The following is a 42,385-nucleotide window of genomic DNA, read 5'->3' as shown; positions in this document are numbered from 1 at the left end:
TGCGAGCCCCGCAGTCGCGAAGCGGAGACAAGTAATGCGGGCTCACGAGGCTGGTGCGCTGCACGCGGACATCAGCAACCAGGGGCCGGCATGGCGAACTCGTGCGGGGTCGGGCGCAGACGCACCGGGTCGACCTCGTTGGCGCGCTTCCAGTCGACCCAGGTGGAGATCAGGTCGGGGGTGAAGACGCCACCCTCGAGCAGGTAGTCGTGGTCGGCCTCGAGCGAGTCGAGCACGGCCGGCAGCGAGCCCGGAACCTGCTTGACGTCGCCCCACTCCTCCGGCGGGAGGTCGTAGAGGTCCTTGTCGATCGGCGTCGGCGGCTCGATCTTGCTCTTGATGCCGTCCAGGCCGGCCATCATCATGGCCGAGAAGGCCAGGTAGACGTTGGCCGACGGGTCCGGCACGCGGAACTCGACGCGCTTGGCCTTCGGGTTGGCGCCGGTGACCGGGATGCGGGTGCAGGCGGAGCGGTTGCGCTGCGAGTAGACCAGGTTGACCGGGGCCTCGTAGCCGGGCACGAGGCGACGGTACGAGTTGACCGTCGGGTTGGTGAACGCCAGCAGCGACGGCGCGTGGTGCAGCAGACCGCCGATGTACCAGCGAGCGGTGTCGGACAGGCCGGCGTAGCCGGTCTCGTCGTAGAACAGCGGCTCACCGTTGAGCCAGAGGCTCTGGTGGGTGTGCATGCCGGAGCCGTTGTCACCAAAGAGCGGCTTGGGCATGAACGTGGCGGTCTTGCCGTTGGCCCAGGCCTCGTTCTTCACGATGTACTTGAAGAGCTGGAGCTGGTCGCCGGCGTGCAGCAGCGTCGAGAACTTGTAGTTGATCTCGGACTGGCCGGCGGTGCCCACCTCGTGGTGCGAGCGCTCCACGGTGAAGCCGGTGTCGACCAGGCGGCGCACGATCGAGTCGCGCAGGTCGGCGTAGTGGTCGACCGGCGGCACCGGGAAGTAGCCGCCCTTGTAGGCGGTCTTGTAGCCGAGGTTGCCGCCCGCCTCATCGCGGCCGGTGTTCCAGGCGCCCTCGATCGAGTCGATGTAGTAGAACGACTGGTGCGCCGAGGTCTCGTGGCGGATCGAGTCGAAGATGTAGAACTCCGCCTCGGCGCCGAAGTAGGCGGTGTCGGCGATGCCGCTGGCCGCCAGGTACGCCTCGGCCTTCTTCGCGACGTTGCGCGGGTCGCGGCTGTAGGCCTCGCGGGTGAACGGGTCGTGGATGAAGAAGTTCAGCGCGAGCGTCTTCTGCGCGCGGAACGGGTCGATGAACGCGGTGGCGACATCCGGGAGCAGGAGCATGTCCGACTCGTGGATCGCCTGGAAACCGCGGATCGACGAACCGTCGAACGCGAGGCCGTCGGTGAAGAGGTCGTCGTTGACGGACTCGACCGGCAGGTTGAAGTGCTGCATCACACCGGGCAGGTCACAGAAACGCACGTCGACGAACTTCACGTCCTCGTTCTTGAGGTATCGCAGCAGTTCCTCGGGATTGGCGAACACACATCCTCCTGGCACGTCCACGGGTGGCTAGCGTCCTGGGGACGCTATGGCCGGGGAGTTGCCCGGCCATGTCTTCAGTGTTTCTGCCGTGTTACGTCCCTCGCGGAGCGTCAGGGATGCTCCTGTCCACGCACTCAGCCTGCGCGAACGTCGTACCGGCTGTGCCAGTGTAATGACACTTGAGGTCATTGGCCCGAATCGGCACGCTGTGGTGACGGCTCCTCGACGGCTCCTCGGTGGCCTCGATTCGGACGCGGATACCCTTGATCGCTGTGACCAATCCGCACGTCCCGGCAGCGCCGGCCACCGACCCGACCTTCACCCCGCCGAGCCTGGGCCGGCGCTTCGGCGCGCTGATCGTGGACTGGGTGCTCTGCCTGCTGGTGGCCAACATCTTCGCCGACCCGGTACGCGACGGTTGGGCGCCGGTGCTCGTGCTGATCCTGGAGTACGGCCTCTTCCTCGGCCTGTTCGCCCAGACGCCGGGCATGTACATCACCAAGGTCCGCTGCGTGAACTGGCACGACGGGGGTCGGATCGGCGTGCTCCGCGCGCTGGCCCGGGGCGTGCTGCTGGCGCTCGTCGTCCCCGCGCTGATCATGGACCAGCACCGCCGGGGCGTACACGACCGGCTCGTCGACTCGGTCGTCGTCGACGCCCCCCGCGCCTGACGCCCGAGCACTGCCCGCCTCCCGGGACCGACGCGGCTCGGCCGGGCCCCGCAAGATCCGCACAGCTTCGGGGATGTTGCTGCTTCCCGCGCGTCGGAGGCAGCAACATGGGGGAAGGTGCGCAGATCTTGGGCCCGGGGCCCGAGGGCATGCGAGAAAGAGCCGGACCCGTGGGGGTCCGGCTCTCTTCGGGTACGAGGTCAGCGTCGCGGCTGACGGGCGCCGCCCGGCGGGCGCATGTTCTTCGGGATCGCGCCCTTGGGCATCTGCGGACGGGCGGTGAGCGCCTTGAGGCGCCTGTCCAGCGCGTTGACGTCCTTGCCGCTGAGCGCGCGGGGCAGCCGCAGCAGGGTGTTGCGCAGCTTGCGGATCGGCAGCTCGCCCTCCTGCTGGCCGATCACGTAGTCGTGCAGCGGGGCGGAGCCGATGACCTTGGCCAGTCGACGCTTCTCCTGCCCGAGCAGGCCGCGTACGCGCTGGGGGTTGCCCTCGGCCAGCAGGATCACGCCCGGCCGGCCGATCACCAGGTGGACCATGTCCATCTGGGTGGTGGAGCTGACGGCCGGCGTGACCCGCCAGTCGCCGCGCATGTTGTCCATGATCTGCGCCGCCGCGCCGGGCTGCCCCTCGGCGGCGTTCATCATCGCCGCATTGGACCGCAGGTTCAGCACGATCAGCACCGCGAGCAGGGCGAACAGGATGCCCAGCGGCAGCCAGATCCAGCCCCAGAGGATCACCGCGACCACGGTGAGCGCGAGCGGGATGAGCACCGCTGCGGCGACCAGCGGCGCGAACCACCGGTCCTGCTTGGCGGTGAACTGGAACACCATCCCGATCTGCTTCAGCCGCTGGCCGAACGAGACCTTCTCCTGGGGCTTTGCCATGCCGCAGAGTCTAGTGGTCCCCGTCGCCCGGGTTGATCCGCGTCCGGGTGCCGCCCGGCTGAGTACCTTACGTCCCCTCAGCGGCCCGGATCGGGCGGGTAAGGAGGGTGCCGCTGGGAGAGATGAGGCGGTGTGCCCATGCCGGGTTGGGGCCTTCACGCGAAGAGTTGTCGGTAGCGAACGACGACGCGACGAAGGAGCCTGACATGTTCGGCAACGACGTGGACTTCCTGCTCTCCCTGCACCGTACCCAGGCCGCCGAGCTGCGGGCCGAGGCCGCCGCGGAGCGACTGGCCCGCTCGATGACGCGCCGGGCCGGCCGTACCTGGACGGGCCGCCGCCAGCCGGTCCGCCGCACGGGCGACGACCGCCGGTGACCGCGACCGCGCCAGCCGACACGGCCGACCGGCCCGTCCCGTCGCCAGACGGGGGCGGCGGGACGGGGCCGCGACCGCCGGCCGGGCCGCCATGGCGCGGGCCGGCCGGCGGGGTCGCGGTGTCGTCCGGTCATGGCATGCTCGGTCGCGTGACCCTCCGTGCCGCGAGTTCCGTCCTTGTCGGCCGCCAGCGCGAGATCGCGGCCCTGCACGACGCGCTGGGTCGGGCCGGCAAGGGCGAGCCGGCCACCGTGCTGGTGGGTGGTGAGGCGGGGGTGGGCAAGACCCGGCTGTTGGAGGACTTCGCGGCCCTGGCCACCGCCTCCGGCACCCGGGTGCTGGTCGGCCAGTGCCTGGAACTGGGGGAGGCGGGATTTCCGTTCGCCCCGTTCGCCGCCGCGCTGCGCGCGGTGCTGCGGGCCGACGGCCCGGAGGTCTTCGCCGGTTTCGAGGCGGAGTTCGCCCGTCTGCTGCCGGAGCTGGGCCGGACGCCGACGGCGTCGACCCTGTCGCGAACGGGACCGCTGACCGACGCCCCGCGTGGATACCTGTTCGACCTGGTCGCCGAGCTGTTCCAGCGGCTCGCCGACGTTCGGCCGCTGCTGCTGGTGATCGAGGACCTGCACTGGGCGGACCGGTCCACCCGGGATCTGATCGGTTTCCTGGTCCGGGCCGCGCGGCCGGGCCGGCTGCTGCTGGTCTGCACGTACCGCACCGACGAGCTGCAGCGGGGGCATCCGCTGCGCCCGTTCCTCGCCGAGCTGGACCGGGCCCGCGGTGTCGAACGGGTCGAGCTGGGCCGGCTGGACCGCGACGGCACCGCCGCGATCCTCGCCGACCTGCTCGGCGGCGACCCGGCACCGCGTGCCGTCGACGACGTGCACAAGCGTACGCAGGGCAACCCGTTCTTCATCGAGGAGTTGGCGGTGGCCGGCGACCCGATCGGCTGCGCGGCGATCCCCGAGACGCTGCGTGACCTGCTGCTGGCCCGGGTGGACCGGCTGCCCGAGCCGACCCAGCGGGTGCTGCGGATCGCCGCGGCCGGCGGCACGCGCTTCGCCCACGATCTGCTCGCCGAGGTCGCCGGCCTGCCCGAGGCCGAATTGGAGGAGGCGCTGCGCGCCGCCGTCGCGGCCCAACTGGTGGTGGCCGACCGGGACGGCGACTACGAGTTCCGGCACGCTCTGGTCCGTGAGGCCGTGCACGACGAGTTGCTGCCCGGCGAGCACGCCCGGCTGCACGCGCGGTTCGCCGCCGCGATCGAGGCGCAGCCGCACCTGGTCGTCGCCGGCCGCGCCCCGGCCGAGATCGCCCACCACTGGTACGCGGCGCACGACCACCCCCGGGCCCTCGTCGCCGCACGGGTCGCGGCCTGCGCCGCCGCCGACCGGTACGCCTACGCCGAGCAGCGCCGCCTGCTGGAGCGGGCGTTGGAGTTGTGGGAGTTGGTGCCGGACGCGGCCGACCTGCTGGGCATGGACCATCTGGCGTTGCTGGAGCAGACGCTGGACGCGGCGGTGACGGCCGGCGACTTCAGCCGGGCCATCACGTTGACCCGCGCCGGACTGGCCGAGGTGGACGCCGACGCCGCGCCGTTGCGCGCCGCCCGCCTGCTCAACCAGCGGGGCCGACTGATGGCCCTGCTGGGCAAGAGCGACGGCAGGCGGGAGTTGGACGAGGCGTACCGCCTGGCGGCCGGCGGTCCGCCCGGTGTCGAGCGGGTCCGGCTGCTCGCCGACATCGCCACCCACCTGGTCAAGATCGATGCGGCGCAGGCCGCGCGGGTGGCGGCCGAGGCTGCCACCGACGCGCAGGCGCTGGGCGCGGAACCGGCCCTGCTCGCGACCCGGATCGCGCTGCTCTGCCAGGGCGAGCGGGACGACGGACGAGGGCTCGCGGAGCTGGACCGCGCCGAGGCGGCGGCGCGCGCGTCCGGTGACGTGCCGGCTTTGGTGCTCGCCAAGGTGTTCCAGTCGGACCTGCTCTGCGAGGCGGGCCGCTACGCCGAGTCCGCCGAGGCGGCCGAGGCCGGGATGGCCGAGGCGCGGCGGGTGGGGATCAGCCGCTCGACCGGGGCGTACCTGCTGTCCAACCGGGCGGAGGCGCTGATCGCCTTGGGCCGCTGGGACGAGGCGGAGACGGTGTGCGCCGAGGCGGCCCGGATCGACCTGTCCGGCGTGACCGGCCTGCACTGGCTCCAGGTGTGCGCCGGTCTGCGGCTGGCCCGGGCGCACCCGGGCGCCGAGGAGCTGGTCGAGCGCGCGTTGGCCTTCCTCGGCCGGCCCTACCTGTGGCCGAACCACCGACTGCCCCTGCACGAGCTGGGAATCGAGGCCGCGCTGGCCGCCGCCGACGTGTCCGAGGCGGTACGCGCGGCTCGCGTCGCGGTGGCCGACGGGAGCCTGCCGCAGCTACCCCGCGAGGGCTGGCCGGTGCTGAGCGCTGCCGCGCGTACCGCCGCCCGCACGGGTGACGTCGAGCTGGCCGCCGCCGTGGCCGCGCTCGCGGCCGACCTGCCGGCGCGGCACCCGGCCGCTCGGGCGCACTCTGACCAGGTCAACGCGCTGCTGGCGGCCGACGACGAGACGTTGCCTGCGTGGCGCACGGCAGTGCGGGCGTGGCGGGCCGACGGGCAGCCGTACCCGCTGGGCCGGGCGTTGCTGGCGCTGGCCGAGGCCGCCGCCCTGGCCGGCGAGCGGGACGAGGTGTCGGCGGCGATCACCGAGGCGGCCGAGATCGCCCGGCGGCTCGGCGCGACGCCGCTGGCCGGGGCCGCCGCCACCCTGGCGCGGCGGGTCGGTCTGCGCGCGGCGGGCGCCGGCGGGGCCGGCCCGGATGTGCTGACGTCCCGGGAACGGGAGGTACTGCGGCTGGTCGCCGAGGGGCACAGCAACAGCCGCATCGCCGAGCGCTTGTTCATCTCACCGAAGACGGCAAGCGTGCACGTCTCCCGCATCATCGCCAAACTGGACGTCACCAACCGGGGGGAGGCCGCCGCGCTGGCCCACCGCCTCGGCCTGCTGGCCGAGCCCGCCACCCAGCGTTGACGGCAGCGGCTACCGTCAGCCGCGCGGCAGGTAGATCCGCCAGCCGTCGAGGGTGACCAGGTCGAGGGCGTCCGGGCCCGCGCCGAGTCGCGCGTCGAGCCGGGCCGCCAGCGGCGACCCGGTCGGCACCACCCAGGCGGGCGCCGCCGCGCGCTCCACCTCGCGGCGGTACGCGGGGTAGCGGTCGAAGCCGGGGCGCAGGTCGTCGTCGACGACCGCGCAGACCACCCGCTCCGCGCTGGCGAAGGTGAGACGGTTGCAGGTCCAGTAGCCGGCGCGCACGTACCGTACACCGAGGTCACGCAGCGTGGTCACCAGCGCGGCGTGCCGGGTCTCGGCGGCCCGGGTCGCCGGGGCCGTCCGCGCCGCCTGCGCGGTGGCCCAGGCGGTGGTGAGCAGCGTGGCGGCCAGGACGGCGAGCGCGACCGGCCGGGCCGCCGTCGACCCCGACCGGGCCAGCGTCCAGACCGGCCAGAGCAGCGCCGGCACGGCGATGAGCAGGGTGGACAGGTACCGGGCGCTCTCCGCCGGGGTCAGGCCGGAGGAACTACTCACGGTGTACGCGACGAGCGTCGCCACCGCGGCCAACACGAGAGCCAGTCGCACCGCCCCCGCGACGCGGGATGACACCCGGCCCGGGTCGGCCGGAGCCGCTGGGCGGCGCAGGGCGCGCCAGGCCGTGCCGGCCGCGACGATGAGCAACACCGGCAGCGCGTACGCCCACCACAGTTGCCAGGTGGCGCAGGCGCCCGGGTCGCAGAAGCCCATCCCGAGCGGCGGCCCGACCAGCAACCCGCCGTGCAGCCGGGCGGCCCACCCGGCGGTGGCGTCGGCACCACCCGCGGCGAGCACCGCGTGCACCGGATTCCGGCCGGTCAACAGGCTGTCCGTGAGCAGCGGGGCGGCCCCCAGCAGGACGCCCACCCCGACCAGCGCGCCGGCCCGACCGCGCAGCTCGCGGTGGCAGAACCCGACGAGCACCGCTCCGGTCGCCACGACGTACGGCAGCACCAGCGGATCGACCCAGAGCATCAGGCCGGCCAGGAATCCCCAGGTCGCCCAGCGCGTCAGCCGCCAACCGGGTCGGCCGGCGGCCAGGTCCACGGCGAGCAGGGCGAGCGCCACGCCGACGGCGTTCATCTCGGGATAGCCGCCGCCGGCGATCAACTGGTTCTTGACGACCCGGTCGGCCCCGAGGGCGAGCAGGACAACCACCAGCAGGCCGAACCAGCGGTCCCCGGTCAACCGCAGCGTCAGCCGCCAGGCCAGTAGCAGGAACAGCGCGTACAGCGCCAGCGTGGGCAGCCGCAGAGCGACCAGCGACGGGCCGGCGAGCGCGAACACCGGTGCGGCCAGGTACGCCTCCAGCGTGCCCATGTACTGCTGGCCGTAGAACCAGACCGGGAAGTCCTCGCCCCGGGCGATGTGCAGCGCGGCCAACCCCATGGTGGCCTCGTCGCTGTTCGTCGGCGGAGTGGCGTGGCCCAGCAGCCAGAGCCGGTAGCCGACCCCGGCGAGCAGGGCCAGCCCGGTGAGCCAGCCGACCGGGCCGAGGCGCGCGCCGGGCCGCGGACGCGGTCGATCCGCGCCGCGCGGCTGGTCGCGTACCCCGGCGGTCATCGCACGATCATGACACTCGGGCGCCGCACGGTCCGTGCGGCGCTGTCGGCGGGTCAGCCCGCGGTGGCGACCGTGGCGGCGGCGCGGGCGTCGATCGCCTGCTGGTAGAGCCGGCCGGCGCGGTACGACGAGCGCACCAGCGGCCCGCTCATCACCCCGGCGAAGCCGATCTCCTCGGCCTCCTCGCGCAGCTCCACGAACTCCTCCGGCTTGACCCAGCGGGTCACCGGGTGGTGCCGGGGGGAGGGGCGCAGGTACTGCGTGATGGTGATCAGCTCACAGCCGGCCTCGTGCAGGTCGCGCAGCGCCTGCGACACCTCGGCCCGCTCCTCGCCCATGCCCAGGATGAGGTTGCTCTTGGTGACCAGGCCGTCGGCGCGGGCCTGCCGGATCACGTCCAGGGAGCGGTCGTAGCGGAACGCGGGCCGGATGCGCTTGAAGATGCGCGGCACGGTCTCCACATTGTGCGCCAGCACCTCCGGGCGGGAGCCGAACACCTCGGCCAACTGCTCGGGGACGGCGTTGAAGTCCGGGATCAGCAGCTCGACGCCGCAGCCCGGCTGGAGGGCGTGGATCTGCCGGACCGTCTCGGCGTAGAGCCACGCGCCGCCGTCCGGCAGGTCGTCGCGGGCGACGCCGGTGATGGTGGCGTAGCGCAGGCCCATCGAGACGACCGACTCGGCGACCCGACGCGGCTCGTCGGCGTCGAACTCGGCCGGCTTGCCGGTGTCGATCTGGCAGAAGTCACAGCGCCGGGTGCACTGGTCGCCACCGATGAGGAAGGTGGCCTCCCGGTCCTCCCAACACTCGTAGATGTTGGGGCAGCCGGCCTCCTGGCAGACGGTGTGCAGACCCTCGCGCGAGACGAGCCCGCGCAGCTGGGTGTACTCCGGGCCCATCTTGGCCTTGACCTTGATCCACGGTGGTTTGCGCTCGATCGGCGTCTCGGCGTTGCGCGCCTCGATACGCAGCAGGCGACGCCCCTCGGGGGCGGCCGTTGCGGTACGCGCTGCCTGGCCGGTCGTCGGCGCGGAGTGCTCGATCGTCACGAAAACGAGCCTACGCCGGATGGTGGCCGTCTATGTGCGTCAGGCGACCGGCATCACGCCGCTGACGTTGTGACGCCGGACACCGGTAAGCCGAAAAATGGCGTCACACGCTTCGCGGTCGGGATGTTAGCGTCGCCGCCAACAGCGACGACGGAGCCGAGTAGCACCCCGACCCCGCCAGCGCAGAGAGCCGCCGGTGCTGAGAGGCGGTCTGGCGCCGGGGAGTGAAGACCCTCCCGAGCTGCGGGAAGAACGGTAAGGAAGGGCCCCTTCTTAACGCCTGCGGTAGAGGAAGGGCACCTTCCTAACGCCTAGTAGAGCCCGCCCGGCTGGCCCCGGTCACCAGGCGACGAACGAGGCCTCCGCTTCGGCGGGGGTGAAGGTGTGGTGGCACCGCGAGGTTCCCGCTCGCCCACACCTCCCTGGGGCTGACGCGACGCATCGCTTCCCCCGGGCGGCGACGGCGTGGCGAACGACCGAGGAGTCCGCCATGCGACGAACCCTGTCCCACCACCTGGCCGCCCAGGTCGGCTCGACCGTGCGTATCGCCGGCTGGGTGAACCGACGCCGACTGCTCAAGTCGGTGGCCTTCCTGATCGTGCGCGACGCGGCCGGCCTGGCCCAGGTGGTCGTCACCGACCCGGCCGTCCGCGCCGAGCTGGAGAAACTGACCGAGGAGACGGTCGTCGAGGTCGTCGGCACGGCCACGTCGAACACCACGGCGCCCGCCGGGGTCGAGCTGACCGACCCGACGGTACGTCCCCTCGGACCGCCCGCCGTGCCGCCACCGTTCGACCTGTACCGGCCGGCGCTCACCGCGAGCCTGCCCACCCAGCTGGACAACGCGCCGACCGCGCTGCGGCACCCCACCCGGTCGGCCGCGTTGCGGATCTCGGCGGCGGCGGTGGCCGGTTTCCGTGCCGCGCTCGACGCGCGCGACTTCGTGGAGATCCACACTCCGAAGGTGGTCAGCTCCAGCACGGAGAGCGGGGCGAACGTGTTCGCGCTGGACTGGTTCGGCCGGCCCGCGTACCTGGCCCAGTCGCCGCAGTTCTACAAGCAACTGATGGTCGGCGTCTTCGAGCGCGTCTACGAGGTGGGGCCGGTCTTCCGGGCTGAGCCGCACGACACCGTGCGGCACCTCGCGCAGTACACGTCGCTCGACGCGGAGCTGGGCTTCGTGACCGACCACCGGGACGTGATGCGCGTACTGCGTGACACCGTGGCGCAGATGCTGGGCACGACGGGCGAGCGGGCCGGCGGCGCGCTGGCCGCGCTCGGCGTCACGCCGCCGCAGGTGCCGGCGGAGATCCCGGCCGTGCACTTCACCGAGGCGTTGACGATCGCCGGCGCGCCCGCCGACGAGCCGGATCTCGCGCCCGCCCACGAACGGGCACTCGGCGAGTGGGCGCTGCGCGAACACGGGTCCGACTTCCTCTTCGTCACCGGCTACCCGATGGCGAAACGGCCCTTCTACACCCATCCGGACCCGGCGCAGCCCGCGTACTCGAACGGTTTCGACCTGCTTTTTCGCGGCGTGGAGTTGGTCACCGGGGGACAGCGGCTGCACCGGCACGCCGACTACCTGGCGGCGCTGGCGGCCCGGGGTGAGCCGGTCGAGCCCTACGCCGGCTACCTGGACGCGTTCCGGCACGGCATGCCGCCGCACGGCGGGTTCGCCATCGGTCTGGAACGGTTCGTGGCCCGGCTGGTCGGCGCGGCCAACGTCCGGGAGGTCACCGCGTTCCCACGGGACCTGCACCGCCTGACGCCGTGAGCGGGGGCACGGGTCGGCGTCCGGTGACGTCGGCCCGTGCGGGCTCAGACCTCGACGAGGGTGGCGAGGCGGCGCTCGACCACGGGGAGCACGTCGGCGACGGTGATCGGACGGCCCAGTTCGGCGGTGAGCGACGTGACGCCGGCGTCGCGGATGCCGCAGGGCACGATCCGGTCGAAGTACGCCAGGTCGCAGTCGCAGTTGATCGAGAAGCCGTGCAGGGTGACGCCCCGGGCGACGCGGATGCCGATGGCGGCGACCTTGCGGGCCGGCCCCCGGTCGTCCTCGGGCACCCAGACGCCGCTGCGCCCCTCGACCCGGCCGGCGGTCAGCCCGAACTCGTCGCACACGCCGATGAGCAGGTCTTCCGTCCGGCGGACGTAGGCGACGACGTCCACCGGGTCGGGCAGCCGCAGGATCGGGTAGCCGACGAGCTGACCCGGGCCGTGCCAAGTGATCTTGCCGCCACGGTCGACGTCGACGACGGGGGTGCCGTCCATGGGACGGTCCCACGGCTCGGTGCGCTTTCCGGCGGTGTAGACGCTCGGGTGCTCCAGGAGCAGCACGGTGTCGCCGCGCTCGCCGGCCACCACCGACTCGTGCAGGCGCCGCTGCTCGTCCCAGGCAGCCTGGTAGTCGAGCAGGCCGGCGCGGACGGCCGTCAGGCCGGGGGTCGTCGTCGTCACGGCACCCAGCCTAGTCCCGCGCACGGTTCGAATCCCTGGTGAGACGTCTCACCAGGGCCCACGCTGAACCACTCGGGAGGTCGTTGTCACGCCGAAGCGGGACCGCTCGCAATGCGGCGACGACGCATGCGCCGCATGACGAGGACGAACGCCAACAGCGTCGGCGCGGCCAGTGTCAGGTACACCCAGAGCGAGGCGGCGAACGGTGACGGCCGTGGCTCCGGCCCGCCGAACGCGGCTCTTATCAGCAGGTCGCCCGGCACTATCAGGTCGGTCGACCCGCCCGGCGTGGTCACCAGCACCTCGCGACGACCGTCGGGCGACAGCGCGGCGAGGGTGGCACGCCGGTCGGTGTCCTGCTCCGTGTCGCTGAGGTAGCGCACGACGGGGTCGGCACCACGCCAGCCGAGGATGCCGCTCACCGAGGTGCCCGCCGGCAGGGCCGTTCCGACAGCTTGGCCGGTGGCCGCGTCCAGAAATTCGACTCGCCAGGTGCGCGCCGCGATCTGCTCGGACGTGCACCTGGGCCCGGCGCAGCCGTCGAAGGCGAGCAGCGCGAGCCGCCGGCCGTCGGGATGCCAGGCGGCCGGCCCGGCAAGTATTCGCCTGTCGCCCAGGTCGACCTGCCAACGAGGGGCGCCGCCGGTCGGGTCGACGACTACCAGTCGTTGGCGTTCGGCGAATCGGGCTGGCACGTCCGGCCAGCCGGTGGCGGCGATCAGGTCGCCACCGGGTGACCAGGCCGCCGCGGTGTGCTGGGTGAAGGTGCCGATGTCGACCACCCGCTCGGCGCCCTGGAACGGGTCGATGACGAGCAGGTCGTCGGACTTTTCCGGATCGTTGAGCTGCTGGTTCTCCGGCCCGTAGGTGATCACGCCGTCGTCGTTGCTGCGGGTGCCCAATACGCGCCGCCCGTCCGGCGACCAGGCCAGCGCGTCCACCCCGACGGTCATGGGGCGGCTCTGCCGGCCGGTGGTGAGGTCGAGCAACTCGCCGGACTGTGGCCGCAGATAGTGCCGTCCGTCCGGGGAGAGCAGCCCGTGCCCTTCGCCGATGCCGATCGGGATCAGCCGGTACGCGCCGTCCCGGGCCACCACCACCCCGGTCGACTCGAAGTAGCGGGTGCGATCGGTGAAGAACACCAGCGCCGCCGGACCGGCGGGCCGTTGCCCCACGGTGGCCTGCCACAGCCAGGGGTTGTGCACCCGGGTCGGCACCACGTTGGCTGTGGGGTCGGCGGCAGCGCTGGCCGTGGGCGTAACGCCTGGCGCGCTGAGAGCCACGAGGGCCAGCGCGCCAGCCGCCGCGACCCCGCGCCCCAGTTGGCGGCCCATCATTCCCATCGGGCCATTAGACGCGATGAAAGTCTGTGCGGGTGTCCCGTCCGGTTGCGCCGTTCCTACCGACCGGCCGGGGGAATGCGCCAGAGCCAGACGTCGTCGACCCGCTGCGGTTCGCCGAACAGCGCCGTGGCGGTACGTCGGACCGCCGCCTCGTCGACCTCGAACTTCGCGCCGTGCACCGCGTCGGCGAGGACCAGCGTCTCGATCCGCCAGTGCCGCAGGTCGGACTGGACCTCCGATCGGGTGCCGTCGGTGATGATCGGCACCAGCCCGGTGCGGCCGGCCTGGTCCATGAGCGCGCTCAGGGTGCGTGGCACCGGACCGATCCGGCCGCGCCCGTCCGGCCCGCCGGGTCCGAGGAAGAAGCCGCCCGGAATGGCGAACTCGCCCTGGCGGTGCGACAGGGCGTACGCCTGCCAGCGCTGGCCGTCCGGATAGATGTCCACGGTCAGCGGCACGGGGGTCAACGTGTTGCCGTCGGAGACGTACTGCCGCCAGTTGCCGGAGGTGATGAACGCCGGGATCGGCTCCCGCTCGTCGGTCAGCAGCGGGGTGGGCAGCAGCGGCAGCAGGGCCACCGCGAAGCCGATCGCCCAGGCCAACTCCGTCGAGCGGTGCCGGGGTGGGGAGGTGCGCAACTGCTCGACGGTGTACGCCAGCAGCACCCCGATCACCGGGGCCACCACCAGCGCCAGCCGGGCGGGCAACGCGGCGTTCACCACCGGGAACTGGCCGAGGATGTCGAACGGCATCGGCAGGTCGGTACGCCGCCCGTCGACCTTCGCGACCGGCCCGAAGGACAGCACCGAGAAGATCACCGCGACGACGCCCAGCGCCCAGAGAACCGCCCGGCGGCCGGGGTCGGCGCGTCGCCACAGCGCGACGAAGCAGACCACGGCGAGGACGAGCAGAGGAACCCCGAAGAACGAGTTCTCCTCGGTGGGGTTCGGCGCCAGCGCGGTCCCCAGTCCGACCTCCCCGGCCAGCGACCGGCGCGGGAACGCGGCGAAGGCGGCGATGTCCTCGGAGTGGATCACCGGGTCGAAGCCGGTGCCGTGGAACCGCTGCGGCCCCGCGAAGTGCAACCACAGCGGGTACGCCAGCAGCACGCCGGCCACCACGGCGGTCACACCGAGCCCGCGCAGGAACGTGGGTAGCGCGGCGCGCGCTTCGGCCCGGTGGGCCGGGTGCAACGCCCAGACGGCGACGAACACGCCGAGCGCCAGAGCGGCGAAGAACAGGCCCTCGGCGGCGATCGAGAAGGCCACCGCGACGAGCACGCCGAGGATCACCCCGTCGCGCAGCCAGTTCCCGGGCCGCCGCAGCGCGAACAGCCGCCAGATCAACAGCGGGACCAGCCAGCCCGCGGTCCAGTTCAGGTGCGCGTTGGCGTGCGAGACCATGCCGGGGGAGTAGGCGATGAAGAGGCCGCCCACGGCGGCGGCGAGGCGGCTGCGGACGAGGTGCCGCGAGAGCAGCCAGTACCAGGCCAGCGCGGTGGCGAACAGGTTCAGGGTGAGGATCACGAGGAACGTCACCGGTGGCCCGACGAGGTACGTGAGCGGGGCGAAGACCACCGCGTACACCGTGATCGAGGTGTTGACCGCGAGGTTCACGCCGTCCGGGACGTTGATCAGGTAGGTGAAGAAGGGGTTCTCCCCGTGGGTGACCGCGTGCCCACCGAAGGCCAGCAGCCACTCGAAGAGCGCCTGGTCGCTGGAGTTGACGGTGATCGTGCGGACGTTCGGGTCCCGCCACAGCCCACTGGTCACCCAGACGGCGAGCGCGAGCGCCACGAGCACGACGATCAGGTCGGCCCGGAGGTCCCGATGGGTACGCGGTGACGACGCTGGTGCGGGCCCGGTGGCCAGCGACGGGGAGGACGGCACGCAGCGGACGTTACCAATCGGATCTGGACGAGCCGGTCAGACCGGCGGTTGTTGTCGGCTCCGGGTGTTGCCGTGGTGGGGGGAGTTCGGCGTACACAACGGCTGTCGTGAATGTGTGAACGCGCCCCATATCGGGCCGGGGACACACCGTCGTAACGTCTCGGCAACTTGACCGTGACCCAGTTCACAGTCTGCTCCGTCAGGAGGCCTCCGTGCGCCGCTCCTCGTCCCTCCTCACCCGGCTGACCGGTGCGGTCGCCGGGCTCGTCCTCGCCGTGGCAGGCGCGTTCACCCTCGCCACGCCCGCCCAGGCCGCCAGCCTCACCCAGGTCACCGGGTTCGGTTCCAACCCGGGCAACCTCGCCATGTACGCCTACCGGCCGGACAACCTGCCGGCCAACTCCCCCGCCGTGGTGCTGCTGCACGGGTGCGTCCAGAACGCCTCCGGTTACTTCGCCAACTCGGGCTGGCAGAAGTACGCCGACCAGTGGAAGTTCACGCTGATCGTCGCCCAGCAGCCCGCCGGCAACAACGCCAACTCCTGCTTCAACTTCTTCGAGGCCGGCGACACCGCCCGGGGCCAGGGCGAGGCGCTGTCCATCAAGCAGATGGTCGACCACGCCAAGGCGAACTACGCCGTCGACGGCTCGCGGGTCTTCGTCAGCGGGCTCTCCGCGGGCGGGGCGATGAGCGCCGTCATGCTGGCCACCTACCCGGACGTCTTCGCCGCCGGATCGATCATCGCGGGCATCCCGTACCGCTGCGCCACCAGCATGGTCAACGCGTTCAGCTGCATGAACCCGGGCACGGACAAGACGCCGGCGGCCTGGGGCGACCTGGTCCGGGGCGCCTACTCCGGCTACACCGGCCCCCGCCCCCGGGTGGCCATCTGGCACGGCACGTCGGACACCACCGTGACACCGCTGAACGGCACTGAGTCACGCGACCAGTGGACCAACGTGCGGGGGATCTCGCAGACGCCGACCAGCACGTCGTCGCTGCCGGGCAACACCAGCCTCGAGGTGTACGGCAACGACGAGGTACGCCTCTACCGCGTCTCCGGCATGGGCCACGGAACGCCGGTCGACCCGGGCTCCGGGGCGGACCAGTGCGGCACCGCCGCCGCGTACTTCCTGGACACCATCTGCTCGACGTACCGCGACGCGCTCTTCTTCGGCCTGAACAACGGCGGCACCACCCCCACCGCGTCTCCCACCCCCACGGCCAGCGCAACCCCCACCGCGTCGCCCACCCCCACCGCGTCGCCCACGGCGAGCCCGACCCCGACCACGCCGCCAACCTGTGTGACGGCGACCAACTACGCCCACGTGACGGCCGGCCGCGCGTACCAGTCCGGCGGCTACGCCTACGCCAACGGCTCGAACCAGCGCATGGGCCTCTACAACACCTTCTACACGAGCACCCTCAAGCAGACCGCCCCCAACTACTGGGTGATCGGCTGCTGACCCCGCGACGCCGAGGCTAGACCCCGTTGATCAAGAGGTTTGCGTCAGATTCCGGCACCCGGATGACGCAAACCTCTTGATCAACGCGAATGGCGGCGGGGCTGGTCAGTCCTGGAGGGCCGTCTTCAGGGCCTCGGGGAGGGTGGGGTGGCGGTAGGGGTAGGCGGCTTCCGTCAGGACTTTGGGGTGGACTCTCGTGCTGGTGAGGGCCTCGTGGGCGAAGCCGCCCAGGGCCACCTTGAGCGCCAGGGCGGGGATCGGGATGATCGCCGGGCGGTGCAGTTGACGGGCCAGCTCGCGGGTGAACTCGGCGTTCGTCACCGGGTTCGGGCCCACCACGTTGACCGGGCCGGCGATCTCGTCGTGCGCCAGCAGGAAGAGGGTCGCGTCCAGCCAGTCCCGCATGGAGATCCACGGCAGCCACTGCCGCCCACTGCCCAGCCGCCCGGCGATGCCCAGCTTGAACGGGAGCAACTGTGGCTTGAGCAGACCGCCGTCGCGGTGCAGCGGCAGGCCGGTGCGGAGTCGGACCACGCGTACCCCGGCGTCCTCGGCCGGTCGGGTCGCGGCCTCCCACACCCGGCAGACGTCGGCCAGGAAACCGTCGCCGGCGGGGGCGTCCTCCTCGACCACCCGGTCGCCGGTGTTGCCGTACCAGCCGACGGCGGACGAGTTGAGCAGCGCCCGGGGTCGGTCGCTGTCGGGGAGGCCGGCGATCGTCGTCGCGAGCGTGGTGGTGCTGTCCACCCGGCTGGTACGGATCAACCGCCGGTAGTCGTCGTTCCAGCGCTTGTCGCCGACGCCCGCGCCGGCCAGGTTGATGACCGCGTCCGACTCGGCGACCACGGCCGGGTCGAGCTGGCCGGCCGCCGGGTCCCACTGCCGCTCGTGCGGCTCGCGCGGCGCGCGTCGCACGAGTCGGGTGACCTGGTGCCCGTCGGCGACGAGCCGGTCGCCCAGTCGGGTGCCGAGGAAGCCGGACGCGCCGGCCATGAGGATCCGCATGCCGTTATCTTCGTCGAAAACCCCACTCCCGGACGCGCCCCGGCCCCACTCCTCGCCGATCTTGCACTTAGTGTCGCCGTTCTGCCCGGGAAGGTCCGTTCTGTCGGGACAGCAAGTGCAAGATCGACGAGGTCGGGTCAGGGGCGTAGGTCGGACAGGAGGTGTTCTACCTCGGCGTATGCCTCTGGGGGGAGAGGGCCCAGCTTCAGGGTTGTCAGGTTCTCGTCGGCTTGGGCGACGGTGCGCAGACCGGGGATCGGCACCGTCCGTGGGCTGCGGGCCAGCAGCCAGCCGAGCGCGCCCTGGGCGAGGGTCCGTCCGTCGGCGGTGAGCGCCGCACGGACCTGCTCGACCCGGGCCGCCCACTCCGGCGTCGGACGGCCGTCGGTGTACCACCGCAACCACTCGGGCGCCCGGCCGCGTACGTCGTCCGCGCCGGGCGCCCGGGTCGAGCCGGTGAGCAGCCCCATCGCCAGTGGCCCCCGGTTGAGGCTCGCCAGGTCGTGGCGGTCGCAGACGGCCAGGACCGCCGCGTTGTCGTTCAGCACCGACTCGTCGTGCTGGATGGCGGCACAGTGCGGTCCGCCGGCCGCGAACGCTGCCGCCGAGGCCGCGTTGTCGGTGCTCCAGCCGTACGCCCGGATCTTGCCCTGGTCGACGAGGCCCTCGAGGGTGTCGACCAGGTCGAGCGCGGCGGACGTCGGCAGTTCGTTGATGTGCAGTTGGTAGAGGTCGACGTGGTCGGTGCCGAGGCGGCGCAGCGAGTCCTCCAGGCTGCGGACGGCGAACGTTCCGCTGGCGTCGGTGCCGAGCCACCGTCGGGTGTCCTCGTCGCTGACGTTGCCGAACTTGGTGGCGATCACCGCCTCGGACCGGCGGCCCGCGAGGGCCCGGCCGAGGACGCGCTCGCTGTGCCCGGCGCCGTAGTTGCTGGCCGTGTCGAAGAGGGTGACGCCGAGGTCGAGAGCCCGGTGAATGGTACGGATCGACTCGTCGTCGTCGACCTCGCCCCAACCGAACGGCTGCCCGCCGTCCCCCCAGAGCGGACCGCCGATCGCCCAGCATCCCATCCCGATCGCGCTCACCTCGATGCCGCTGCGTCCCAGCGTGCGTGTCGTCGTCATGCGGAACAGCCTCCAATCTGGAGTGCGCTCCAGGTCAAGGGCTGGCTAGCATCCGGGGCATGACCGGTTACGCCCCCGCCGAGGCCGCCCGGCGCAGCGGCTTCAGCCTGGACACCCTGCGGTACTACGAGAAGATCGGCCTGCTGGCCGACGTGGGTCGTACGCCGGGTGGCCAGCGCGTCTTCACCGACGACGACCTGAGCTGGCTGCTGCTGTTCCGCTGCCTGCGGGACACCGGGATGCCGATCGCCCAGATGTGCCGGTACGCGTCGCTGGCCCGTGCGGGCGAGCACACCGTCGACGAGCGGCGTGAGCTGCTGCAACAGCACGCGGCGCAGGTGGAGGAGCAGATGCGCCTGCTGCGGCGTCAGTACGACCATCTGCGGGAGAAGATCCGCTTCTACGAGCGGCTGCCCGGCCCGCCCGCCCCCGACGGGGGCCGGTGATCGCGGGGGGCCAGCCTGGCGCGCGCGGCCGACGTGCGGCTCAGCCCGGCGCGCGCGGCCGACGTGCGGCTCAGCCCGGCGCGGTCAGGCCGAGCAACTGCTCGGCTGTCCCGGGCCGGCCGGCGAGCGCGTTCAACGCGCTGACCAGCCGCTTCTCCTCGTAGCGGAAGTGTGTCTCCAGCAGGGCGGCCAACCCGTCCAGCTCGGCGCGTACCTGAGCGGTCGGCAGCGGACGGTCGTCGCCCAGCAGCTCCTCGACCCGGGCGAGGATCCCCGCCACCACCTCGTGGTCGACGATCAGGTTGGCCAGGACCGGGCGCAGCTCGGGCACCTCGTCGGCCAGGACCCGGAACGCGCCCGCGTCCTCGCCGCTGTGGTGGCGGCCGAGCGCGGCGCAGAAGGTCAGGCAGTGGGCCCGTAGGTCCCGCGAGGGAGTGTCCAGGTTGGCCCGGAGGCGGGCCAGCTCCGTGCGGAGCCAGAGGTGGATCTCGATCATCTGGTTGCCGACGGCGGCGAGCCGATCGGTCGGTGAACCCGTTGGGTGCACGTTCGTCCTCATGCTGCGTCCCCGCGCCTCCATGCCCTCGGCGGCCATCGTGCCGGGTACACCGCGACGCTGTCCGACACTCTAGACCGGAATCGTCAGGGCGTGGTCGGCTCGTCGGGCTCCCGGACGTCGTGCCAGCGGGCACGCCACGCCGCCTCGTGCGCCTCGTGCGTCGTCCGTTCCTGAAACACGGCGGACCGCAGCGCGTGCCGGGAGTCCGCCATCACCAGCACCTCGACGGCCACCAGCCCGACGCAGATCACGGTCGCCAGGGTGAGCGCGCCCAGCGCCGGCAGGTGCAGGCCGATGGGCAGGGCCACCGTGAGCGCCACGATGACGCCCACTCGGCTCCAGGTGGCGGTGTGCAGCGTGCGCAGTTGGAACAGCATGTTGACGGCGAAGTAGGTGATCAACCCGCCGAAGAGCATCGGCACGGCCGGCCCCTCGACCTTCTCCGCGATACCGCCGGCCGGGTCGGTGATCTTGTGCAGGATCTCCTCGTTGCCGATCGAGAAGAGGATCACCCCGGCGATCATCGGCAGGTAGAGGTACGCGTACGCGTCGCGGGCCATCGCCACCCGGGGAGCGCCCTCCGCCGCGTGCAGGGCGATCCGGGCGGCGGGCCCGACGAAGTCGAAGTGCGCCCACCAGAGCGCGGCGGTGATCACGATGCCGAGCGCGGCAGCGGCCACCGCCGGCCAGGTGACCGGCTTGCCGAGCAGGTTGCCGCCCACTCCGGTGGAGATGATCGACTCGCCGAGCGCGATGATCAGAATGAGGTCGTAGCGCTCGGTCCAGTGCTCCGCGCTGGTCACCCCCCAACCCCAGGTGCCGACGATGAAGCCGGTGGCGTACTGCACCACCACCACGGCGATCCACAGCCCGTCCCGGACCAGGGCGGCCCGGTCGGGGTCGGTGATCTGCGGCGGGATCAACGCGGCGGCGAGCAGCAGCAGGATGCTCACCGCCAGCTCCGGGGCGAAGCGTCGGAGCTGGCGTCGCTCCTGCGGGCTGTCCCGCACCACGTGCTGGTACAGGATCCAGTGGATGCCTCGCACCACGACGTAACTGATGGCCACCAGCATCGGCCCGGCGGCGCTGCCTCCCGGTTCGCTGAACGCCTGCGGCAGCCCCAGCGCGAACGCGAACAGCGCGACCATCGAGATCACCATGAGCGCCGGTACGTAGCCCTCGCCGAGCCGGACCCGGGTGGCGACCAGGCTGTGCACCACCCAGATCCACCAGAGCACGGCGAGCACCAGGGCGGCGTGCAGCAGTTGGCGACCGGAGATGTTCGCGGCCGTCGCGCGGGTGATGATGAAGAACGAGAAGACGAAGACCAGGTCGAAGAAGACCTCGAACTTGTCCACCCGGGCCCCGGGGGCGATGGGGACGGCGGGTCCCAGTTGTCCGCGCCGCCGGTTACCGCCCACGGTCCCACTCTGGCAGCGTCCGGCCTGGTCGGAGGACGGAACGGGTCAGCCCGCGTCGCGGGAGCGCAGTCCGTCCATCAGTAGGTCCAGCAGCCGGTCGGCCTGGGCGCGCTCGCCGGCGGCCAGGGAGATGCCACTGAGGCCCGCCAGCACGTCACCGGCGGCGACATCGGCTCGGACGGTGCCCGCCGCGACCCCTGCGGCGAGCAACTGGTCGAGCGCCGCCAGCAGCAGGTCGCGGCTCTGCGCGTACGGGTTGGCGCCGGACGCGATGACGAGGCGCAGCGCGTCGGCCATGCCCCGCTTGGTGGCGAGGTAGTCGGTGAAACGGGACATCCAGTCTCGCAGCGCCCGGTCGGGCGGCAACTGGCCAAGTAGCCGCGGCGCGGCGTCGCAAAGCCGGGCCAGCTCGTTGCGGTACGCCGCCTCGATCAGCGCCTCGCGGGTGGGGAAGTGGCGGTACAGGGTGCCGATGCCCACCCCTGCCTCGCGGGCGATGGCGTCGAGCGTTACCTCCGGCCCGGGGCGGGAAAGAGCCTGGACCGCGACCCGAAGCAGGCGTTCACGGTTGCGCAGCGCGTCCGCCCGCAGTGGGCGGGGGCTGGACTCCGGCACCGTCTCCTCCTCGCTGAGTGGGTGTAACGCACCGGCCATGGCAAGCGGAGGGAACTCCGGTTAGTCTCGACCGCAGCGGAGGATCCTCCGCTTCCATCGTACCGGCGGGCCGACCGGCCCGCCCCCAGCTCGGACAAGGATGGATCATGACGACGAGCAACCCGATCACCACGTCGTTCGCCCACGACTCCACCGCCATGGACGTGATCCGGGGCGTGGACCTGGTCGGCCGACGGGCGATCGTCACCGGCGGGTCGTCCGGCATCGGTGTGGAGACCGCCCGTGCCCTGGCCAGCGCCGGCGCGGAGGTCACCCTGGCCGTCCGCAACCCCGACGCCGGCCAGAAGGCCGCCGACGACATCACCGGCACCACCGGCAACGACCGCGTCCTGGTCGCCCCGCTCGACCTAGCCGACCAGAATTCGGTCGCCGACTTCGTCGCCAACTGGGACGGCCCGCTGCACATCCTGGTCAACAACGCCGGCATCATGGCCGCGCCCCTGAGCCGCACCCCGCAGGGCTGGGAGATGCAGTTCGCCACCAACCACCTCGGGCACTTCGCGCTCGCCACCGGGCTGCGCCCGGCGCTCGCCGCCGCCGACGGGGCCCGCATCGTCTCGGTCAGCTCCGCCGCCCACCTGCGCTCGCCCGTCGTCTTCGAGGACATCCAGTACGACCGCCGCGAGTACGAGCCCTGGCAGGCGTACGGGCAGTCGAAGACGGCCAACGTGCTCTTCGCCGTGGAGGCGACCCGCCGCTGGGCCGACGACGGCATCTACACCAACTCGCTGATGCCCGGCGCGATCCGCACCAACCTCCAGCGCTACGTCAGCGAGGAGGAGCTGAACCGCCTGCGCGCCGGCAACGCGGCGGCCTGGAAGACCGTCGAGCAGGGCGCCGCCACGTCGGTGCTGGTGGCCGCGTCCCCGTTGCTCGACGAGGTCGGCGGACGCTACTTCGAGGACTGCCAGCAGGCCGCGCCGGCCCGACCCGACACGCGGACGGGCGTCGCGGACTACGCGCTGGACCCGGAGGCGGCCGAGCGGCTGTGGAAGGTCTCAACCGACCTGCTCAAGGGCTGAGCGGCACAGACGAAGGGGCGCCCCGGTCGATGACCGGGGCGCCCCTTTCGGCGTTACGACGGATCAGGCCAGGCCCAGCTCCGACTCGAAGTTGCCGGCCTCCAGCCGCTCCTTCACCGCGCTCAGGAAGCGGGCCGCGTCGGCGCCGTCGATCAGTCGGTGGTCGTACGACATGGCCAGGTAGACCATCGACCGGACCGCGACGACCTCGCCCAGGTCCGGGTCGTTGACCACGACCGGCCGCTTGACCACGGCACCCGTGCCGAGCATCGCCGACTGCGGCTTCGGCACGATGGGGGTGTCGAAGAGCGCGCCCCGGCTGCCCGTGTTGGTGAGCGTGAAGGTCGCCCCGGCGATCTCGTCCGGGCTGATCTTGTTGGTCCGGGTCCGCTCGGCCAGGTCGGCGACCCGCTTCGCGATGCCACCGAGGTTGAGGTCACCGGCGTTGTGGATGACCGGCACCACGAGGCCCCGCTCGGTGTCCACGGCGATGCCGAGGTGCTCCGCGGCCGGGTAGGTGATCGTGCCGCCGTCCAGGTCCAACTGGGCGTTGACGATCGGGTAGGTCTGCAGCGCCTCGACGGCGGCGAGAGCGAAGAACGGCAGGAAGGACAGCTTGACGCCGTGCCGCTGCACGAACGAGTCCTTCGCCTGCGCCCGCAACTTCGCGACCCGGGTGACGTCCACCTCGACCACCGTGGTGAGCTGCGCCATCTCGTGCAGCGACTCCTGCATCCGGTTGGCGATCGCCTTGCGGATCCGGGGGAGCTTCTCGGTGGTGCCCCGCTTGCCGCTCGGCTGCGGCTTCGCGGCCGGCTTGGCCGGGGTCGCCGCACTGGCGGCGGGCTGTGCCGCCGGAGCCGGCGTGGCCGCCGCGGCCTTGGCCTTCTCGGCCGCGTCGAGGACGTCCTGCTTACGGATCCGGCCACCCACACCGGTGCCGTTGAGCGCGGCCAGGTCCACGCCGTGCTCGTTGGCCAGCTTGCGGACCAGCGGCGTGACGTACCCGGCCGCCTCCTCGCCACCCTGAGCCGGCGCGGACGGGCGCTGCGGCGCGGCGGTCGGCGCGGACGGCTGGGCGGCCTGCTCGGCCTTCGCCGGCTGCGCCGACGCCTCCGCCTCGGCGGCCGGCTCGTTGTACGACATGCCCGGGGTGGGCTCCTCGACCTTCGGCGCCGGCTTCGGCTCGGCCTTGGGGGCCGGCGCGGCCTCCGCCTTCGGCTCGGGCTTCGGCTCGGTCTTCGCCTGGGCCGGGGCCCCACCGGCGACGCCGATGACCACGAGGTCGGCGCCGACCGCGGCGGTCTCGTCCTCGGCGACCTTGATCTCCAGCACGGTGCCGGCGACCGGCGACGGGATCTCCGTGTCGACCTTGTCGGTGGAGACCTCCAGCAGCGGCTCGTCCACCTCGACGGTGTCGCCGACCTGCTTGAGCCAGCGGGTGACCGTACCCTCGGTGACGCTCTCGCCCAGGGCCGGCATCTTGACCGCGGTGCCCTCGCCCGACGACGCGGCGGCCGGAGCCGGCGCCTCGGCCGGGGCCTCGTCCTGCGCCACCTGGTCGGCGGTGCCCTCGGCGGCGGCGGTCGGCTCGGCGGCGGGCTCGACCGACTCGGCCGGCGCCTGCTGCTGCTCCTGCGGGGCGGCCTCGCCACCGCCGGTCGACTCGCCCTCACCGGCGATGACGGCCAGCTCGCTGCCGACCTCGGCGGTCTCGTCCTCGCCGACCACGATGCGGCTCAGCACACCCGCCGCGGGCGACGGGATCTCGGTGTCGACCTTGTCGGTCGAGACCTCGAGCAGGGGCTCGTCGACCTCGACCGTGTCGCCCTCCTGCTTGAGCCAGCGAGTGACGGTGCCCTCGGTGACGCTCTCGCCGAGCCGGGGCATGGTGACCGATACCGGCATTTTCTGAGACTCCTTCATTCCCCTGGTGGGATCTTCGCCCGTCGCCGGACGCCGCGGTTGATTTGTCAGGCGTGCGCGTGCAGCGGCTTGCCGGCGAGGGCCAGGTGCGCCTCGCCCAGGGCCTCGTTCTGGGTCGGGTGGGCGTGCACGAGCTGGGCGACCTCCGCCGGGTAGGCCTCCCAGTTGTAGATGAGCTGAGCCTCGCCGATCAGCTCACCCACCCGGGCGCCGACCATGTGGACGCCGACCACGGGGCCGTCGTTGACCCGGACCAGCTTTACGAAGCCGGTGGTCTTGAGGATCTGGCTCTTGCCGTTGCCACCGAGCGGGTAGTTGTACGACTGGATCTTGTCGGCGCCGTACTGCTCCTTGGCCTTCGCCTCGGTCAGGCCCACCGACGCCAGCTCGGGGTCGCAGTAGGTGACGCGCGGGATGCCCACCTCGTCGATGACGGCCGGGGTCTGGCCGGCGATCTCCTCGGCGACGAAGATGCCCTGCTGGAAGCCCCGGTGCGCGAGCTGGAGGCCGGGCACGATGTCGCCGACCGCGTAGACGTTCGGCACGCTGGTGCGCAGCCGCTCGTCGGTCAGCACGTAGCCGCGGTCCATCTTGACGCCCTGCTCCTCGTACCCGAGGTTCGCGGTGTTCGGACCGCGACCCACCGCGACCAGCAGCAGCTCGGCCTCGACGGTGTCGCCGCCGGAAATGGTCAGCTTGACGCCGTTGTCGGTCTTCTCGACCTTCTCGAACGGCTTGCCGACCTTAAAGTTGATCTTGCGCTTGCGGAACGCCCGCTCCAACGCCTTCGACGACTCCTCGTCCTCGGCGGCGACCAGCCGGGGCAGCGCCTCGACGATCGTCACGTCTACACCGAAGGACTTCCACACGCTGGCGAACTCGACGCCGATCACGCCACCGCCGAGGACGATCACCGACGAGGGGATCCGGTCCAGGGTCAGCGCGTGGTCGCTCGTGATGATCCGCTCGCCGTCGACCTCGAGGCCGGGCAGGCTCTTCGCGTACGAGCCGGAGGCCAGCACGATGCTGCGGCCGGTGTAGCGCTTGCCGTCGACCTCGACCACGTTCTTGTCGACGAGCTTGCCGTGGCCCTCGACGATGGTGATCGACTTGTTGCCCTTCAACATGCCCTGGAGGCCCTTGTACAGGCGGGCGATCACGCCGTCCTTGTACGAGTTGACCCCCGCCATGTCGATACCGACCAGCTCGGCCTTCACACCGAACTGCTCCGACTCGCGGGTCTGGTCGGCGATCTCGGCCGCGTGCAGCAGTGCCTTCGTCGGGATGCAGCCGTTGTGCAGGCAGGTCCCGCCGAGCTTGCCCTTCTCGACCAGCGCGACCTTCAGGCCCAGCTGGACGGCGCGCAGCGCGGTCGCGTAGCCGCCGCTGCCACCTCCGAGGATGACAATGTCGAAGGTCGCTTCGTTCGGCTCGCTCACGTCCAACTCCCAGGTCGCGTCACTGCATCGGGGGTCACGGAGGTGTAACACGGACACACCCCACCTCGGTCATCTTGTCACCACTGGGCACAGGGTGCGTAGTGAGGTGCCCAACGACACGTCATCGACACGTACCCTTGGCACCGTTGTCGATGACGTCAGGTGGGGGAGAAGTCCGGTGGGGTTGTTCCGGCGTCGCAAACAGACGCGTGTGGCGAGCCACGACCGTGCGGCCGATCGTGGTGATCTGGCCCATCTGGAGAACTTCATCCGGAGCCGGCGAGGTGTCGAGGCGTTCATCGAGCCCCGGACGACGGTCACCGAGACCACCGTCATCCTGATCGCCGACGACGGGGAGTGGACCCGCCGGCGCATCGACGGTCCGGACGGCGCGCGTCGCTTCGCGTACCGGATGGGCATCCCGGTGTACGACGTCCGGCTGATGGGCTACCCGCAGCGGATGCGCGACTTCAACGAGCGCCGCAAGCGCCGCCCCGAGCAGCACATGTAAGGAAGGGCCCCCTGTTAGACGCTAGGCGTTAACAGGGGGCCCTTCCTTACACCTCAGCCGTTGGCGGCGACGTCCTCGACGAGCTGCACCAGGGTGCGGACCGGCACGCCGGTGCCGCCCTTGGTCCAGTAGCCGGTCGGCTCGCCCGAGTGGTAGCCCGGGCCGGCGATGTCGATGTGCGCCCACGCCACGTCGTCGGTCACGAACTCGCGCAGGAACACGCCACCCTGCAGCATGTGCCCGGCCCGGTCCATCCCCGCGTTGACCTGCGAGATGTCCGCCACGTCGGAGTCCATGCCCTTGCGTACGTCGTCCGGCAGCGGCATCGGCCAGGCCGGCTCGCCGACCGAGTCGCCGACCGTGCGGACCCGCTCGCACAGCTCGGGAGTACCCATGACGCCGGCGACCCGCTTACCCAACGCGATCACCTGACCGCCGGTCAGGGTGGACGTCTCGAACAGGTAGTCGGTGCCGTCGGCGCAGGCGCGGGCGATGGCGTCGGCCAGCACCATCCGGCCCTCGGCGTCGGTGTTGAGCACCTCCACCTTCTTGCCGCTGAACATGCTGATCACGTCGCCCGGCCGGTAGCTGGTGCCGGACGGCATGTTCTCGGCCATCGGCAGGTACGCGCTGACCGCCACGTTCGGCTTCAACGCGGCGATCGCCAGCATCGCCGCACCCACCGCGGCGGCGCCCGCCATGTCGGACTTCATCTCCCACATGCCCTGCGCCGGCTTGATCGAGATGCCGCCGGTGTCGAAGGTGATGCCCTTGCCGACCAGCGCGACCCGCTTGCCGTTGCCGGCGTCCTGCGGCGTGTAGGTGAGCTTCACCAGCCGCGGCGGGGCCTCCGAACCCTGCCCGACCGCGATGATGCCGCCGTACCCGCCGGCGGCCAGCGCCGCCTCGTCCAGCACCTCGACGCCGAGGCCGGCGTCCCGGGCGGCGGCGGCCACGGCGTCGGCGAACGACGGGGGACGCAGCTCGTTCGGGGCGGTGTTCACCCAGTCCCGGCTGGTCCGGACCGCGCCGGCGACCGCCTGCGCGCGGGTGATCTCCGCCTGGGCGCCCGTGTCGGCGGCGTCCGGAACAGCGATGAGCACCTCGGCCACCGGCTCCCGCCGGGCCGGCTGCGGCCGGGTCTTGTAACCGGCGAAGCGATAGCCGCCGAGCAGCGCGCCCTCGGCGACCGCGCGCAGCGCCGCCAGCGCGTCCGCGTCGTCGGGCAACGGCAGGCTGAGCGCCACCTTCGGCGCGCCCGCCAGGGCCCGCACCGCGGCGCCAGCCGCGCGGCGCAGCGTCTCCGGCGCCGGGGCGGCGCCCGTCGGCTCGGGGCCGAGCCCGACCGCGACGACCAGTGGGGCCGTGACGGTACCCAGTGTGGCCAGCTTGATCACCTCGCCCGGGCCACCGGTCGCGCCGAGCAGCGCCAGCGTCTCGGTCAGCTTGCCGTCGAACGCGACGGCGATGCTCTCCGCGCCGCTGCCGAGCAGCAGGGTGCCGGCGAGGCCGCTGGTGGCGTCCTGCTCTCCGGTCTGGCTGTGCACGCCGATCACGATCGCGTCGACGGCGAGCTCCGCCGGGTCGGTGTCGACCAGGCTCAGGGTGGTCGTGCGGGGGGTTGTCACTGAAGCTACTCCGGGCGGGCCGGGCCGGTCGCGTCGTCGCGTACCAGCGGTGAAGGTCTCCGGCGGAACCTACCCGCCGGACGTCAGGGCTGTCCCGTCGATCACGCAACGGGGTCCCGCCGATGCTAACCAGCGGCGTAACCCCCGGTAAGTTGCCACCCATGACCGACGTGACCTCCGCCGCCGCCGCGACCCGGCTGCGACGTTCCCCGCTGCACGAGCGGCACACCGCCGCCGGCGCCAAGTTCGCCCCCTTCGGGGGCTGGGAGATGCCGCTGGAGTACGCCGGCGGCGGGGTGCTCAAGGAGCACACGGCGGTGCGGACGGCGGTGGGGGTCTTCGACGTGTCGCACCTGGGCAAGGTCCGGGTGACCGGTCCCGGAGCGGCCGAGTTCGTCAACTCGTGCCTCAGCAACGACCTGGGCCGCATCGGGCCGGGCCGCGCCCAGTACACGCTGTGCTGCGACGACGCCACCGGCGGCGTGGTGGACGACATCATCGCCTACCTGTACGCCGACGACCACGTCTTCCTCATCCCGAACGCCGCGAACACCACCGAGGTCGTACGCCGGTTGCGCGCCGCCGCGCCGGAGCGGATCACCGTCACCGACGAGCACGAGGCGTACGCGGTGCTGGCCGTGCAGGGCCCCCGCTCCGCCGACCTGCTCGCCGCCCTCGATCTGCCCACCGAGCACGGCTACATGAGCTTCGACGCCGCCAGCCTCGCCGCCGTGGAGCTGACCGTCTGCCGTACCGGCTACACCGGCGAGCTGGGCTACGAGCTGGTGGTGCCGGCGGAGCAGGCGGTGACCGTGTGGGACGCGCTCTTCGCCGCCGGCGAGGCGTTCGAGCTGCGCGCCTGCGGCCTCGCCGCCCGGGACACCTTGCGCACCGAGATGGGGTACCCGCTGCACGGGCAGGACCTCTCGTTGGACATCACCCCGGTGCAGGCCCGCTCCGGTTGGGCCGTCGGCTGGGACAAGCCGGCGTTCTGGGGCCGTGACGCGCTGCGTGCCGAGAAGGCCGCCGGCCCTCGTCGTACGCTGCGTGGCCTGGTGGCCGTCGACCGCGCCATCCCGCGCCCCGGGATGACCCTGCACGTCGGCGACCAGCAGGTCGGCGTGGTGACGAGCGGCACCTTCAGCCCCACGAGGAAGCAGGGCATCGCCCTGGCCCTGGTCGACACGGACGCCAACCTCCCCGAAGGCGCCGAGGTCGAGATCGACATCCGCGGCCGCCGCGCCCCCCTGACCGTAACCAAACCCCCCTTCGTAACCCCCTCAACCCACTAACCCAAACCCCCACCCCCACCCCCACCCCACCGCGCTGCACGAGCCCCACCCGCACTCGTTGATCAAGAGGTTCGCGTCAAAATCCCGCCGAAAAATGACGCGAATCTCTTGATCAACGAGGTCGAGCGGGGGTGGGGTGGGGTGGGTGGGGTGGGTGGGCAGGGGGGTGGGGTTAGGGGGTTGGGGTGGGGGGTTCGCCGGAGTCCAGGACGGCTTGGGTCCAGCCTCCTTCGATGACCCCGGTCGCGTCCAGGACCGCCCAGTCGACGACGTCGGTGGACTCCACGACCACCGGGGCGCCGATCCGGACGCTCTCGTCGGTGTTCGCGTCGCTGGCGCTGACGCCGACGATCCGCTCCGGGGTCTCCCACGAGGTGACGCCCGCCCAGACGTACTCCGGGCCGTCGTCGCCCGGCAGGCCGTACTTCACGACGAGCTGCGACTCGGTCGGCAGCCGGCCGGCGACGAAGCGGGCCCGCGCGTCACCCAGCGCGGCGCGGGCGGTGGCCACCGCACGGCTCATGGCGTCACCGGAGCGGGCGTAGCGCACGTCCGGCTGGATGCCGGAGAACAGGGTCGCGCAGGCGGCGGCGTAGTAGCGACCGTCCGGGCCGGGGTGCCCGGCCGGTGGGCGCAGGCTCAGGAACGAGTCGGCCTCCGGGTCGGTCGCCGGGTCCAGCTCGAGGCGCAGCAGCACCGGGGCGGTCGCGCCGTGCTGCTCCGGGTTGCCGTACGCGACGGCGATGTCGTGCCCGGTGACCGTGGCGAGCACCGGTAGCTGCACGAAGGCGGGCACCTCCGCGCCGTTGAGGCCGTCGGTCCAGTCCCGCAGCAGCCGACGGGCCGCGCCGGTCATCACCGCGCCCCAGGCGCGGGTGAGGTGGTCGGGCACCCCCTGGGTCTGCAATTCCAGCAGCCCGAAGCGACGCAGCCCCTTCGTGGTGAACCACAACCCCTCGGCGTCCGACGAGTACGGCACCAGCACCCAGTCGACGAGCCGGATCCGGCCCTGCTCGTCGGGGAGGGAACGCAGCGCGGTCGCCGGGTCGAGGAACTGGAGGCCGAAGACGTCCACCACGTCGCCGTCGACGGACTCGGCGACCGCCGCCGCCACCGCCCGAGCCGCCCACTCGTGTGCCGGCGGCCAACCGGGTCGGTACTCGGCCTGCACCACCACCAGGTGCGTCGCCGCCGCCAGCCGGGCCAACTGTTCCGGCGTGGCGCCGAACGCGGTGAGCAGATCCGGCGGAAGCGCGGGGAACTCGGCGATCGGCCGGGTGTCCACGCTCATCAGCGGGCTGTCCAGCATCTGGGTGGCGAGCCCGTGCACCGGTTCGGCCAGCCGCCCGGCCAGTGACGCCACCGCCGTCTTCGCGCTGACCTTCGGCAGCCCCGCCATCGGCACCAGGTAGGTCGCGCTGAGCGACTCCGGCACCGGTACGGGCAGGAAGTCGTCCGTGATGAGCATGTGGGTTCCCCCGGTGGCCGTGCCGGTGCTGTCGAGCCGAACGCTACCCGGCCGCGCGCGCCGGCTTCAGCCGGACAGCACCACACCCAGGTAGACCAGCGTGGTGACCACCTCGACGGTCGCGCCGAGCACGTCGCCGGTGATCCCGCCGAGCCGGCGTACCACGTGGGTCAGCAGCGCCCCGGCGACGGCCAGCGCGGCGACGACGGCGAGTGGCCCCTGCCACGGGCGGCCCGGCACCGCGGGCGCCGCCAGCAGCACGACGGCGACCGCGCCCACGGTCAGGGCCGCCGGGCCGACCGTGCCGGCCACCAGCGCGCCCAGGCCGTCCGGCCGGGCGGCGGGCACACCCCGCCGGCACGCCACCGTGACGCCCAGTCGGCCGGCCGCCGTCGCCGCGACCACCGCCGCGAGGCACGCCGGCCACGACCGCCCGGCCAGGTCGGCGAGCGCCGCGGCCTGCACCAGGAGTACGACCACCAGCGCCACGACACCGAACGGTCCGACGTCCGGCTTCTTCATGATCTCCAGCGCGGCGGCGCCCCGGTGGTACGAGCCGAGCGCGTCCATCGTGTCGGCCAGCCCGTCCAGGTGCAGCCCCCGGGTGAGCAGGGCGGCGACCCCCACCGTCACGCCCGCCGCGACCAGCGGGGGTGCGAGCAGGCCGGCCAGGAGCAGGACACCCCCCAGGAGTACGCCGAGCAGCGCGCCGACGGCCGGGGCGAGCGCCATCGCCGTACCCGCCACCGGGCGGTCGATCCGTCCGGCGCGTACCGGCAGCGTGCTGAAGGTGGTGACGGCGAGCCGGACGCCCGCGACGAACCGCGACTCAGCCGGCACGCCAGCCCGACGCCGGCTGCTCGTCGCCGCCCGTGCGGGTGGGGCCCGGCCCGGCCGGCTCCGGCTCGACGAACTCCGGGTCGGTGTAGTCGGGCCCGGTGTAGGCCGGCTCGTCGTCGGCGTAGTCGGGCTCCGGCTCGTCGGTGCCGTCCGGGTCGGCGTCGCCGCCGAGCGACGGATGGACCGGCAGGGCGGCGGCCAGCGCCAGCACCGAGCGCAGCATCGGCAGCGCGACCAGGGCGTTCGCGCCCTCGCCGAGGTCCAGGCGGAGGTCGAGCAGGGGGGTGAGGCCGAGCACGTCGGCCGCCAGCCGCACCGCGGGGTGCTGGCCGTGGTCGGCCAGCAGGCACCAGTGCCGGGCCTGCCCGGCCAGGTCGCGGCTGATCATCCCGGCCGCCAGGCCGACCGGCCCGTCCAGCAGCACCGGCACCCGGCGGGCGGTCGCGCCCAGCAGCACGCCGGTGGCCACCGCCACGTCGCCGCCACCCAACTCGGCCAGCACGTCCTTGGCGGAGCGCGGCGAGCGGCGGGTGCGGTGCAGGGCGTCCCGCACGGCAGCGCAGCGGACCATCCAGGCCGCGTCGTCGATCTCACCGGAATCGGTGATCACCCGACCCAGCACCGACGGCGGTTCCGCGCCCGCGGTGGCCGCCAGCACGGCCGCCGCCGCCGCTTCGGTGCCGGCGCCGCAGGCGCCCAGGACCAGCAGTTGTACGCCCGCGTCGGCCGCCTGCTCGGCCAGCCGCCAGCCGTAGCGCAGCGCCGACTCGACCTGCTCGCCGGCCAGCGCCGGCTGGGTCTCCATCGGGGCGGCGGCCGGCGTGTCCACGACCTGGAGGCTCGCGCCCGCCTCGGCGGCCAGCCGGGCCAGCGCGCCCCGGCCGGCGCGGGCCTGCGCGGCGCGGCGTGCCGACTCGCCGGCGACGGTGCCGGCGGACGCGCCGCCCGCGTGGTCGCCGTTGAGCAGCAGCACCCGTACCGAACCCCAGGCGGACGGGGTCGACGTGCCCTGCGTGGCGGCCGCGAAGCCGACCACCCGGTCCAGGACGCCCAGCCCGGCGCCCGGCACGTCGAGGCTGGCCAGCCGGTCCACCGCCTGCGGGCCCGCGTACTCGTCGGGCATCGGCAGCTCCATGCCCGGCTGGATGACCAGTCCGGTGGCCACCATCGGCAGCGCCATCGTCGGCGCGGCCCAGGGGTTGCCGGGCTCCTGGTTCGGCGCGACCGGTGGGGTGTGGGTCAGCACCTCGGGGAGCTGCACCTCGGGCGTGGGCTCGGTGTCACCCAGGCTGGGAGTGGCCGGGCCCGGGGTGCCCAGCTCGCTGGCGACGGCGTGCCTCCCGGTCGCGGCCACCGGCGTGGACGGCGCCGAGGTGACGACCGCTGCCGGCTTCAACCAGGCGGGCTGGCCGGCGAGCACCAGCACCACGGCGTCGCAGGCGTCCGCGACCGCGCGGTTCGCCGCGCCGAGCGCGTCGGCGAACGCCCGCCCCAGCGGGGTCGTCGGCACCAGCGACAGTCCCACCTCGGGGCTGACCAGCACCACCCGCGCCGTGCAGGCCCGGATCGCCTCGGCCAGCTCGGCGATCGTGGCCACGTCGTCGGCGGGCTGGTGCTCCGGGTCGAGCAGCACGGTCACCCAGCCGCCCAGGTCGTCGACGAGCAGCGTCTCGTTCGGCTCGGCGGACGCGAGCACGTCCGCCAACCGTCGCGGCTCCCCGGCGGTCTCCTCGGTGGTCCAGCTACCCGGGCGTCGGGCGCGGTGCGTCGCCAGTCGGGTGGCCCACTCGGTGTCCTCCGGGTCGCCCTCGGGCGCGGTGGCGACGTAGCGGACCACCGGCGCGTCGGCGACCAGGGACTCGGCGAACTCGGACTTGCCGGACCGGATGCCGCCGAGCACCAGGACCGTGTTCCACCCGTCAACGGACATGCCCGTACCTTAAGGCCGCCCGGGGTCGCTCTGCCTGCCGGCCCGGCGCTCGCGCGACGGGTGAGGGGCCGTCGCGCGTCGGGCCGACTACGCTGGCGGGGGTTCGTCCCACCGGGACTTCAGCGGCGAGGGGAGACGCGGCATGGCGTGGAGCTGGCGGTACGAGGGCACGGACGGCCAGACGGTCGAGGGACCGGCGGAGTCGTTCGGCAGCCAGGCCGACGCCGAATCCTGGATCGGTCAGACCTGGCGTGAACTCGCGGCGTCCGGCGTCACCTCGGTCGCGCTCGTGGAGGACGACCGGGTGGAGTACCGGATGAGCCTGCTGCCCACGGCCGAGTGATGGCGTACGACCGGCCGGGCGACAAGCTGGTGCTCGGCGTGCCCAGCGCGGCGTTCCGGCCCAGCCCGGTCTTCCTCGGCCTGGTCGCGCTCTTCGTGGCCAGCGGGGCGCTGGCCTGGAACGGCTACGGCAGCGTCCGCTTCGACGTGTTCCTGTTCGTGGTCTCCGGCTGGCTGGTGTCGCTGTGCCTGCACGAGTACGCCCACGCGGTCGTCGCCTACCGGGCCGGTGACCGGGACATCGCCCACCGTGGCTACCTGACGCTCAACCCGTTCAAGTACACCCACCCGCTGCTGTCGATCGTGCTGCCGGTGGTGGTGGTGCTGCTCGGCGGCATCGGCCTGCCCGGCGGCGCGGTGTGGGTGGACCGGCACGCCATTCCGGGGCGGCTGCGGCACACTCTGGTGAGCCTCGCCGGCCCGGCGACAAACGTGCTGTTCACGTTGCTGCTGGTGCTCGCGGTACGACTCGGCGCGACCTCGGGCGGCCCGGTCGAGTTCTGGGCCGGGGTGGCGCTGCTGGCGTTCCTGCAACTCACCGCGAGCGTGCTCAACCTGCTGCCGGTGCCCGGCCTGGACGGCGGCAACATGATCCAGCCGTGGCTGAATCCACAGTGGCGCAGGATGTACGACCTGTTCGCCCCGTACGGCTTCATCCTGCTCTTCGCGCTGCTGTGGAACCCGCGCATCGGCGGCTGGTTCTTCGACGCGGTCTTCGCGGTCGGTGACCTGCTCGGCCTGCCGTCCTGGCTGTACGCCACCGGGCTCGACCTGATCCGTTTCTGGCAGAGCTGAGCTGTCCGGCCCGGCCCGAGGCGGCTGAGCTGACCCGGCCCGTGCGGCTGACCGGTCCGGTCGGCGCGAACCTGTCGCGCCGACCGGACCGGACCCACGTCAGGGCCGCTGTGCGGGAGACTCGGTCTTCGCCGCGTCTCGCTCCACGACCGGTTCGACGATGTCGTCGATGGCCTTGAGCAGCTCGGCGTCGAGCGTGACCCCAGCCGCCTTCACGTTGTCGTGCACCTGCTCGGGGCGGGACGCGCCGATGATCGCCGACGAGACGTTCGGGTTCTGCAGCACCCACGCCACGGCGAGCTGGGCCATGCTCAGCCCGGCCTGCTCGGCGAGCGGCTTGAGCTGCTGCACCCGGGTGAGCACGTCGTCGTTCATGAACCGGGCGATGAAGTTCGCGCCCGACTTCTCGTCCGTGGCGCGGGAGCCGGCGGGCGGCGGCTGCCCCGGCAGGTACTTGCCGGAGAGCACACCCTGCGCCATCGGCGACCAGACGATCTGACCGATGCCCAGCTCCTCGCTGGCCGGTACGACCTCGGCCTCGATGACCCGCCACAGCATCGAGTACTGGGGTTGGTTGGAGACCAGCGGAACGTGCAGCTCCCGGGCGAGCGGGTGGGCGGCGCGCAGCTGCTCGGCGGTCCACTCGGAGACGCCGATGTAGTGGGCCTTGCCGGAGTGCACGACGTCGGCGAACGCCTCCATCGTCTCCTCCAGCGGCGTGCTGTAGTCGTACCGGTGGGCCTGGTAGAGGTCCACGTAGTCGGTACGCAGCCGGCGCAGCGAGCCGTTGATCGACTCCATGATGTGCTTGCGGGACAGGCCACGGTCGTTGCGACCCGGCCCGGTCGGCCAGTAGACCTTGGTGAAGATCTCCAGGCCCTCGCGACGCTCGCTCTCCAGCGCCCGGCCGAGCACGTCCTCGGCCCGGGTGCCGGCGTACACGTCGGCGGTGTCGAAGGTGGTGATCCCCGCGTCGAGGGCGGCCCGCACACACGCGAACGCCGCGTCCTCCTCGACCTGAGAACCGTGGGTGATCCAGTTGCCGTACGAGATCTCGCTGACCATCAGGCCGGAACGGCCCAGGTGTCGGAATTCCATGTCCCGACCCTAACTCCGGTGGATCACGATCGCCGAGTGGCGGCTCAGAGCACGGGATTGGCGTCGGTCAACAGTCGGTCGATCTCCTCCAGCACCGCCCCGCGATCGGGATGCACCAGGTCGATCAGTGACGCGCCACGACGGTCCAGCGCGCCCCACCGACCGCCGCCGCTGACGAGGAACGCCACCGGGTGGATGACCACCACCGGGTACGACGGTGGCACCAGCACCGTGCCTGTGCGATCCACCACACCGCGCCGGCCGGCCACGTCGAAGACCGCGAGACCCTCCTCGGTGAAGCCGTCGACCGGCCCCGCGTCGGTCAACTCGGTGACGAAGGCGTGGTAGCGGGTCGGCACCACGATCCGTCCGGTCCGGTCGACCGCCCCCCAGCCCTCGCGCTTCACCGGGGCCAGTCCGCGGCGGAACGGTCGTACGTCGGCGAAGTTCGGCGGGACCTGCACCGCGCCCGTCGGGTCGATCGCCGTCCACCCGCCGTCGGTGACCACCCAGGCCAGACCGTCACTGAACGGACGCACCGCCCGGTACGACGGCGGGATCACCGTCGTACCCAACATGTTGATCAGCGACCACCGGTCGGTGTCCGGCCGCCGGACCCAGGCGAGCCCGTCGTGGAACGGCTGCGCCTCCGCGTACCGGGCGGGAACGGCAACGTTCCCGGCCTGGTCGGTGTAACCCCACAGCGGCCCGTCGCGGTCCGGCTGCGGGGGCCGGTCACGGTCGAGCACCTCGTCCCGACCCCGGGGGTACGGCCCGAAGCCGTCCGCCGCTCGCACGGTGACCGCGTCGAGGGCCACCCGCACCCGGTCCAGCAGTTCGGCGTCGGCCGCGCCGCGCAGATCGAGCGCCCGCTCGAAGTGGTGGCAGGCCTCCATCAGGCGGCCCTGGTCGTAACAACAGCGTCCGGCGTGCTCGTGCAGGGCGGCGCGCAACCGGTCGGGCAGCTCGACCGAGTTGGCCTCGGTGAAGAGCTGGTCGGCCTCGGCGAAGTCACCCCGCCACCGCAGCACGTGCGCCAGCCGCGCCTGTGCGAGCGCGGTCCGGCGCAGCTCACCGGTGGCCTCCGCGTACGTGAGGGCGAGGCGTCCGTCGGCCAACGCGTCGTCGAGGTCGCCGAGGATCCGCGAGGCCACCGCCCGGAGGCTGAGCAGCCGCGCGCGGGCCCGGTTGTCGATGGCCGTACCCAACTTCTCGGTCAGCCGCCGCCGGATGGCCCGCATGCCGTCCGGCTCGGTCAGCTCCTCGCGCAGGGTCACCGGGTCCAGCCGCCAGCGGTAGGCGGCCAGGACCTGCTCCGGGTCGCCCTCGTCGGACAGCGACGGACGCACCGGCCCGGTCGCCGTGCCCGGCGGCGCCGACACGGGCGCGTCTGCCTCGGACGGGTCACGCGGCCCGGGAATGACGACGGCCGGTACGGCAGACACGGCTTCTGCGGAGGCGGTTTCTGCGGGGGCGGCTTCTGCGGGGGCGATCTCTGCGGGGGCGGCTTCTGCGGTGACGGGTGGCGCGGGAGGGGGCGGGGACGCCGCTGGCGGCCCGGAGGCGGGCTCGGCGGCGGCCGGCGTGGTAACCGGTTCGGTGGCGTCGGGTGGCGCGGGCACGGGTTCCGCCGCAGCCGGTGGCGGGGGAGGGGGCTCGGGGGCGGCCGGTGCTGTGGTGGGTTCGGGGGCGGCGGGTGGTCCGGAGACGGGCTTGACGACGGCGGGCGGTGCGAAGGCTGGTTCGGGCGCGGGCGACGCGTAGGTGGGTTCCGGTGCGACATCGGATGTGGAGGGTGCCGTGGTGGCGCCCGCCACCATGCCGTCCGCCGTGCCCTCTGCCGTGCTCTCCGGCACGGGAACGGGTTCAGGCGCGGCGGCGGGTGGTGCGGAAGTGGGCGCCGCAAAGGCGGTCGTGGGTGTGGCCGGCGGTGCCGACACGGGCGTGGCCGGTGGTGCCGACACGGGTGTGGCCGGTGGTGCCGACACGGGTGTGGCCGGTGTGCTTGCCGCGACGGAGTCCGCGTCGACGGGCCACTTCGTTGCGGGCTCGGGTGTCGTGCGATCCGCCTCGGTCGACGGCGCGGGCTCCGCGTCGGTGCCCGGCGTGGCGGTCGACGGATCCGCGGCGTTCGGCCCGCGCGACGACGACGGCCGGTCCGACGATTCCCGGCCGGCGGCACCGTCGACGGGCGGCGTGCTTCTGCGGGCGGCCACCTCGTCGGGGTCGTCCGCGGTGGACTCGCTCTGCCACTCCGACGGCTCGCCGGAGACCGGGCGGCGATCCCTGGCGGCTGCGCCGTCGGTCGTCAGCGGCTCGCGGCTGCTGGTGTCGCCCAGGTCGTCCGACCAGGCGGGCGGCGCGACCGCAGTGGACTGCGCCGCCGGACCGGACACGGGGTCCATCCCGCTCGGGGTCGGCTCGGCAGCGGGCGTCGCGTCGTCGACCAGCTCGCCGGACCAGGATGGACGCCCGGCGTCGACCGGCCCGATCGGCGGCGCGGAGACGGGCCGCGCGGCGGCGGGCGGCGCGGAGACCGGCGGCACGGAGACCGGGAGCGCGGAGACCGGCGGCGCGGAGACCGGGAGCGCGGAGACCGACGCCGCGACGGCCTCGCCAGCGTCGGGTCGCTGGTCGGTGGCCGGGCGGTCGACCAGCGGTTCGGTCGACGCGATCGTGCCGTGCGGGTCCCCGGTCCCGGGTGGTGGCCCTGCCGGTACGTCGACGAGGGCCCGGTCCTCGGCCGTGGCGGCGGCCGTCGACGCCTTGTCGGTTGTCGGCGGCACGGCCTGATCGGGCTCGACCGGTTGGGTGCCGGGGCTGAACCAGGCATCGGGCCCCCGCACCGGTGCCGCCGCCGGCTCCGGGCTAACTGGCGCGGACGTCTCGGTGGGCGTCGGAGGCACGTAGCGACGCGGCACCCCCGGGGCGACCGGGAGTGACGGCTCGGCGTCGGGTGTGGAGGACCTCGGCGTCGCTGGGGTGGCGGGCGGTTCCGGTCGCCGCCAGGTCGGTGGCGGCGCGACCGGCGGGCGGCTGTCCGGGCCGGGGTAACGCGGCGCGGTGGTGGGCCGGGCGTCCGCGGTCGGCGCGGCTTCGGTAGGTCGCTGCTCGGGCCGGGGCGGCGACGCCGACTGTTCGTCCGCCGACGGGGGTTCCACCGGGGCGGGCAGGAACTCCACCCGGAGCCGCGCGGCCGGTGGACCGGAGATCGGAGCGTCCACAGCCGGCGAGACCGGCAGGCCCGACACCGGCCGGTCGTACTCCGGCCGGTTGTACTCCGGCCGGCCGGACGAGGTGGGCGGTCGCCGTTCGTGGTCGGCGGGCGCGGGGGAGACGGGCGTCGCCGACAGCGGTTCCTCCCACCCGGCGGCGGGGGAGACAGGCCGGTCCCGCCCGCGAGCGGCGGGGGACACAGGTGCGTCCCGTCCGGGGGCGGCGGGGGAGACGGGCGCGTCCCGTCCGGGGGCGGCGGGGGAGACGGGCCGGTCCGACGGCAGCCGGTCGGTGCCCGGCGCGGCCGGGGAGACGGGTGTGGGCGGGACCGGGGTGGCCCGACTGTAGGTGGGTGACGCGCTCGCGGCGGGGCGGACCGGCCGCTCGTCGTACCGGCCAGGCTCCGTCGCTGGCCGTGCGGGGGCGGTCGGCGGCCGCGACCCCACGCGCGGCTCGGTGTCGCGGTACGGCTCGGGCCGGTAGCCCGGCTCCCGGGTACGGTCCGGATGCACCGGGCCGGGCGCCGGCCAGGGCAGGCCGCCACCCGAGCGGGGCTCGCGGTAGGCCTCGTCGCGGCGGGTCTCTTCGCGGTACGGCTCCGGTCGGGCCGTCTCGCGCGGACGACGGTCCGGGTACGCCTCGGCGCGCGCTGCCGCCTCGCGGGGTTGCTGGCGGTGCGGTTCGACGTCGGGACGGCGGCGGTCGTCGTCGCGGCGGGGCTGCTGCTGCGGCGCGTCCGTTTCGGGGCGGCGTCGCCGTCCGCCCTCGGAGGTCTGGGGCGGCCCGTACATCTCGTCCGGGCGGCGCTGCCACTCGCCGGACCCGCCGGGGCCAGCCTCCACCCGGGACCGCTCGTCGGCACCGCCGCGCTCCGGCCGGCGGGCGTCGTCGGGCCGGCGCTCCGCACGGCGGACCTCGTCGTCCGGCCAGCGATCCGACCGGCGGGCTTCGTCGGGGCGACGGTCGGGCTGGCCGTCGGCCCGGTAGCGGTTGCGGCTGTCGATGGGCGCCCACTGGCCGGCGCCTTCGGCGGCCCAGCCGTCAGTCGGGCGGCTCTCGGGGTTCCGGGTCGGCCGGACGCCGTACCCGTCGCCGGGCTGCCGGTCGTGGGCGGCGGCCGGCCGCTCCGACGTGCCGCGTCGGCGCGGTGGCTCGTCGGGTTCGGACACCCATCCCGAGTCACCACGGGGGGCCGGGGAGTAGGGCCCGGGGGAGACCGGCGGTGACGTCGGGTACGCCCGGTCCCGGTCGGTCGGCTCGGGTCGGTGTCGGCGGTTGTCGTACCCATCGGAAGCGGGCTGCTCGCGGTGCCACGCGGCCTCCCGGCCGGGTGCCCGGTCGTCGCCGGGGCGTCGGTCGGACCAGGCGGTACGGCGGTCCGACTCGGGCGAGCGGCGCTCCTCGCGCCGGGGCGGCTCGGGGAGCGGCCGGCGGTACGGCTCATGGTCGTAGTACGCGGGCTCGGAGCGGCCGTGTCGCGACGAGTCGGGCGTCCGCTCGTCGCCGCGCGGCCAGCCGTAGGACTGGTCCGGCTCGTCGTCCGTCCGCCACCGGCCCTCGGGTTCGGCCGGAGGTTCGTCGGCCCAGGAGCGGCCGAGGTAGGTGCCGTCCGGGCGGGTCGGCGCGAGCGGGGGGACCTCGGCACGACCCACCGCGCTCGCCCGACCGCGCGGGGGCGGGGACTGGTGGGTGGCGCCGATGTCACCGGGGTAGCGCTGGCCGGGGAACTGGGGTTGCCATTCGGTGGTCGGTTCGACCACCCAGGACGGTTCGTTGGGATCCCGCCACCGGTCGGTGTACCGGCCGTTCATCCGTCGAGCCCGTCGCCACACCCGACCGTTCGGCCGCTCCCCGTCGACGGTGAGGTGGCGCTCCTGTCCCGCTGGCCGTTGGGCGTCCGGTCGCCGCCTGCCACGCTCCGGTGGCCGGCTCGCGTCCGCTCGCTCACGGCGTTGTCACCTCGTTGCACATTGTCGCGCTGGGGCCTCGCGTGCCGGTTGGGTCGCCCGGTTCCGGCAGGGCGTGGCTGCGGATGGAGGGTAACGGCGCGGGCTCGTTCACCGCCACTGTGGCAGCGCCCACGAGCGCAAACGTTATCCGATGGTTCCGGACATTTAGGTCGATAACCGAATCTGACCTTTGACGATACCCCACCCGCCGCCCCAACGGACCGGAGCGCCGGGTCAGGGATGCTCCATGACGAGGACGGCGAACGTCCCGGGGACCAGCGCCTCGTACCGGTGTGGCAGGTCGCCGGGGAACGTCGCGTAGTCGCCCGGGCCGAGGTCGACCACGTCGCTCTCGGGGCCCACCCGCAGCCGTCCGGCGGCCACCACCACATGCTCCACGCTGTGCGGCGTGTGTCCGTCCGCCTCCCGGACCGCTCCCGGCTCCAGCTCGATCAGGTAGATGTCCCGACGTACCCGCGACGTTCCGGCGCTGAGCAGCGTCCCGGTGAAGTCGGCCCGCTCGGAGCGGACCCGGGGGCCCTCGCCGGCACGAATCACCCGAAGGTTGTCGGCCACCGGCTCCACGAGCCGGCTGAACGGCACGCCCAGCGCCACGCCGATCGCCCACAGCGTCTCCACGCTCGGGTCACCGGTCCCCGACTCCAGCGCCGAGAGCGTGGACTCGGGCGTCCCCGCCCGCGCGGCCAGCTCGGTCAGCGAGACACCGGCCCGCTCGCGTTCGCGGCGCAGGGCGGCGGCGACGCTGGCCGATGGTTCTCCGGGCATGCGTGTTCGCTCCACTGGATCATCGTTCGCGGTCACGAACAACGGGGGCCTGTTCACCGTGCGGGACTACGCGCACGGTACAACGAACGGCAACCGCCCGACGTCCTTTGCCACCAACGCGGCCAGAGCGGGTGTCCCGGCGACGGGTCGCCGGGATCAGACCTTGTCGCCGAGCTTGACCGCGGGCGCCGGAGTGCGCATCCGCCGGAAGGTGATCGACCGCATCACGGCGTAGAGGTAGAGCGAGCCCATCCGCTGGTCGGTCTTCGGGAAACGCTGCCGGACCAACTTGCTGATCTTGCGGCAGATCAGCACCGAGTCGACGACCACGCCGAGGGCCAGGGCGCCCCAGAGCACGTTGGAGATCAACCGGACCACCGGCGGCATCGCGGCGTTCGAGCCGATCAGCACGATCAGCGCGCCGCCGAAGAACCAGGTGCCGACGGTACGACGGGAGTCGACCACGTTGCGCGCCAGCAGCCGCTCCGGGCCCCGGTCGCGCGGGCCACCCTCGCGGCGGAAGTCGGCGGCGGCCTCGGCGCGCAGTTGACGACGCCGTTCCCGCTCCTCCTCCTTGGTGAGGGGGCGGCTCGGGCCGGCCGGAC

Annotated in this window: 32 protein-coding genes and 1 pseudogene (1 of these 33 only partly in view); 11 read left to right on the top strand and 22 right to left on the bottom strand. The window is 73.1% G+C overall.

The features are described 5' to 3' along the window. Positions 1–71 precede the first annotated feature (71 nt). Positions 72–1,499 carry a type I glutamate--ammonia ligase gene (gene glnA / locus ACIBTX_RS22185; RefSeq protein ID WP_396832918.1) on the bottom strand — a complete coding sequence of 476 codons (1,428 nt, stop codon included), beginning with the start codon at positions 1,497–1,499 and terminating at the stop codon, positions 72–74. A gap of 272 nt (positions 1,500–1,771) precedes the next feature. Here glnA and ACIBTX_RS22180 point away from each other — a divergent pair, with 272 nt between their 5' ends. Further along, positions 1,772–2,170 carry an RDD family protein gene (locus ACIBTX_RS22180; protein ID WP_396832917.1) on the top strand — a complete coding sequence of 133 codons (399 nt, stop codon included), beginning with the start codon at positions 1,772–1,774 and terminating at the stop codon, positions 2,168–2,170. 200 nt (positions 2,171–2,370) lie between these two features. Here ACIBTX_RS22180 and ACIBTX_RS22175 read toward each other — a convergent pair whose 3' ends face one another. After that, on the bottom strand, positions 2,371–3,054 hold the full coding sequence (locus ACIBTX_RS22175) for a DUF4191 domain-containing protein (RefSeq protein ID WP_355049339.1): 684 nt from the start codon (positions 3,052–3,054) through the stop codon (positions 2,371–2,373). A 206-nt stretch (positions 3,055–3,260) separates the two neighbouring features. Between ACIBTX_RS22175 and ACIBTX_RS22170 the strand changes: the two genes are divergently transcribed. Next, positions 3,261–3,431, top strand: a complete 171-nt coding sequence (locus ACIBTX_RS22170; protein ID WP_357170624.1) for a hypothetical protein — start codon at positions 3,261–3,263, stop codon at positions 3,429–3,431. A gap of 149 nt (positions 3,432–3,580) precedes the next feature. Beyond that, complete coding sequence (locus ACIBTX_RS22165) at positions 3,581–6,478, top strand: AAA family ATPase (RefSeq protein ID WP_396832916.1); 2,898 nt, start codon at positions 3,581–3,583, stop codon at positions 6,476–6,478. A gap of 15 nt (positions 6,479–6,493) precedes the next feature. On the opposite strand, the gene ACIBTX_RS22160 is transcribed toward ACIBTX_RS22165, so the two are convergent. Both ACIBTX_RS22160 and lipA read right to left on the bottom strand, forming a co-directional pair. Further along, a complete protein-coding gene (locus ACIBTX_RS22160; protein ID WP_396832915.1) occupies positions 6,494–8,098 on the bottom strand; it encodes a hypothetical protein in 1,605 nt (534 codons plus the stop codon). A gap of 53 nt (positions 8,099–8,151) precedes the next feature. Beyond that, the gene (lipA, locus tag ACIBTX_RS22155) at positions 8,152–9,147 is read right to left on the bottom strand and encodes a lipoyl synthase (RefSeq protein WP_357126626.1); all 996 of its coding nucleotides are present in this window, start codon (positions 9,145–9,147) and stop codon (positions 8,152–8,154) included. A 490-nt stretch (positions 9,148–9,637) separates the two neighbouring features. Here lipA and aspS point away from each other — a divergent pair, with 490 nt between their 5' ends. Beyond that, positions 9,638–10,924, top strand: coding sequence for an aspartate--tRNA(Asn) ligase (gene aspS, locus ACIBTX_RS22150; protein ID WP_396832914.1), 1,287 nt, complete (start codon positions 9,638–9,640; stop codon positions 10,922–10,924). 44 nt (positions 10,925–10,968) lie between these two features. On the opposite strand, the gene lipB is transcribed toward aspS, so the two are convergent. The 3 genes from lipB to ACIBTX_RS22135 form a co-directional block, all read right to left on the bottom strand. Beyond that, positions 10,969–11,610: a lipoyl(octanoyl) transferase LipB gene (gene lipB / locus ACIBTX_RS22145; protein WP_355241494.1), complete on the bottom strand. Its 642-nt coding sequence runs from the start codon at positions 11,608–11,610 to the stop codon at positions 10,969–10,971. A gap of 86 nt (positions 11,611–11,696) precedes the next feature. Then, positions 11,697–12,953 carry a hypothetical protein gene (locus ACIBTX_RS22140; protein ID WP_396832913.1) on the bottom strand — a complete coding sequence of 419 codons (1,257 nt, stop codon included), beginning with the start codon at positions 12,951–12,953 and terminating at the stop codon, positions 11,697–11,699. A gap of 56 nt (positions 12,954–13,009) precedes the next feature. Beyond that, positions 13,010–14,842: a DUF2079 domain-containing protein gene (locus ACIBTX_RS22135; RefSeq protein WP_357170635.1), complete on the bottom strand. Its 1,833-nt coding sequence runs from the start codon at positions 14,840–14,842 to the stop codon at positions 13,010–13,012. A gap of 365 nt (positions 14,843–15,207) precedes the next feature. Here ACIBTX_RS22135 and ACIBTX_RS22130 point away from each other — a divergent pair. Further along, positions 15,208–15,828: pseudogene (locus ACIBTX_RS22130) on the top strand (PHB depolymerase family esterase); the annotation flags it as partial. 585 nt (positions 15,829–16,413) lie between these two features. Here the strand turns inward: ACIBTX_RS22130 and ACIBTX_RS22125 are convergent. Then, positions 16,414–17,313, bottom strand: coding sequence for a TIGR01777 family oxidoreductase (locus ACIBTX_RS22125; RefSeq protein ID WP_357126641.1), 900 nt, complete (start codon positions 17,311–17,313; stop codon positions 16,414–16,416). A gap of 137 nt (positions 17,314–17,450) precedes the next feature. Beyond that, complete coding sequence (locus ACIBTX_RS22120; protein ID WP_357170639.1) at positions 17,451–18,437, bottom strand: aldo/keto reductase; 987 nt, start codon at positions 18,435–18,437, stop codon at positions 17,451–17,453. A 59-nt stretch (positions 18,438–18,496) separates the two neighbouring features. Between ACIBTX_RS22120 and ACIBTX_RS22115 the strand changes: the two genes are divergently transcribed. Continuing rightward, complete coding sequence (locus ACIBTX_RS22115; RefSeq protein ID WP_357126647.1) at positions 18,497–18,883, top strand: MerR family transcriptional regulator; 387 nt, start codon at positions 18,497–18,499, stop codon at positions 18,881–18,883. Positions 18,884–18,953: 70 nt separating this feature from the next. Here the strand turns inward: ACIBTX_RS22115 and ACIBTX_RS22110 are convergent, their stop codons facing one another. The 3 genes from ACIBTX_RS22110 to ACIBTX_RS22100 all read right to left on the bottom strand — a co-directional run bounded on the left by ACIBTX_RS22110 (position 18,954) and on the right by ACIBTX_RS22100 (position 21,517). Further along, a complete protein-coding gene (locus tag ACIBTX_RS22110; protein WP_357126650.1) occupies positions 18,954–19,442 on the bottom strand; it encodes a hemerythrin domain-containing protein in 489 nt (162 codons plus the stop codon). An 83-nt stretch (positions 19,443–19,525) separates the two neighbouring features. Next, positions 19,526–20,863, bottom strand: coding sequence for a low temperature requirement protein A (locus ACIBTX_RS22105; RefSeq protein WP_357126653.1), 1,338 nt, complete (start codon positions 20,861–20,863; stop codon positions 19,526–19,528). A gap of 45 nt (positions 20,864–20,908) precedes the next feature. Next, positions 20,909–21,517 carry a TetR/AcrR family transcriptional regulator gene (locus tag ACIBTX_RS22100; RefSeq protein WP_396832912.1) on the bottom strand — a complete coding sequence of 203 codons (609 nt, stop codon included), beginning with the start codon at positions 21,515–21,517 and terminating at the stop codon, positions 20,909–20,911. 107 nt (positions 21,518–21,624) lie between these two features. Between ACIBTX_RS22100 and ACIBTX_RS22095 the strand changes: the two genes are divergently transcribed. Continuing rightward, positions 21,625–22,560 (top strand): SDR family NAD(P)-dependent oxidoreductase, encoded by a 936-nt coding sequence (locus ACIBTX_RS22095; RefSeq protein ID WP_357126660.1) that lies wholly within the window; start codon positions 21,625–21,627, stop codon positions 22,558–22,560. A 63-nt stretch (positions 22,561–22,623) separates the two neighbouring features. Here the strand turns inward: ACIBTX_RS22095 and sucB are convergent, their stop codons facing one another. Further along, complete coding sequence (gene sucB / locus ACIBTX_RS22090; RefSeq protein ID WP_357126663.1) at positions 22,624–24,468, bottom strand: 2-oxoglutarate dehydrogenase, E2 component, dihydrolipoamide succinyltransferase; 1,845 nt, start codon at positions 24,466–24,468, stop codon at positions 22,624–22,626. 65 nt (positions 24,469–24,533) lie between these two features. Then, positions 24,534–25,925: a dihydrolipoyl dehydrogenase gene (gene lpdA / locus ACIBTX_RS22085; protein ID WP_357170643.1), complete on the bottom strand. Its 1,392-nt coding sequence runs from the start codon at positions 25,923–25,925 to the stop codon at positions 24,534–24,536. 178 nt (positions 25,926–26,103) lie between these two features. Between lpdA and ACIBTX_RS22080 the strand changes: the two genes are divergently transcribed. Continuing rightward, the gene (locus tag ACIBTX_RS22080; RefSeq protein WP_357126669.1) at positions 26,104–26,436 is read left to right on the top strand and encodes a hypothetical protein; all 333 of its coding nucleotides are present in this window, start codon (positions 26,104–26,106) and stop codon (positions 26,434–26,436) included. A 53-nt stretch (positions 26,437–26,489) separates the two neighbouring features. On the opposite strand, the gene ACIBTX_RS22075 is transcribed toward ACIBTX_RS22080, so the two are convergent. Next, on the bottom strand, positions 26,490–28,064 hold the full coding sequence (locus ACIBTX_RS22075; protein WP_357126672.1) for a leucyl aminopeptidase: 1,575 nt from the start codon (positions 28,062–28,064) through the stop codon (positions 26,490–26,492). 161 nt (positions 28,065–28,225) lie between these two features. Here ACIBTX_RS22075 and gcvT point away from each other — a divergent pair, with 161 nt between their 5' ends. After that, positions 28,226–29,356 (top strand): glycine cleavage system aminomethyltransferase GcvT, encoded by a 1,131-nt coding sequence (gcvT, locus tag ACIBTX_RS22070; RefSeq protein ID WP_357126675.1) that lies wholly within the window; start codon positions 28,226–28,228, stop codon positions 29,354–29,356. A 172-nt stretch (positions 29,357–29,528) separates the two neighbouring features. Here gcvT and ACIBTX_RS22065 read toward each other — a convergent pair whose 3' ends face one another. From ACIBTX_RS22065 to ACIBTX_RS22055, 3 genes are all read right to left on the bottom strand, one after another. Continuing rightward, entirely contained in the window at positions 29,529–30,824 is a 1,296-nt protein-coding gene (locus tag ACIBTX_RS22065) for a DUF2314 domain-containing protein (protein WP_357170645.1), read from the bottom strand. Positions 30,825–30,890: 66 nt separating this feature from the next. Further along, positions 30,891–31,664 (bottom strand): adenosylcobinamide-GDP ribazoletransferase, encoded by a 774-nt coding sequence (locus tag ACIBTX_RS22060; RefSeq protein ID WP_357126681.1) that lies wholly within the window; start codon positions 31,662–31,664, stop codon positions 30,891–30,893. Beyond that, complete coding sequence (locus tag ACIBTX_RS22055; protein WP_357126684.1) at positions 31,654–33,594, bottom strand: bifunctional adenosylcobinamide kinase/adenosylcobinamide-phosphate guanylyltransferase; 1,941 nt, start codon at positions 33,592–33,594, stop codon at positions 31,654–31,656. The genes ACIBTX_RS22060 and ACIBTX_RS22055 overlap by 11 nt, the downstream gene beginning before the upstream one ends. 142 nt (positions 33,595–33,736) lie before the next feature. Here ACIBTX_RS22055 and ACIBTX_RS22050 point away from each other — a divergent pair, with 142 nt between their 5' ends. Both ACIBTX_RS22050 and ACIBTX_RS22045 read left to right on the top strand, forming a co-directional pair. Further along, positions 33,737–33,937, top strand: coding sequence for a hypothetical protein (locus tag ACIBTX_RS22050; protein WP_030337978.1), 201 nt, complete (start codon positions 33,737–33,739; stop codon positions 33,935–33,937). Continuing rightward, positions 33,937–34,731 carry a site-2 protease family protein gene (locus ACIBTX_RS22045; protein WP_357126687.1) on the top strand — a complete coding sequence of 265 codons (795 nt, stop codon included), beginning with the start codon at positions 33,937–33,939 and terminating at the stop codon, positions 34,729–34,731. Before ACIBTX_RS22050 ends, ACIBTX_RS22045 begins: the two co-directional genes overlap by 1 nt. A gap of 99 nt (positions 34,732–34,830) precedes the next feature. On the opposite strand, the gene ACIBTX_RS22040 is transcribed toward ACIBTX_RS22045, so the two are convergent. The 4 genes from ACIBTX_RS22040 to ACIBTX_RS22025 all read right to left on the bottom strand — a co-directional run. Further along, the gene (locus ACIBTX_RS22040) at positions 34,831–35,829 is read right to left on the bottom strand and encodes an aldo/keto reductase family protein (protein ID WP_357126690.1); all 999 of its coding nucleotides are present in this window, start codon (positions 35,827–35,829) and stop codon (positions 34,831–34,833) included. Positions 35,830–35,873: 44 nt separating this feature from the next. Further along, positions 35,874–40,856 carry a WG repeat-containing protein gene (locus ACIBTX_RS22035; RefSeq protein WP_396832911.1) on the bottom strand — a complete coding sequence of 1,661 codons (4,983 nt, stop codon included), beginning with the start codon at positions 40,854–40,856 and terminating at the stop codon, positions 35,874–35,876. Positions 40,857–41,228: 372 nt separating this feature from the next. Continuing rightward, positions 41,229–41,780 (bottom strand): XRE family transcriptional regulator, encoded by a 552-nt coding sequence (locus tag ACIBTX_RS22030; RefSeq protein ID WP_357126696.1) that lies wholly within the window; start codon positions 41,778–41,780, stop codon positions 41,229–41,231. A 156-nt stretch (positions 41,781–41,936) separates the two neighbouring features. Next, positions 41,937–42,385 carry the 3' portion of a DUF3043 domain-containing protein gene (locus tag ACIBTX_RS22025; RefSeq protein ID WP_357126698.1) on the bottom strand. Its footprint extends 145 nt past the window's final position, so only the last 449 of its 594 coding nucleotides appear in the window; its start codon lies off the right edge, out of view — the gene reads right to left on this strand; the stop codon is at positions 41,937–41,939.

It is taken from the genome of Micromonospora sp. NPDC049359, from assembly GCF_044466585.1.
In the GTDB taxonomy this organism is placed as follows: Bacteria; Actinomycetota; Actinomycetes; order Mycobacteriales; family Micromonosporaceae; genus Micromonospora.
Note: the sequence above shows the minus strand (reverse complement) of the source record. Positions and strands in the feature narration are given on the sequence as shown.

Excerpts from the sequence above, each read along its gene's own strand:
- ACIBTX_RS22110 (WP_357126650.1), bottom strand. The coding sequence starts at position 19,442 with ATGAGGACGAACGTGCACCCAACGGGTTCACCGACCGATCGGCTCGCC.
- ACIBTX_RS22175 (WP_355049339.1), bottom strand. The coding sequence starts at position 3,054 with ATGGCAAAGCCCCAGGAGAAGGTCTCGTTCGGCCAGCGGCTGAAGCAG.
- ACIBTX_RS22055 (WP_357126684.1), bottom strand. The coding sequence starts at position 33,594 with ATGTCCGTTGACGGGTGGAACACGGTCCTGGTGCTCGGCGGCATCCGG.
- ACIBTX_RS22100 (WP_396832912.1), bottom strand. The coding sequence starts at position 21,517 with ATGGCCGGTGCGTTACACCCACTCAGCGAGGAGGAGACGGTGCCGGAG.
- ACIBTX_RS22045 (WP_357126687.1), top strand. The coding sequence starts at position 33,937 with ATGGCGTACGACCGGCCGGGCGACAAGCTGGTGCTCGGCGTGCCCAGC.
- ACIBTX_RS22065 (WP_357170645.1), bottom strand. The coding sequence starts at position 30,824 with ATGCTCATCACGGACGACTTCCTGCCCGTACCGGTGCCGGAGTCGCTC.
- ACIBTX_RS22050 (WP_030337978.1), top strand. The coding sequence starts at position 33,737 with ATGGCGTGGAGCTGGCGGTACGAGGGCACGGACGGCCAGACGGTCGAG.
- gcvT (WP_357126675.1), top strand. The coding sequence starts at position 28,226 with ATGACCGACGTGACCTCCGCCGCCGCCGCGACCCGGCTGCGACGTTCC.
- sucB (WP_357126663.1), bottom strand. The coding sequence starts at position 24,468 with ATGCCGGTATCGGTCACCATGCCCCGGCTCGGCGAGAGCGTCACCGAG.
- ACIBTX_RS22030 (WP_357126696.1), bottom strand. The coding sequence starts at position 41,780 with ATGCCCGGAGAACCATCGGCCAGCGTCGCCGCCGCCCTGCGCCGCGAA.
- ACIBTX_RS22035 (WP_396832911.1), bottom strand. The coding sequence starts at position 40,856 with ATGAACGGCCGGTACACCGACCGGTGGCGGGATCCCAACGAACCGTCC.
- aspS (WP_396832914.1), top strand. The coding sequence starts at position 9,638 with ATGCGACGAACCCTGTCCCACCACCTGGCCGCCCAGGTCGGCTCGACC.
- ACIBTX_RS22040 (WP_357126690.1), bottom strand. The coding sequence starts at position 35,829 with ATGGAATTCCGACACCTGGGCCGTTCCGGCCTGATGGTCAGCGAGATC.
- ACIBTX_RS22170 (WP_357170624.1), top strand. The coding sequence starts at position 3,261 with ATGTTCGGCAACGACGTGGACTTCCTGCTCTCCCTGCACCGTACCCAG.
- ACIBTX_RS22120 (WP_357170639.1), bottom strand. The coding sequence starts at position 18,437 with ATGACGACGACACGCACGCTGGGACGCAGCGGCATCGAGGTGAGCGCG.
- ACIBTX_RS22115 (WP_357126647.1), top strand. The coding sequence starts at position 18,497 with ATGACCGGTTACGCCCCCGCCGAGGCCGCCCGGCGCAGCGGCTTCAGC.
- ACIBTX_RS22125 (WP_357126641.1), bottom strand. The coding sequence starts at position 17,313 with ATGCGGATCCTCATGGCCGGCGCGTCCGGCTTCCTCGGCACCCGACTG.
- ACIBTX_RS22160 (WP_396832915.1), bottom strand. The coding sequence starts at position 8,098 with ATGACCGCCGGGGTACGCGACCAGCCGCGCGGCGCGGATCGACCGCGT.
- ACIBTX_RS22140 (WP_396832913.1), bottom strand. The coding sequence starts at position 12,953 with ATGGGAATGATGGGCCGCCAACTGGGGCGCGGGGTCGCGGCGGCTGGC.
- ACIBTX_RS22095 (WP_357126660.1), top strand. The coding sequence starts at position 21,625 with ATGACGACGAGCAACCCGATCACCACGTCGTTCGCCCACGACTCCACC.